Origin of the sequence: Streptomyces massasporeus (assembly GCF_014648995.1) — a bacterium.
Lineage (GTDB): Bacteria > Actinomycetota > Actinomycetes > Streptomycetales > Streptomycetaceae > Streptomyces > Streptomyces massasporeus.
The window spans coordinates 170,246-226,613 of sequence record NZ_BMSE01000015.1; the positions used below are offsets into that span (position 1 = coordinate 170,246).

A 56,368-nucleotide genomic window follows, 5' to 3' on the forward strand; every position below is an offset into this window, starting at 1 on the left:
CGTGGCGACGTATCGTCAGAGAGTGCCGGAGTCGGCGATGGTGATCGTGGCCGAGGTGCGGCCGGACCGCGAGCCGTAGCTCTCGATCTTGCGCACGAGCTCCATGCTGCTCTCGTCGGCGACCTCGCCGAAGACGACGTGCTTGCCGTCGAGCCACGACGTCACGATCGTGGTGATGAAGAACTGCGAGCCGTTGGTGTTCGGGCCGGCGTTGGCCATGGAGAGCTGGCCCGGCTTGGTGTGCTTGAGCGTGAAGTTCTCGTCGGCGAACTTCTCGCCGTAGATGCTCTTGCCGCCCGTGCCGTCGCCGCGGGTGAAGTCACCGCCCTGGAGCATGAACTCCGGGATGACGCGGTGGAAGGACGAGCCCTTGTAGCCGAAGCCCTTCTCGCCGGTCGCGAGCGCGCGGAAGTTCTCCACGGTCTTGGGGGCGACGTCGTCGAAGAGGTTCATGTTGATCCGGCCGGCGGGAACGCCGTCGATGGTGATGTCAAAGAAAACCTTGATAGTCATGCCCCCATCCTGTCATCTGCCACCCTCAGGAGCGCCACGAGCACCTCGAATGCGGCCCCGCACCGCTGGTACGGCCAGGTGCTCCCCGAAGCGGCACGCCGCGCCCGGCCCGGCGTCACCCCGGCACAAGATCAGACCCCGGTGTGGACGTGCGCTGCCCAGCGGGTGGGGGCGGCGGGGTAGCGGTCGCGGAGGTCCAGGAGGGCGTCGGTCAGGGCTTGGGCGCCGGGCAGACCGGCGGCGCGGCGGGCGTGGAAGGCCTCGGCCACCGCTTCGGCCGCCGCGTCGGTGACCGGCCAGAGGGTGCCGACGACCTGGCGGTAACCGCAGAGCTGGAAGGCCGCTGTGATGTGCACGAACTCGTCCGCGAGCCGATGGGCCGTGACGCCGGTGCTGCACGCGGACAGGTGCGCCAGGTCCGCCTCGCGCAGGCGGAGGTCAGCGAGCACGGCGACGGTCAGCGGACGCTCGCGGTGATCGGCGAGGAGCAGCCGACTGCCCGACGGATCGAGCGGGTCGGTCAGACCGTGGCACACGAAGTGCGCGGTGCCGTGCCGCGGGAGGGCGTCGAGCACGGACTGCGAGGTGGCGGCCGGGCCGGTGAGTACGGTGACGGGCCCGGCGGGCCGCAGAAGCTCGGCGACGCGGGCCGCCTCCTTCTCGGCGTGGCCGAGGGGTTCCGCGCCCGGCGTCTGCGGCAGGGCGACGACCAGCGTGCCCGCGGCCGGGGACGCCGGCGGGCGGGTCCGGGCCTGGGCAAGAACGCGCAGGGTGGAGGTGGTGGAGGAGACCGTCCGGTCGAGGAGCGTGGCGCGGCGACGACCTGTGGGCGGGGGAGAGCGGTGCAGGCCGGCCGCGTGCAGGGGCAGCGAGGCGAGGAACCCGACCGGGCACCACCACAGGCGAGGCCGGGGGCGGTCCGCCGCACCGTCGATGCCGAGCCGGTCGAGCACGGGGGCGGTGACGGTGTTCCAGAGCCATTCGAGAGTGGCGTGGAGCTCGCTCTGGGCGTTTTCCTGCGCGCCGAAGACGGCGAACGGATCGTCGCCGAGCTCGTGCGGGGCGGCGAGCGCATCCTGGAGCCGTTGCGCACGGGCGACCGCGTCCTCGGCGTTCAGGTCAGGCAGCGGGACGACGGTGACCGGGTCCGCGGGCGGTGCGGCAGGGTCGAGGATGAGGGCGTCGGAGCGCCACGCGCTGCAGTAGACCAGCACGACCGGGCCCTCTCCCGCCGCGTCCCGCAGCTCGTCCATCGTCGGCCCGTCCAGGAAGTCGGCGTTCCCCAGCGCGCGGATGCGGGCGAGCAGGCGCGTCCAGCGGACGCCGTGCCGGAGCCGCTCCTCGGCCGAGCCGTCGAACGCGTCCGGCACGGCAGCGCGCAACTCCTCGAACTCGGCGGCGAGTTCGGGCTGTTCGCGGCGCAGGTCCGCGAGTGCGGTGTCGGGGGTGCCCAGGGCATCGGCGGCGAGGACGCCCCTGGCACGTTCAAGGAGTTCGACGGCCCGTGCGGGGTGGCCGGCCGCGACGGCGGCGGCCGCCGTGGAGGAGGCCAGCCCGGCGGTCTCCCGAAGCACGAACTGCCGGTCCCGGCGCGTGAGTTCATACGGGGCGATGAGCGGCAGCAGTCCGACGGCCGTACCGAAGGCGTCGAGCGCGGCCTCGGCGTCCCCGCGGCCCATGGCCCAGTTGCCGGCGCGGGCCGCGGCGGCGAGCCGTGCGGCGGGCCGGGCCGTGGTGATCACGGCAGCCTGCCGGAAGGCTCCCTCGGCCTCCGCGGCGGCCTCGGCGGCTTGCTCGGTGTCGCCCGCCGCCCGCGCCTCGCGGTGGTCCAAGGCGCGGACCACGGCGAGCGTCAGCAGGAACTCGACACGGTCCGGATGCTGTGCGGGCACGGCGGCGGCCGCCTCACGGGCCAGCGCGGCGGCCTGCGCGAGGGCGTCGGGCTCCCGCGTCTCCAGCGCCGCCGCGGCCAGATGGTGGACCTGCAGACATTCGGCGAGCGCGATGCGCACCATGGGCCCGTTCGTGGCGTCGAGCGGGATTGCGGCGACGGCCTCGCGCAGCAGGGCGAGGGCGAGCTCGAGCAGGGCCGGATGAGGCTCGGGCCCTGCGCACAGGCCCAGGACGGCGTGGCCGGCATGGGCGACGAGGGACGGCTTGAGTGGATGGTCGTCGGGGCAGGTCTGCTGGGCCTGAAGGCAGCAGCTGACGCCCTCCGACATCCGCTCGACGTACGCGTCCTCGTCGCTCAGCCGGTCCGCCCCGCGCAGCAGCACCTCGCCGAGGTGGGCCAGCGCCACGGCGCGCCCCACGCCGGACGGGGGCGAGGAGGCCACCACCCGGCGGGCGTAGGTCTCGGCGTCCCTGAGCGCGTCCAGGTCGCGGCGGCGCTGGTACAGCTGGAAGAGCCCCTGGCTCAACTCGGAGAGCCACGTGAGCTGCTCGTCGGCGGTGAGGTCGGGGTCCGGGCCGTCGGGGCCGCCGTCGAGTTGCCGCAACAGCTCGATGCCCTCGGCGAGTGCGGCGAGGTCCCCGGTCTCGTCGTACCGCCTCAGCAGGGTCCCGGCGAGCAGCCGCCGCGCGCGGCGCGACCGGGGCCCGGGCGCCTCGGCCCGTACCCGCTGCCGTGCCTCCTCCACGGGGTCGGCGGGATCCTGTCCGGCAGCGTGGGCCAGTCGCTCGGCCTCTCGCAGCAGCCCGGCGGCGTCGCGGTACGAGGCATGGCCGGGCGGCGCGAGGCGGCACGCTTCCTCGGCGGACGCCAGGGTCTCCGCGATGAGCGCCGCGTGCCCGACCACCCGTTCCTGTTTTGCGAGGTCGAGCAGGCAGCGGGTGAGCAGCAGCCGGCGGGAGATCCGGTTCGGGTCGTTGGCGGCGGACCCCGCCACCGAGGCACGCAGCGCGTCGGCGGACCGGCGCAGCAGCTGGAGGTCGCGGGTCTCCTGGTAGAGGTTGCGCAGGTCCTTGCCGTAGTTGTTGAGGATCGCGGCCCGCTGCGGCTCCGCGTCGGGCACGGTGCGAGCGGCCTCCGCGCCGAAGTCGACGGCGGAGCGCAGGACGGCCGGGTCCGCGGAGCGGTCGTACAGCGCCGAGTACAGGTTCTGGACGTGGCAGAGGCGCACGGCGCGCAGGGGGTCGTGCAAGGGGGTGAGATTCAGCGCGACGATGCTGACCTCCAGGCTCTCCTCGAGGGCCGCCTCGTCGCCGGTGCGGCGGAACGCGTCGAGGAGCAGCGAGCCGTGATTGAACATGACCAGCGGCCGCTGCGGATCGTGCTCGGCGCAGAGCCGGGCGGCCTCCTCGCTGTATCCGCGTGCCGCCTGCAGGAGGTGGAGTTCGCCGGTGCGGGCCAGTTCGTGCTGGAGGGCGACGCCGAGCGCCGTCCGGGCACGGACGCTGCGGGAGCGCTCCTCCTCGGGCAGGATCGCGAACAACCCCGGCGTGACGCCCACCAGTTCGCGAAGCAGGACGATGGCCGTGCGGAGGGTCGCCGGGTCGCGGATCGCACGGTAGCGCTCGACGGCGAACGCGGCGTGGTCGTAGAGCGCCTCCAGCCGCAGGTCGGGGTCGCGGGCGATCCCGGCGAGGCTCCTCGGCAGCCGCGGCAGGCGCCGTACACCGGCCCGGATGTCGGCCGGTACGAGCTCGGGCGCGAGGGCGTCGAGCCAAGCCGACAGCTCCAGGGCCCTATTGCGCAGGGTGCGTGCGCTGACGGGCGGCGGCGGGGCGGCCAGATGGAGCTGCCAGCTCGCGACGGCGACGGTCCGGGCCATGTCGGCCTCGGGCGGCGGATGGTCCTGCAGCGCCTGGTCGGTGAGCACCAGCAGGCCGGCGGTCGTGGGGTCGAGGAGCGGCCCGACGTCCCCGGTGTCCTCGAACAGGCTGACCCGGGCGCGCAGTTCGGCGTAAAGACTCAGCTCGACAGCCACTCGATGCTCCCGTCCCCCCATCGGCCACCGTCTGCCATTCTCTGCCATGACGACCTTGGACGGGAGGGCTCATGCACGACCTGGCGGATCGACTCGACCGGCTGTGCCGACTGCTCGGTGGGGGCGAACTCACCCGCCGGGCCCGGGAGTACGGGGTGGCCGAGTACCTGGAGCGAGTGCTGGGCGCCGTGCGCGACGGGACCGACCCGGAGCGGGTACGCGCCGATCTCGACGCGCTGGACGAGGGATTCGCCCGACACGGCATCGACGGCCTGACCACCCGGACCCGGGCCTACCAACCGCTGTCGGGGACCGTCGGGCATCCGGTCCTGCGGGGCTGGGTGTGTCCGGCAGCGCACCGCTGCTCCCGGTTCACCCGGCACGACACCGGGACCCCGGGCGGGGACGCCGGGCCCGTGTGCGAGGCACTGGGGACGCCGCTGGTGCGGGTGGAGATCCCCCTGTGAACACCTTCCTGGGAGAACTCGGCCGGAAGCTGGCCGAACGCTGGGTGACGCTGCTCCTGCTGCCGGGCGCGCTGTACGTGGCCGTGGTGACGGCCGCGTCGGTGCTCGGCCAAGGCAGGGCGCTGGACCTGCGCGGGCTGAGCTCCTGGATCGACGGCCTCGCAGCGGCGCGGGGCGCCGGTCAGGTCGGGATCGTGGTCCTCGTGGCGGCCGGCGCACTGACGGCTGCCACGGGCGCGGGGCTCTGCGCGGCAGCACTCGGCGAGGGCGTGGCGCTGCTGTGGGCGGTGGAGGGGCGGCGCGGCCCGGGGCGGTGGCTGGCCGACCGGCGCCGGCAGCGGTGGCAGCGGGCCTACGCGGAGGTCGTCGCGGCGCGCCGGGCGGTGGCGCTGAGCGCCGTACCTCCGCACGGGGCGGACCCGGAAGCGCGCGCGGCGCTGCGGGCGTCGCTGGACCGCTGCCGTCGGATCTGTCCGGTGCCGGCCGACCGTCCGACATGGATCGGGGACCGGCTGCGGGCGGTGGACCTGCGGGTCCACCACGCGTACCGGGTCGACCTGGAAGCGCTCTGGCCGAGACTGTGGCTGGCGCTGCCGGACCCGGCGCGCACCGAGCTGACGGACGCGTACGCCGCGTACCGGGCGAACGCCCGGCTGACGGGCTGGGGCCTGATGTACTTCCTGGTGGCGCTGTGGTGGTGGCCCGCCGCACTCGTAGCCGCCGTCACGCTCACCACGGCATGGATCCGCGCCCGGGGCGCGGCGGAGTCGCTGGCGGACCTGGTGGAGGGGGCGGTGGACCTGTACGGGCGCGACGTGGCGACGACGCTCGGGGTACTGCCGGACGGCGAGGGCCTGGACCGCGCGTCGGGCGACGCGGTGAGCGCGCTGCTGCGCAAGGACGGGGCGCTGCACCCGGAACCGCCGGATCCGCCCGCTGGCCCGCTGTAGCAGCGTGGTGGAGCATCGCGACTTGAGACTTTGTGCAGGCCGGTCTCCGGATGAGGCTGCGCACGGCTGCACCGACCGACCCTGGTGATGAGTTTTCGCGCCCGCACCCGTCACACCTACGACGGGACGCCACGAGGCGGAGGGATGACGTGATGAGTGCGGACACGCGGCTGGAGGAACTGGGCGCGAGCGGTCTGGACGAGGTCGACGAGCAGGTGTTCTCGGGGCTGGCGGAGCGGCACCGGCGGGAGCTGCACGTGCACTGCTACCGGATGCTCGGGTCGTTCGAGGACGCCGAGGACACCGTGCAGGAGACGTTCCTGCGCGCCTGGCGGCGGCGGGAGACCTTCGAGGGGCGTTCGACGTTCCGGGCCTGGCTGTACCGGATCGCCACCAACGCCTGCCTGGACCTGCTCGCCAAGGTCCGCCCGGAGCCTGCCACCGGCGGCGAGGTGCTGTGGCTGCAGCCCTACCCGGACCGGCTGCTCGACGAGCTGCCCGCGGGCGGCGCCGACGAGCCGGAGACCGTCGCCGTCGCGCGGGAGACGATCGAGCTGGCATACCTCGTGGCGGTCCAGCACCTCGCGCCGCGCCCGCGGGCCGTGCTGATCCTGCGGGACGTGCTCGGCTGGCCTGCGAAGGACGTCGCGGAATGTCTGGGCGACTCCGTCAACTCCGTGAACAGCGCATTGCAGCGGGCCCGCGCCGGCATGCGGGAGCACCTGCCCGCCGAGCGGCAGGACTGGAGCGGCGGCGATCAGGACGCACAGACGCGTGAGCTGGTACGGCGCTACACCGACGCCAGCGTGGCCACGGACATCGACCGGCTCACCACGCTGCTGCGCGAGGACGTCCGCTGCTCGATGCCGCCCACACCGGGCCTCTGCATCGGCCGCGACACGGTGGTGAACGACTGGATCACAAGCGGTTTCGAGGACATGAAGGGCCTGCGCGCCGTCCCCACCTCCGTGAACCGGCAGCCCGCCCTCGCCTTCTACCTCTGGCAGAAGCAGCAGGGCGCGTACCTGCCGCTGACGATCGACGTCCTGCGCGTCACCGGCGGGCTGATCACGGAGATCATCACGTTCCACGACGACCAGTTCGAGCGGCTCGGCCTGCCGGAGCGCCTGACGGCGGAGGGCACGGAGTAGCCCCTGGCCCCGACCGGTGCCGCCGTCGGGCGCCGTACTCAGAGCTCGCCCACCAGCACGATGACGAGGGCGGGCAGCGTGATGAAGACGGTGCCGAGGTGGGAGCCGACGACGACGGGATACCCCTGCGCCGGCGTGAGGATGCCCGCTCCGGCGAAGGGGACCAGCACGGACGTGGGGGTGGTCGAGGACTGGGTGACACGGTTCCCCCATGCCTGACGCCATAGCCAGGTAGGCGTTGCGGCCGACGGCCTTGATCAGAATGTCGCGGACCCGGCCGACCATCGGCAGTGTGAGCAGCTTTCCCGGGTAGTGGACGGCCACCAGTGGAAATGGGCCGGGTTCGGCGGCCAGTCCGTGCCGGACAGCGCATCGGTCAACGCCCCGCTGATGTGTTGCGGCGGATGCCCGGTCAGCTAGACCGGGAAGAGGATCAGCAGCGCGAGCCAGTTGTAGAAATCGTGGACGGTCGAGGCGCCGAGCGCCCTGCGGAACTCTGTGACTGATGATGCTCATGGCACAGATCAGCAGATGGATCAGCTCGGCGAGCCGACGGCTTTGGTCCATGCGGGGAGCCGGACTGCTGCGGCGCCGCTCTCGGCGCCGGGTTCCGTGGGTGCCGAGCCGTCGGATCCACCGACACTGCCCAGGTCATGCGTCCGACGGCGAAGGGCGGCACCACCCTGCTTGTCGGACCGGGTGACACGGCGTCAGCCATCGATACACGCATTCATGAACTTGCGTACAACCTCACCCGGTCCAGGGCTTCCTGTTTCGCACGCGCGTTTGATGTGGCGAATAGGGGTCATCCGCATGCCAAGCCTGCCTCCCAACGGGGCGGCGCCGACAGCATCATGCGGGGACACGACGCGGGCGACGAGGAGTGAACGCGATGACCGTCGCGACACAGCAGGGTGGCGGGGGCGGTTCCAGCGGCCTCTACGACGTTCTTGAGCTCATTCTCGACCGCGGGCTGGTGATTGACGCGTTTGTGCGCGTCTCCCTCGTCGGTATCGAGATCCTCAAGATCGACATACGGATCGTGGTGGCCAGCGTGGACACCTACCTGCGCTTCGCCGAGGCGTGCAACCGTCTCGATCTGGAGGCGGGTCCCCGCAAGCCGGCAGGGCTCACGGAACTCGCGGGGAAGGTTACCGAGTCCGGCGCCCGCGGCAAGACCAAGGGCGTCCTGTCCGGTGCTGCGGAGACTATCGCCGACGCCTTCCAGCAGACCCGAGACGAAGGCCGGAATCGTCAGTCGGGACGAGGCCGCTAGTAAGGCGGTGCAGGGCGCGGTGGCCATGCCGGGGCGCCGCGGCGCGCCGTGCTGGGCTCGCGGGGCACCAGGACACCTCCGGTCCGCAGGCGGTGGAGGAGGCGGAGGCACAGCCGTCTTCACCTCCGACGCCGGGACAGCAGTGTGCTTTCCCGCGAGCAATCGTGCTCCCGTTCAGCTGAGTCGCAGGGCCGAGGCCGTGCCGCTTCGCATCCGCATGTGAGGGGTCTGGACGGCTCCTTTTACCGCGCTGCGATGTCTTTGAGCCAGTCCTCGACAGTGAGGACATCTGCCCACTGCGGGAACAGCTTTTCAGTGAGCATCGTGTGCACTTCGGGGTCGGTGTCGAGGCAGGCGTCCGTCAGGACGGTGAGGCCGAAGTCCAGGTCGATGGCGTGCCACAAGGTGGACAGCACTACGGCACTGGTGGCGATGCCGGTGAGGACAAGGCTGTCGATGTCCCGCGCCCTGAGGACCAGGTCGAGGTCGCTGCCCGAGAAGGCGCTTCCCCGCCTTTTGGTGATCACGACGTCGCCCTCCTCGGGCGCGACGTCGTGATGGATCTCGGTGCCAGGGGCACCCTCGGCGAAGAGGCCGGCCCGTACGGCGTTGGTGATCACCTTGTTGCGAGGGCTGACTTCCGAATCGCCCGGTCGTAACGCGATCTTGACGTAGATCACGGTGATGCCGGCAGCCCGGGCACCGTCAATCGCTCTGCGCAAGCGTGGCAGATATCCGGAACCGTCATCGGCGATCGCCACGACGTCCTGTTGCACGTCCATCACCAGAAGTGCACTGTTGCCCATGCTCGCCGACCTCTTCTCCCTTGGGAAACAAGCAGAAGTCTGGTGGATGAGCCGAGCCGCAGTGAAGGGTTTTGAGATCCTCTTCAGCCTCGCTCATGGCGCGTATCGACCGGCTGGTCGTGTCTTGGAGAGAGAAAGGTGGCACTGCGTCCTCACGCACTGTTGCCCGGGCGGTACGACCACCAGAAGGTCCTGGCGACCACTGTGGACGCCTGGGGTCGAGCTCTCTGGTTGATCTGCCCCGATGCGGAACTCCACCCACGTTCGTACGGCAGGCCCTACCCGCAGCCCCGTAGCAGCCCGTACGACGCGCTCTTGGTCATCGACAGCGGCGGCAGTGTCCGTGAACAGTTCTGGCGTGACATGAGTTTGCGGGTGACCCCTCTCGACGCGCTGCCCGATGGGCGGTTCGTTGTGCAGGGCCACACTGCCGCAGGGGATCGGAACGCGCAGATCGTCGGGAGGGACGGGCGACGCCGCCGCAGCTTCACGATGGGCCGTGCGGTCGAGTTCCTGATGGCGGATCGGCGGCACCACGTATGGAGTGCGTATGTCGATGATGTTGACGACGGTGTCGCCTGGGCCAACTACTACCCGACCTTCCCGTTGCTCGAGGTCCGGAGCAACGGGGGAAGTCGGCTGCGGAGCACCCCGGTGACCGCTCCCGCGGGGATGGCCGTGCACGAAGGGCACGTAACGATGTCGGGTGGCGACCGGCAGCCAGATCGCCTGCACCGTTGTCGCCTGACGGAGCTTGAGGCCCTCTGGGTAGAGGAAGCCCGTCTCACCCTCCCCAACGGCGCACCACTCGAGCGATACGCACGTCCCATAGGACGAGGCCGGCATTTGTACCTGCGTGGAACGTCACCCAGACAGTGGTGCGTGATGGGTGCCTGGTGCCGCATCAGGCAACGTTCGCCCTGGGCGGTCTGCGACGATGACTCTATGGACGAGGAAGTCATCCCCATTCTTCGCGTCGAGGACGCTGCGGCGGCGGTCGCGTGGTACGAGCGACTGGGCTTCGCCAAGCAGTGGGAACACCGCTTCGAACCGGGACTTCCCGCGTTCGTCGAGGTCGCCCGGGGCGGGGTGCGGTTGTTCTTGTCCGAGCACACGGGCGACGCCCGCCCCGACACGTTGGTCTACCTCCGCATTCGTGATGTCGAGGCCGTCGCCTCCGAGTTCGGTGTGCAGGCAACGGACGCTCCGTGGGCGCGTGAGATTGAGCTGCGCGACCCTGACGGCAACCGGCTTCGGATCGGCACACCGACGGAATGACACTCGCCGGCAGCGCGCGGCAGGGAAGCTGTGCTGGTGGCTGAGCGAGTACGGGTCCGCGAGATCGAGGACGACGAGGGGCAGCGCCTGCTGCGGATCATCCGCCGGGGCGGCGGGTCGGTGGTGACCTGGCGGCGGGCCCGACTTCGCCAGAGCGAGCCGGTCCCGGCACGACTTCGGTCTGTCTGCGGGGCAGGGTCCTCGACCGAGGATGGCTGCCGCTGGATCCCCGCGGGCTTCCGCGCCGATCGTGGTTGCCTGCGGTCGGTACTCACTCCGGCTTGGGCCGGGATCGCAGGTGCTGCATCTGGGCGTGGCTGAGGTCGTGTGCCTGCCGCATGTGACGGGTGATCACCTCGAGCTCATCTTCGGTGTGGTCGTCGAGCAGTGCCTGCCAGGCCACGCCGAGGTCGTCCCAGACCGCGGTGACACGGGCCACGCGTTCGGGCACGAGGGCGACCAGGACGCGGCGGCGGTCCTGCTGGTCTGGGGTGCGGACCACGTAGCCGCCTCGTTCGAGCCGGTCCACCAGCCGTGTGGCAGAGCCCGTGGTCAGGCCCGTCATGTCGGCGATCTGCTTCACGGTGAGTGGCCCGGGTTCGGCCGTCAGCAGACTCAGACACTGCACGTCGGTCGCATGCAGTCCGAGGTGGTCGGCAAGAGCCTGGTTGAACAGCACATACGCCGCCAGGTAGCGGCGGGATTCCATCGACAACTCCTCGTACAACCGGGCCCGACGTGACTCCGTCACCTGGATCACCTTTCTATTTGCTGCGCGACGCAGCATTCTATAGCCTACTGCGTGGCACAGTTAATGCGTCGCGCAGCTATTCGACCCAGGGGGACCCATGCTCACCATCGCCGTCACCGGGGCCACCGGAGCCCAGGGCGGGGCCACCGCCCGCGCGCTGCTTGCCGCCGGCCACCGGGTGCGCGCGCTCACCCGCCGGCCCGGCTCGCCCGCCGCCGACACCCTGCGCGGCCTCGGAGCAGAGGTGCACCGCGCCGACTTCGACGACCGCGCGTCCCTGGACGAGGCCCTCGCCGGGGCGGACTCGCTCTTCGCCGTCACCACTCCCTTCGAAGCCGACACCGCCGTCGAAGCCCGGCAGGGCAAGACCATCGTCGACGCCGCGGCGGCCGCCCGCCTCGGGCACGTCGTGCTCACCTCCGCCGCCCACGCCGACCGCGGCACCGGCGTGCCGCACTACGAGAGCAAGTATCTGGTCGAGCAGCACCTGCGTGCTTCGGGCCTGCCCTGGACGGTGATCGCCCCGGCGGCGTTCATGGACAACTACGCCAGCGGCTGGACCCTCGACGGCCTGCGCGACGGCTCCTTCGCCTGGCCCATGCCCGCCGACCGGCCGCTCACGTTCATCTCCGCCGACGACATCGGCGCATTCGCCGCGCTGGCCTTCCAACGCCGCGACGAGTTCACCGGACGACGCATCGACATCGCCTCCGACGAGCGCACGCCGGGCCAGGTCGCGGAGAGCCTCGCCGCGGCCACCGGCCGCCCGGTGACCCATCAAGAGGTGCCTCTGGCTTACGTACGGACCCGGTCCGCAGACCTGGCTGCCATGTTCGAGTACTTCACCACCTCGGGCCTCGACGTCGACGTCGCCGGGCTGCGCCGCGAGTACCCCGAAGTCGGCTGGCACAGCTTCACCGAGTGGGCCGACGCCCAGGACTGGACCATGCTCCTGGCCTCTGCGCCGGCACATCAGTGATCTCTGTTCTCCCTGCTGCACTGACCCTTGGTCGAGCACGATCACCTCGCCCAGTGCTTGCGCCGGCGAGTGGCCTCGTTGTTGGCCGGACAAGCCTGTCCGGTAAGGAACCGCCGACATCGTGGCGTGGAAACCCAGCAGGCCGGCGTGGGGGTTGGGCGTCTTTTGCTGGATCGTACCTTTTGGGGCGGCGTGTTCGGTGTTGACGGCAGGCCGAGCGGCCGAGCCGGGAACAGCGGGTCCGGTCGGCAGGGTTGTATCGACCGAGGGCCGGCGCCGCATGAGCGGGGGAAGCATGGAGACGGCAAGGTCGTCCGCTCACCAGGTTCCGGGCCTCAGGGTTCGCGGTAGCCGCCGCGCGCTTTGATCATGACGTATCTCTTCGAGAGGACTGTTACATGGCTGACCGGCCTTTGACGCTCATGGCTGTGCACGCGCACCCCGACGACGAGGCCACCGGAACCGGGGGTGTCCTCGCGCGGTACGCGGCGGAGGGCATCCGTACGGTTCTGGTGACGTGTACGGACGGCGGTTGCGGTGACGGACCGGGGGGTGTCAAACCGGGGGACCCCGGGCACGAACCGGCGGCGGTCGCCTCGATGCGCCGTCAGGAGCTTGAAGCGAGTTGTGAGGTACTGAAGGTCAGCGATCTGGAGATGCTGGACTATGCCGACTCCGGGATGGCCGGCTGGCCGAGCAACGACGACCCCGGATCCTTCTGGCAGACCCCCGTGCAGGAAAGCGCGGCCCGGCTCGCGGAACTCATGCGGCACTACCGGCCTGATGTGGTCGTCACCTATGACGAGAACGGCTTCTACGGCCACCCCGACCACATCCAGGCCCACCGCATCACGATGGCGGCGCTGGAGATGACCGCGCTGTCACCGAAGGTGTACTGGACCACGATGCCCCGGTCGATGATGCAGCGGTTCGGCGAGATCATGCGCGAGTTTCATGAGGACATGCCGGAGCCGGATCCTGCCGAGGCCGCCGCGTTGGCTGAGATCGGCCTGCCCGACGATGAGATCACCACGTGGGTGGACACCACCGCGTTCAGCGGCCAGAAGTTCGACGCGCTGGCCGCGCACGCCAGTCAGGGCGAGAACATCTTCTTCCTCAGGATGGGCAAGGAGAGGTTCGGCGAGCTGATGGGCATGGAGACCTTCGTGCGGGTCCAGGACGCCACGGGCGCGGCCGTACCCGAGAACGATCTCTTCGCGGGACTGCGCTGATCCGGCCGTCCCGCCGCCGACACCGCATCGCCCACATGTGCGATCAAGCGGGCCGCGCACCCGGAGGCCTGTTGGCGCGAGTTCCGAGTCGACGCATGCCCGCGCTCGTGACCCGACATCGCGCTCGTCTCCAGGCCACCGGGCAACGGCACAGGTGGGAGACGTGCGGGCGGCCGACCACAGGGTGCGCGCGCGGGCCCAGGTCAGCCCGGCGGCCTGCTCCGATCAAGGCGGACGGTGGAGGAAGCGGCACGAGGCTTGAGGATCCCGTGTCCGACACGCCGAACGGCCATCGTGGGCACCGCGGATGCACGTGGCGGCCACTGACTTCAGAGTTCGGTGCGTCCGGGCCAACATACGAATCTTCAGCGGACTTCGGGAACGCGGTCCGGTGACGTCCAGCTGCGGGTGACCGCCGTTGCATCGCCGTCGTGGCCGGCGCCCGGCGGCCACCCGCTGACAGGCGTCACGCTTCAGTTCGCACTCCCCGTGGTGGGGCGGCGCGCGTTGTCGTCTGGAGTCACCCCTGCCCCTCGGACGAGGGGTAGATCCGCCACAGCTGGGAGAGGTTCGGTCCGCCCCACATGCGGGTCAGGCCTACCAGCCGGTCGTTGCCCTGGAGGTGGTCGGCGATGGCCAGGGCGTAGCGCGGGTGCACGACCGAGACCATGTAGAAGTCGTTGCCGCGTTCCGCGTGGGAGACCAGCCGCCAGTGCTGGCTGAGGCTGTCGGTGCGTTCTCGAAGGGTCACGGTGTCAGGCGGGTTGGCCCCTGCGGTGAGGCAGCGGTGGTTGGCGTACGACTCGATGCGCACGGTGTCGTCGGCGTTCTGCCGCAGGAACCACCGGTGCGCGTTGTTGTCCTTGGCGAACGGGTCCTGTGCCCAGGTCTGGGTGTGGTTGCCGACACCGTCGTGCCAGTCGTTGCACATGAAGTAGGTGCCGGTGACGTGGTGGGTCATCGTCACCGATCCGCCCGCGAGCATTAGGAGGTCGCTCAAGTCAGTGCTCCTCAGCCTCGAGAGTTCTGTGCGGTAGCGGGGCGCCCCTGCAACTCAGCGTAGACAGCGGGCTGTTGCTCCACAGCGTGGTGAACCGGTCGTTTGCCGAGGCCAGACACTGTCCAGGAGGTCTCGAACGGGTGGACGGTGTCTCTTGGATCACCTGACCGAGCGTCACCCACATGTCCCGCACGCAGCGCATCGGTGTGGCAGGGCACCGGTCGATTCGAACGGACAGGGGAAATGACACACGCCAAGCTGGAGCGGCAAGAACGAGAATCTGACAGCCGTCCCGACGAACTGGCTGTCTCATACCGGCGATGATCAGCCAGGTCGACCGGTCGGCTGCCGCTGGTTCCCGCAGCCCGGGCTTCGTCCGGCCGAGAGTGTGCTGGGCAGCGACAGACCTTCCGAGCGAGCAGCTCCCGGCGTTGCTCGCCTCCATGGTCCTGATCGGACTCGCCACTGACGGGCATCCTGCGCACCCTCCCACCGGTTCTGGTCGTCGCTGGTGTACCGGAGGATCTTGGCAACATGCTCGTCGAGCAGCCGCGCTGCCTCGTCGGCCCCGGCGTCGAAGGCCGCCTCGACCGCAGCGAGGGGCATGGCGATCTCGCGGAGCTGACGCAGCACGGACGTCCGTGCCACCTGGTCAGCACCGTAGTAGCGGTAGCCCGAGACCGGGTCGGGATGGTTGCGTATTCCAGGTCGACCAGCCGTACATGGTCCGTGCCCGGAGGTTCAGGGCTGTGATACCGACATCCTTCGGCGCCACGGGGAGCGGGAAGGACGGTGGGTGTGGAGGACCAGCAGCGCCAGGGCACCGGTCGCCGCCGACCAGGTGAGGGAGAGCAGGCCGTGGGACCAGGGGATGTCGGGGCTGAGTGCTGAGCTCAGCGCCAGCTGGTTCACGCCGTACAGAGGAAGAGCCGACACCCCTGCCACATCCATGAGTGTGTTGAAGACGGGATTCTGCAGGCCGGTGTCGACCAGGCTGAGCATGATGATGAGGAAGAATCCCTCCAGCTCGCCCCGGACCAGGGAGCCGAGCAGAAGGCCGATGCTGCCGTAGGCGAGTCCGGCACCTGCGAGGGCCAGCGCGAGAGGGCCCGCATGGTGTACGGGCAGCGAGATCCACAGCAGGATCGTGGTGTAGGAGGCCAGCAGGCCGGCGGTGAGGGCGACGGCGGCGAGTTTGGCGAGCAGCATCGGCAGCCGGGGGTAGCCGGCCAGCAGCAGTCGGCGGTCCATCTGCCGGGACAGGAAGGTCTCCGTGAAGGTGATGAAGCCGGCGACCATGGTGACGGCGCCGAGCGCGCTGGCCACCTGGCCCACCTGGCTGGCCCGGGCGGAGACGGGGGCGCTGATGGCGTCCAGCCAGACGCGCACCACTCGGTCCGAGGTGCACAGGCGTGCCACGGCGATCCAGATGGGGATGAACGCGACCGCCAGTACCAGGGCCAGCCGGTTGCGCAGATGTCCCCTGAGGGTGCACCGTAGCAACTCGGTGAATGCCGTCCAGGACAGCCTCAACGGTCGGCCTCCTCGAAGTGCAGGCGTCCCTGGCGCAGTTGAGCGATCACGTCGAAGTGCCGCAGATCGTGCAGCAGGTGCGAAACCACGATGATCGACCGGCCCCGGTCACGCAGGCCGGCGGCCAGCGTCCAGAACCGCTGGTGGGTGTCCCAGTCGAAACCCTGATAGGGCTCGTCCAGGATGAGCACCTGCGGATCGTGCATGAGGGCGATCAGCAGGTTCAGCTTCTGCTGCGTTCCGCCACTGAGCTCACCTACCGGCCGTCGTCGGCAGCCGGTCAGCGCCAGCACTTCCATCAGCTCACCGGCGCGCTCCAGCGTCGGCAGCCGGTAGGCCATCTGGAACAACCGCAGATGCTGTCCCACGGTGAACCCATCGTTCAGTACCGCCCGTTGTGGGCAGTAACCCACAGCCCCGGTCCGCGTCACCGTTCCGCTGTCAGGCGCGAGTTGTCCCACGGCGATCCGCAGCAGTGTGCTCTTGCCCGCCCCGTTCTCGCCGACGACTCCGACCAGCGTCCCGGCGGGTACATCGAGGTCGACGCCGCGCAGAACCTGCCTGCCGCCGTACCCCTTGCAGACTCCGCGGATCCGCAGCGGCGGCCGGTGGCGCGTCGTCGTCACTGCCTGCACAGGGCCCCCTCGATGGATCGGACAGGTGTGGCGAGCCGGCGGGCTACTGCCCGGTGTCCAACGAGTCCGTGCCGCCGCCGTAACGGCGGTCTCCCGCTGTCTCGTTGAGCAGCCGGACCGCCACTCCACATGTTCTGCGCCTCCCGCGCCGGCCGTGACGTGAGCCACGGTCCGCCGTTGTAGGTGGTGATGCCCACGACACCAATGCGAGACATCGCCGCTCCCGTGATCGTGATCGGAGCCGGCCCCCACGGCCTGGCCGCAGCCGCGCTGCTGCGCCGCTCCGGAGTACCGGCCGTGGTCCTGGAACGGTCGGACCGCGTGGGAGCGAGCTGGGCGCAGCGCTATGACCATCTGCGCCTGCACACCCCTCCCGGCGCCTCGAAGCTTCCCGGCCTGTCGGTACCGCGCCAGGCGGGCCCGTGGGTGAGCCGGGACGACTATGTGCGATACCTGGAGCGCTACGTCGCCCATCACCGGCTCGACGTCCGGGTGACCACCCCGGTGCAACGCGTCGAGCGGGCGGAAGGCCGTTCGGGAGCACAGTGGCTCGTCCACATCCCAGGCGCTACGGTGGCCACCGGCGCGGTCGTGGTGGCCACCGGCCGCTGCCACACCCCGAACACCCCCGCCTGGCCCGGGCGTTCGACTTTCACCGGCACGCTCCTGCACTCGGCCCACTACCGCTCTCCGGCCCCTTACCGCGGGCGGGACGTCCTGGTGGTCGGCGCCGGTAACAGTGGTACCGAGATCGCCGCCGTCCTGGCCGGGGCCGGAGCCCGACAAGTACGGATCGCGATCCGTACCCCGCCCAACATCCTGCCCCGCTCCAGCGCCCGGTGGCATGCGGTCGGCCGGCTGACGGAGGCCCTCCCGCTCGCGTGGCGCGACGGCACCTCGCTGCTCACGCAACGCCTCGCAGTGCCCGACCTGACCTCGTGGGGACTGCCACGACCGCGCTCGGGCCTGTACACCCGCAATATCCGCGAAGGGGTCAACCCGGTGCTGGACCACGGCTTCGTGGACGCCGTCCGGTCCGGACGGGTCGAGCCGGTCGCAGCAGTCCAGGCTTTCGACGGCCCCGACGTGCTGCTGGCCGACGGTGCCCGACTGCGACCCGACACGGTCATCGCCGCCACGGGCTACCGGCCCGGTCTGCACGACCTGGTCGGGTCCCTGGGCGTACTCGACGAGGCCGGGCAGCCCCTCACCGTAGGGGCGAGGACCCTGCCGGGAGCCGCACGCCTGTACTTCGCCGGATACACCAATCCCCTGACAGGCGTCCTCCGCCAGGCGGGCATCGACGCGCGCGCCATCGCCCACGCGTTCCGCCGCGAGGAGGCGCGGGCCTCCCTCCCCGCCCCTCGCGCCGGCGATCACGCAACCGACACACGCCCCGATGGACACCCACCGGGCTGAGGCCGCCTCTGAGTCCCGGCCTTCCGGCCGGCACCGCCGCGCGGTGCCGGCGACCGAGCGTGCCGCGAACGCCGCCACGCACGGCGGCGCCCGGATCGCCGCCCTCCTGAACGCCGGCCCGGACGCCGCCGCGGGCGCCGATGCGGCTGACGTCCCGGGCGGGGAACATGTAGATCCGGTCGGCGCGGTCCGTCCGGTGGGAGGGGCGGAGCGCGATGTCGGCCCGGACCATGCCGCCGGCGGAGACGGTCGTCGTCCTCACGGACTGTTCGCAGGAGGAGATCGAGCGTGCGGTCCGGGCGCTGGGCGCCGCCGACCCTGATAAGGCGGTCGGTGAGTGTTCTGCCTGACTCGGGGGCCTCGCGAGCGGTTCCGGTGGACACGAGCCGCTCTGAGCATCTCGAGCGGTTGCCGGCTGTCTCGAAACAATCTGCAGGCACTGGCCGGCCTCCTGTGTGGCCCGTTGTCCCTGCAACTACCCGTCGGCAGGGCATGTGACCGTCGTCGAGGATCCGGTGGCCGCGCACGCCGTGTGGTGGGCGCGGTGAGACAGGCGGCCGCCGAAGCCACCGGCACGCGGTTGTCCACTTCCCCGGGCACGGCCTGGTCGACACTCAGGATGAGCTCAGTCCGGCCTCGCCGCGCACCGAGTTAGGCCGTGTCGAGACGGGCCTGCCCTATGACTGGCTGCGTCAGGTTCTCTCTCTTGCTGGACTCCCGGGCCGAGCGTCATGCAGCGTCGTATCCACTGGTCGACCATGCGTATCCACCGGCGGCTGAGGTCGGGTAGCCGGGGCGCAGCGATGCGCTCCGGCTACCCGACCAGAGTGGCCAGCATTGCTGATGCCGTGGCGCCGTCACGGAGAGTGCGTTTGCGTGTCGTCGGCTGGAGCCCGGGGGAAGAGGAGATTCTCCAGAGCGTCCATGGCGAAGAGGAGCGCCAGCATCAGAGCGGGCATGAGCAGGGCGAGCAGGATCACAGGACCTCCCGGGGATGGTCGGTCTGTGGAGCCGATGGTGCCGCTTCTCAGGATGAGGCCGAGTGGCGTAGTGCGCATGTCATGCGCGATGGCGCGGCGGGTGTTACATCCCCGCAGCCGCCGCGCCTCGTGTCACGCTGCGAGGTCTATGCGGCTCACAAGGCGTTTCCCCAGGTGGACGGGGTGAACTATGAGGCGGTGACGTGGTGAGGCGGAGCTCGGGCCCGTACGTCCGCCCGCCCCGGCCCCGCCCGTCGACCCGGGGGCCGATGGAGCCGTGGGCGAGCGCGACGAGGACCAGGACCGCGTCGCCGAACCGGCGCGGGCCGCCGTTCACCGCAGCCCGCGCCCGGGAGATCACGTTGGGGCTGCGCGAGGCGATGGACGACGTCCGGCGCTGCGTGCCGGTACTCTCCGCCCGGGGCCGCGACGCGCACGCCGCAGCCCGTGTCCGGCTCCTCCGCGGGCACAGCTCCTGGATGTCGCCCGAGCCCTCACCGCGATCCACGGCGCGGTCACCGCCGGCACCAAGACGTCTCGCACGCGGGACAACGACCCGGCCGCCACGGCCGCGCTCGACCACGGGCTGTCCTGGCGCGCCCTGATCGCCGTCTCCAGCCGTTCCAGCGACGTCGCGGAGCTGATCCGCGCCGACTCACCGCGCTCGCCCACAGCGGCCTGGGTGCCTCGCAATCGCCGCAGGGACGCGGCGGGTTGGCGCCGTGCCGCCCCATCGCGGGTGCGGCACCGGGCCATCACTGCGGCCCCGCCGCGGGCAGGAGCCAGTTGCCGGACTCCGATCGATGTGCCTCACCGCACCCCGCTGTGCCAGACCAAGGGCTGGTGCATCAGGTACAGGTCGAGGTAGTCCAGGCCCAGCTCGTTGAGGGACGTCTCGTAGGCACGGCGGGTGTCGTCCTGGGCGGGGGTGTCCTGGACCCACAATGTGGTGGTGACGAACAGGTCCTCGCGCGGAATGCCGCCGGAGGAGATGGCGCGGCCGACGGCTTCTTCACCGCCGTAGGCGGCGGCGGTGTCCAGCAGGCGGTAGCCGACAACCAGCGCCTCGGAGACGGCGCGCTCGGTGTCGTCCACGGGGATCTGGTAGACGCCGAAGTCGAGGAGCGGCAGCTCGACGCCGTTGTTGAGGGTGACGGCCTGCATGAAAGGGATGTCCTTCGCTGCGCGGGTGGGGCAGGTGGTCAGGGGCGGATGAGGGCCTTGAGGACCTGGCGGTCGGCCATGGCCCGGTAGGCGTCCGGGGTCCGGTCGAGGGGGAAGGCCTGGTCGAAGACGCGGCCAGGGGTGATGGTGCCGTCCAGGACGGCGGCGAGCAGTTCCGGGATGTAGGCACGGGCCGGGCTGGCACCGCCGGTCAGGGTGATGTTGCGCATGAACTCGGTCGGACCGATCGGTCCCTGCTCGTACTGGGGGACGCCCAGTCGGCTGATGGTGCCGCCGTCCAGGACCGCACCCAGGGCGGTGTCGAGGGCCGGGCGGGTGCCGACGGCCTCGATGACCTTGTCCACGCCGCCGGTCAGCTCGCGGATGCGGGCGATGCCCTCCTCGCCGCGCTCGGCGACCACATCGGTGGCGCCGAACTCGCGGCCCAGGCCCGTGCGGTCTTCGTGCCGGCCGGCGAGCACGATCCGCTCGGCGCCGAGCCGCTTGGCGGCGATCACCGCGCACAGGCCGACCGCCCCGTCCCCGACGACCAGCACCGCATCGCCGCGGCCGACGCCGGCGGTGACGGCGCCGTGGTGGCCGGTGGTCATCACGTCGGACAGCGCCAGCAGCGACGGCAGCAGCGCGGAGTCGGCGGCCACCGGCAGTTTGACCAGAGTGCCGGTGGCGTAGGGGACGCGGACTGCTTCACCCTGCCCGCCGTCCACCCCGCCGAAGCCGTACCGGCCGCCGTTGCGGCACGAGATGTGCAGGCCCTTGGCGCAGTAGTCGCAGGTGTCGTCGCTGTAGGTGAACGGGGCGACGACCAGATCACCGGCCTTCAGGCCGGTCACCTCTGCACCGGTCTCCTCCACCACGCCGAGGAACTCATGCCCCATGGGGCGGCCTGCGTCGGTGGAGGGCATCGACCCGTACGGCCACAGGTCGCTGCCGCACACGCACGCGGCCACCGTGCGCACCACCGCGTCGGTGGGCTGGACGATCTTCGGGTCGGGCCGGTCCTCGACGCGGACGTCGCCGGCTCCGTACATCACTGCTGCACGCATCAGGGACTACTTCTCCAAACGGGGGTCGTGCGGGGCGGTGCGGATGAATCAGCGTTCGAGCATCCGCGCCTGTGCCTCGGTGTGGGTGGCGCCGGCGGCGGGCGGCAGGCTGGAGAGCCTGTCGAGCTGCTCGGCGGTCACCGTGACGGCGTCGGCGGCGGTGTTCTCTTCCACCCGGGTCACGCGCTTGGTGCCGGGGATCGGGGCGATGTCGTCGCCCTGGGCGAGCAGCCAGGCCAGCGCCACCTGCCCGGGGGTGGCGCCGGCCTCATCGGCAAGGGCTTTGACCTCGTCGGCCAGCGTCAGGTTGTGCTGGAAGTTGTCGCCGGTGAAGCGGGGGTTGTCGCGGCGGAAGTCGTTCTCGTCGAACTGGTCGGTGGAGCGCACGGTGCCGGTCAGAAAGCCGCGGCCCAGCGGGGAGAACGGCACGAGGCCGATGTTCAGCTCCCTCAGGACGGGCAGCACGCGCTCCTCGATCCCGCGAGTGAACAGGGAGTACTCGGACTGCACCGCGGTGACCGGCTGGACGGTGTGGGCGCGGCGGATCGTGTCCGGGCCCGCCTCCGAGAGGCCAAAAGCCCGTACCTTGCCCTCGGCGATCAGCTCGCCGACCGCGCCGGCGGTCTCCTCGATCGGAGTGTTCGGGTCCACCCGGTGCTGGTAGTACAGGTCGATGTGGTCGGTGCCCAGCCGCTTGAGGGAGCCCTCGACCGCGGTGCGGATGTTGGCCGGGCTGGAGTCCAGGTTCCACGCGCCCTCGCCGGCGTGCGAGACCAGGCCGAACTTGGTGGCCAGCACCACCTTGTCCCGGCGGCCCTTGAGCGCCCGGCCGAGCAGTTCCTCATTGGTGTAGGGGCCGTAGATCTCGGCGGTGTCGATGAGGGTGACGCCCAGCTCAAGGGCCCGGTGCACGGTCCTGATCGACTCGGCGTCGTCGGTGCCCGAGCCGGTGTAGCCGTGGGACATGCCCATCGCGCCCAGCCCGATCCGGGAAACCTCCAGGTCACGCAGCTTGATGTACCGCATCTCGCCCTCTTCCGATCATGGTGTTACCAGGCCTCTCGCATTCGCCCGGTCCGCCGGGTGATGCCCGTCGAAACCGGGCGGCGGCGACGGGTCCGGCGTCTTCCTCGTTGACCTTCGCCCGGATTGCTCCGGTGTGGCAGGGCGGGCTCTTCGGGGGTAATGACAGGGCCCCTCTCCCGCCCGCGCAGCCGGTGCCCAGCGGGTGAGACTGGAGTCATGGCATCCGAGAGCGCGCGCAGCGAGGGCGCCGAGCTGGGCCGCTTCCTGCGCGCCCGCCGCACCCAGACCAGTCCCGAACACGTCGGCCTCACCGTCGGCGCCGGCATCCGTCGCACCCCCGGTCTGCGCCGCGAGGAGCTGGCTACCCTCGCCGGGATCAGCATCGACTACTACGTGCGCCTGGAACGCGGCAAGGAGACCCGCCCCAGTCCCGCAGTCCTCGACTCGCTCGCCCGCGCTCTGCACATGGACGACCAGGAGCACCAGCACCTGCGTGAGCTCGCGGCACGTGCCGCCCGCTACGCGCCCGAGCCGCCGCCGGCCCCTGGCCGCACCGTGCGCCCCCACCTGAAGCTGCTGCTGGAGTCGCTGCGGCCGAACCCGGCCTACGTCATCAGCCGCAGCATGGACATGCTGGCCTGGAACCCTGGCGGCCTCGCCCTGTACGTGGGCCTGGAGGACTGGCCTGCCAAGCATCGCAACCTGGCCCGCTACCTCTTCCTCCACCCGGCCGCGCGGGATCTCTTCGGCGACTGGGACCGCCAGATCACCGGCTGCGTCGCCCGGCTGCGCGCTGTCGCCGGCACCGCCCCTGACGCTCCTGACCTGACCAACCTCGTCGGCGAGCTCCTTCTCAAGAGCTCCGACTTCGCCCGGTTGTGGGAGCGTTACGAGGTCACCGGCCGCAAGCCCGCGCAGAAAACCTTTCAGCATCCCCGCGTCGGCACGGTCACGCTCACCTCCCAGTCCATGCACCTGGAAGGCACCCCCGGCCAGCGTATCGGCGTCTATACCGCTGAACCCGGCACCGCCGACCACGACGCCATGATGCTGCTCGACATGACCGCGCCCGTAGCCGCGCCCGGCCAGGACATCCCGCACACGTCACCCTGACCGTCGTTCTCACAAACGTCGGTTCCGACAGGGGCGACTGGCGACAGGCGACAGGCGAGAAACGCGGGGGGCCGCTGCGTTCGTCGAGAGCGAGGAGCGTGTCCAGAACGAGCAGTGCAACGCGGCCACGGACGCCGTCCGCAGTTGACCACGCTCCTGTGTTCAAGCCTCGTCGTGCTGATGTGGTGGGACGACGGGGCGGCGGTTGATCGTCAGGTTGCATACGTTTGCTGGTGACCGCGACGATCACCTACAACGTCATCGAGGCGGCCGTCGCCCTCACCGTCGGCACGATCGCCTCCTCCACCGCGCTGATCGGCTTTCGGCCTGGACGCCGTCATCGAGGTCTCCTCCGCCGCCGCGGTCGCCTGGCAGTCTCCGCCCGCGAGCACGCCGTACGCGAAGCCCGCGAGAAGACCACGCTGCGGATCATCTCGGTGTCGTTCTTCCTGCTGCCGCCTACGTCACCGCCTGCGTCGTCGCGCCCTGACCGGCACCGGCGAGGCCGAACGCTCCCTGCCCGGCATCGTCTTGGCCGCCCTGTCCCTGGCGGTGATGCCGTTCCGGTCCGCCGCCCAGCGGCGTACCGGACGCGAACTCGGTTCCGCCTCCACGGTCGCCGACTCCAAGCAGACCCTGCTGTGCACCTGCCCCCCCGCCGCGTCGCGCGACGACGCGGACGTGTGCGGCTGCCGGCCCGGCTGTACCTGCCCTCTATGAACATCGTGTTGCAGGAAGGCCATATGGCCGTCCGACGCGCTGATACTGGCCGGGCGGGCGACGGGCGGGGGCAACGGTGGACTGGACAGTGCCGGGAGGGCTGGCCGCCGGCCTGCTGATCGCGACCGTGACGGCCCCGGTCGGTGTGTCGGGGGCGGTGTTTCTGCTACCGGTTCAGCTGAGCGTCTTCGGCGTGCCCAACCCGGCGGTCACTCCGACCAACCTGCTGTTCAACGTCGTCGCCGGCCCCGGCGCCCTGTGGCGCTACCGCCACGACGGCGCCCTGCGCGGCGGCCTCGCCCGACGGCTGGTGCTGGGCACTCTGCCCGGCGTCGTCGTCGGCGCCGCCATCCGCGTCTTCGCCCTGCCCGGCCCGGACCTCTTCCGGCTCCTGATCGCCATTCTGCTGCTGCCGCTCGGCCTCTGGCTGTGCCTGCGCACCCTCGCCCCGGCGCGCCACCGCCCGCCGCACGCAGGCGAGGTGCCCCCACGTACCCTCACCGGCCTCGCCATGGTGGTCGGAGTGGTCGGCGGCATCTACGGCATCGGCGGCGGCTCCCTGCTCGGCCCGATCCTCGTCGGGCGTGGCCTGCCCGTCGCACTCGTCGCCCCGGCCGCGCTTGCCGCCACCTTCGCCACCTCCATCGTCGGCGCCGCCGCCTACACGCTGCTGTCGCTCGTGAGCACCGGGGACGTCGCCCCCGACTGGTGGTTCGGGCTCGCCTGCGGCACCGGCGGCCTGATCGGCGGCTACCTTGGCGCACGCCTCCAACCGCGCCTACCCGAACGGGCCCTACGTCTCCTGCTCGGCACCCTCGCTGCATCCGTCGGCGCCCTGTACGCAGGTCAGACCCTGAACTGAATGCCGGTTGGGGATTGACGACGCAGGTCTCGCAACGGGCATTTGGCGCTGGACAACGGACAAGAACAAACCCTGTCCACATCTTCGGCTCCGCTGCCCACCCCGGGGGCAGAAGAGGACTGTCCACGGCCACACCCAGGGTGCGCGGCACCAGCGCCACCGGACCGATACCGCCCGCGCGGGCAACCGCCCCAGCAGCGGTTGCCTCGATCGTGAACGGAGAGCTCGCATGCGTGCGGACGCCGTCGTCTCGGGCGCGGGACCCGTCGGACTGCCGGCCGCCGAGCTCCTCGATTCGGCCGGCGTGTCCACCGCGTCGCGCTTCCGTACCTGCCGGATCTGCACCGGGCTATAGGGCACACCGTCCATCTGCGCGTCCTGTGCGTCCTGTGCGTCCTGTGCGTCCTGCGCGGCTGCCGGGCAGCACCACCGGCGTGACAGGCCGGTCTCGCCGAACGCACCGCCGCCCGCCCGCGTTCGGCGCACCACGGCGGGTCTGGGAGGATGGCCGGCAGCCGTCCGTCCCGGGGCCGGGAACCCGCGGGCGGCGAAGGGCGGGCGGGTACGGGCAGCGGGCAGGAGGGCGGAGCGGTGCGGCACATGCTGGAGTACCCGGAGTACCTTGCCGCGGTCGTGTTCGCCGCGGGCGGCGGCGTCAACGCCCTGCTGGCACCGCACCGGTTCTCCACCGCCGTCCTGTTCTGCCTCGCGGTGACCTCTGCCGGACTCGGCGTGGCCGGTCGCAGCGCGGCAGCCCATCCGACCATCGCCACCGTCCTCGCCGTCGCCGCCCTGCTCCTGGCGCTCGCGCTGGGCCTGCTGCTGCTGGCCGACGGTGTCCTCCTGGTCCGGCGTTACGGACCGCAGGCAGCCCTGCTGGCGACCGGGGCCGCCGGCTGCGCGGTGCTGGCGGTGCTCGGCCTCGACGCGGTCCTCCACGCGGTCGGCGGCGAGGCATTCGGTGCCCTCATGGTCGCGGTGAACGCGGCCGCGGGATACCTCACTCTGCTCTTCCTCGTCTTCGCCGGCTACGTGTTCGTCCGGGGTCGTACTACCCCCCTGCCGGAAACCACCCATGTCGTCGTCCTGGGCGCCGGGCTCAACGGCGACCGGCCCGGCCCGCTGCTGACCCGCAGGCTGGAGCGTGCCCTTGCGATCGATGCCGCCCGCGCACCGGACACGCCTCCTGTGGTGTTCGTCCTCTCGGGCGGCCAGGGCGACGACGAGGTCCGCTCCGAGGCGGACGCGATGGCCGACCATCTGCGCGAACGCGGAGTGCCCGCCGACCGGATCGTGCGAGAAGACCGCTCCGTCAACACCGGGCAGAACCTCCGCTTCAGCGCGGCGCTCGTGGACGGCACCACTCCCGGCCACCGTGCCACGGTGGTCACCAGCGGCTTCCACGTCTACCGCACGACCCTGCTGGCCCGCCGCGTCGGCGTGCCCGTGCACGTCGTGGGCGCGCCGACCTCCCCCGCCTACTGGCTGGCCGCGACACTGCGCGAATTCGCCGCCATCCTGTGGCTGGACCGCCTCCCCCTGGTCGGACTCAGCCTGCTGCTGGCAGTGCCGGTGGCGACGGTGGTATTCGAGCACTGAAGCGCCGGACGCAGACCTTCTCCACTCTGTTTCGTCCTGGTACCGCGCAGGAGGTGCGGGCCACCGGGTACTCGGTCCCCAGCGGCGACTTTGCCCGCCGGAGTAGTGCGCCACCCGGAAGTGACCGCGGTCAATATCGTCTGCGCGGGAACGAGCAGTCGTGTGGTCGACTCCGGGTGGGTGCCCACGCGTATGCGAGGGCGGGCGCACCGGACGATCCTCTGACAGCCGGATACCGGACCCAGACGTGGCTGGCGGGCGCCCGGCGGCGTCGTCCCGCGCATGGGCGGCTGCTGGTACCACCGGCGTTCCCGGGCGCTGCATCCCGTACGCGAGGACGAACGGTTCCAGGTTCGTCTCCTGCGGGCCCTGGAGCGTCACACGGGTGTGGTGCCCGTCCCGGGACCAGGCCTTCGTCACATCCCGCTTGCCATGGAGTGCGCTCGAAGTCATAGCGTCGAGGATGCAACGGCGCACGAAGCCGTCTCAGCGTCCCGCTCCTCATGGGATGCCGGGTGACGGCATCTGCGCCTGGATGGACGGGAGGCTCGGTGTCGCCCGAAGGACGATCAAGCGTGCAGGGAAGGCTGAGACACGACATGCGGAAGCGTAGTCTGCGGGAATTGCAGGTATCGGCCATCGGCCTGGGGTGCATGGGCATGTCCGCCTTCTACGGAACGGCCGATGAGGAGGAGGGCGTCGCGACGATCCGGCACGCCCTCGATCTCGGGGTGAACTTCCTCGACACCGCGCAGATGTATGGCCCGCTCACCAACGAGTCCCTCGTCGGCGAGGCGATTCGGGGGCGCCGCGACGAGTATGTGATCGCGACGAAGTTCAACTACCGGATGGATGACGCTGTACCGGGCGACATCAGCACGGTCGGCCCGCAGGACGGCTCGGCCGAACACGTCCGCGGTTCCGTCCACGGCTCGCTGAAGCGGCTGGGCACCGACCACATCGACCTGTACTACCAGCACAGGGTCGACCCGAACGTGCCCATCGAGGAGACGGTCGGCGCGCTGGGCGAACTGGTCGCCGAGGGCAAGGTGCGCTACATCGGGCTGAGCGAGGCGAGCGCCCAGACCATCCGGCGTGCGCACGCCGTGCACCCGGTCACGGCCGTGCAGAGCGAGTACTCGCTGTGGTCGCGGGACGTGGAGGCCGAAGTGCTGCCGGCCTGCAGGGAACTGGGGATCGGCTTCGTACCGTATTCGCCCCTCGGCCGCGGCTTCCTCGCCGGGCGGTTCACCTCGCCGGACGACTTGGACGCCAACGACTGGCGCCGTCAGAACCCGCGCTTCCAGGACGCCAATCTGGAGGCGAACCTGCGGCTGGCGGCGAAGGTGAAGGAGATCGCCGCCGAGAAGGATGTGACACCGGCTCAGCTGGCCATCGCGTGGGTGCTGGCCCAGGGCGAGGACCTTGTGCCGATCCCGGGCACCAAGCGCCGCACCTACCTGGAGCAGAACGCCGCCGCCGTCGACATCGACTTGACGAAGGACGACCTGGCCCGCATCGATGCGGAGCTGCCCGAGGCGGCCGGTGAGCGGTACGACGAGGCAGGGATGCGGTCCGTCAACCGGTAGGCGGAGGGGGCGCACACACCACACGGGGGCTCCGCAGGGAACGCGGCCGGGGGCATCGATCTCCCGACCGCCGTAGGAGGCGTCGCTGGTCGCGGTCGCCGCACGCTCCACCTGCAGCAAGGCCGACCAGGACCCCGTCCAATGGCTCCTGCCGGCCGCCGACGTGCACCCGCTACGCCGTGGAGTGGGTGGCCCCCAAGCTGCGCTGGCACCTGACCGCGGACGAGGCCGCGCTGACCGCCCTGCGGGAGCCGGCCGGCGACTGCCCGCTGCAGACTGTCGACCACGAGCCGGCCGTGGAGGCAGAGGCGTCAGCGCTGTGCGGTGAGTTCGTGGCGCACCACGAGGTAGTAGCGCAGCCGCACACCGGGCACGCCCGGCACCCGCGTCGTACGGTCCGCCGTCGCCGTCGCCGTCGCCGTCGCCGTCGCCGTCGCCGTCGCCGTCGCCCGGCGCTCGGCGCTCGGCGAGTATGTCCTGTGTGACGAAAGGGGTCTGGTCGTCGCCTGCCGCAACCTCGACGACGGCCAGGCTCTGCTGCGCCACTTGGGCTTCGCTGATCGGCTTCATACCCGGCATGCCAGGTCCCCTTCTGCGCAGGTTCCCGCTCGCCGAGGCGCTTCACTCGACCGAGTACCCGAAGCCGACGGTGAGTGCCAGGCCTGTGCGCTCTTTGTGGTTGGCGTCAGGGCGCGTCGGGTGCACTCTCCTGGGCGGGTTCCTTGGATGCCCGGTGATCCGGACCGGCGACGGGGGCGGCGGCATGCAGCGCGGCTTCGACTTGGCGGTTGCTGGAGGGCGAGGGCGGTCTCCACGGCGAGGAAGGCGATGTTCCCGACCGCCGGGCGCAGCGCGAGCCCGAGCAGCAGCCGGTCCCGGAAGACGTACGAGGCCCCGGCCCGCGCCCGGACAAGCAGCGACTCGCGCATCTCGGGCCGGGGCCGGGGGAGGGCGGGGAAGGGACCGTACGAGCAGCGCGGACATCGTGAACGACACTGCGTCGGCGAGCAGCGGAACCGCCCACTGTCCGCGCGGGCAGGGTCGCGGCGCCAGCCGGTGGGGGAGGAGCTGTTGTCGAGGGGCTGCAGAAGCTGGACCTGGTCGTTGCGGGGCTGCTGCCCGTCGGCGGCCGCGCGAGCGGCGACGGTGAAGTGCGCGCCGACGAATGCGTCCTGGAGGTTCTCGGCTGTGTGCGGCTGCTCCCTTCGGCTCGGCTGCGCAGCCGGAGCTCAGTTCGGCCGCTCGTACTCGTCGACCGAACCGTCCCCGTTGTCGTCGAACATGTAGTCGTATTCGTCGCCGTAGCTGTCCCGGTAGCGCATACACGTGCCCTGGGCGCGCAGCTCGGGCTCGCCGTCGTAGTACCCGAGGTGGAGGGTGATCCGGATGCCGTTGTCGAGGGTGGCGGCGATGCCGTTGTCGACCTTCTCGACGGTACGGCCGTCTTCGCGCCAGGTGTTGCGGAGGGACGCAAGGGCCGCGCGGTAGTCGTCGTCGCTGGCGAAGTCCAGGTCCCAGGTGAAGATTGGCTCGTCCCGGCTGACGCCGGTGTCGTCGAAGCCGAAGTCGTCCACGCATGAGGAGCTGTCCTGCCGGGAGGCGTACGGCTCCTTGGCGGGTGCCGGGGACAGCGCGCGGTAGACGTCCTCGCCGGCCCGGGTGGTGGCGCGGACATGGTCACGGAAGGCCTCGGTGCTGCGCACGGGTCCGCCCTGTATCGCTTCGCACCCCTTGGCTGTCAGCCCGAAGAGTGCCACCAGGGTGACGCCGAGCACGGGGACCATGATCTTGGGCTTCATGCCGTTGATCAAAGCCGCCGCGGCGCGACGCGCGGCAGCGCTCTGCTACTCAGTCGCCTACTCAGTCGGTCTGAGCAGCGGCGCTCAGAGCGGTCGTTGCGCGGGACGGACAGCCCGGGACGGCAGTAGCGTCAGTGGCGGGGGAGGGGTACGTACGGGCACGAGAGGGCCCCGATCGTCTACAGGACGAGGGCGCGGTGGGCGGTGGGCGGTGTGCGCACCGGCGGTCCGGGCCGGACGGTCTGCTACCGGGTGCGACGCGGGCCCCGACGGTTGGCGGGCTCGCCCACTGGTCCGTGCGGCATGAACGCTCGGCGGAGCGCTGACAGGTGGGACCGCCGGCCGGGGTGGGCTTCGCTCCGGGTGGGTGTCATGCCGTCCTCTCTGTCCGGCTCAGGCACGCGAGGAGGGATGCCGGTGGGGGCTTTGCGCGCCCAGTGGAACCCTGAACGCGGATCAGGTAGCGCTGTCCGGTGGGACCGTGCCATGGAGGTCGAGTGTGTGGCGTCAGGGGCGCAGGACCAGTTTCCCCTTGGTACGGCGACCCAGCAGGTCCTCGTGCGCGTCGCGGGCACGTGCCAGGTCGTACTCCGCGCCGACCAGGGGCCGCAGGCGACCGCGTGCCGTGAGGTCGAGCAGTTGCGACAGTTCCGCACCGGCGGTGCCGTTCCTGGCGATGAGCGGGATGACCCAGAAGCCGGCGACGGTGATGCTGTCCACCGCCAGCCGGCTCGGCGCGATCGCGGAGGCTGTCCGCCGGGACGAGGCGCCGTAGGTCACCAGCCGGCCGAGGGGCCCGAGGGTGTCCAGGGCGGCGTCGAGGACGGGACCGCCGATGGCGTCCAGGACGATGTCGGCCGGGCGTCCGTGGTTGGCGTCGAGAACCCGCTCCCGATAGCCGGCCGCATCGCCGTCGATGGCCGCGTCCGCGCCGAGTTCGAGAGCAAGGGCGCGCTTCTGCGCGGACGACACCGTGGCGATGATCCGTCCTGCCCCGAACTCCCGGGCCTTTCCGCCACCTGCGCATCCGCTGGGAGAGACGCGACGACATCCACGAAGCCTTCCTCGGCCTCGCCACCTGCCTCATCACCCACCGCCACGCCCAACGCCTTTGTTGGGACCTCTAAGGGAAGACGTCCCGCATCCTGCGGGGAAAGCAGGTGCAAGCCCTGCCCGACGCCCCACTTCGTCCCGTACTGCCCGGCAGGTACGGGACCTTTTCGCATCCCTGGCCTGATATGCCGCTGGCTCCGGGCCCCCGGGCGCCAGGGCACGCCACCCCCGGGCACCGCGGAGCCCAGCCGAGCGGCTGCGCCACCTCCAGGATGCGTTCGCCAAAGCGGCCGATGACTCCCGCGCGCGGATCGTCAGTCATGGGCTGAGGCGGGCTGCGCAGCAAGGCCGGGCTTGGGGCGGGGCGGGGTGGCTTTGAGGCCAAACAGGCCTGTGGGCCCCGGGAGCTCCCGGGGCCCACAGGCCGGCTGCTGTGTGGTCCATTACCAGCGGTACCAGCGGCCCTTGCGGCCTCCTGTGTCCGCACTGCGCAGCACGAAGCCCAGCAGCCAGACGACCAGCACGATGACGGCGATCCACCACAGTGCCTTCAGCGCGAAGCCCGCGCCGAAGAGGATCAGGGCCAGAAGCAGGACGAGAAGCAGGGGAACCATAGTTATCAACCTCCGCTGCTCCTCGTGCCCGGCGATTCGAAGAACACGCTGCCGTTCTGCCTGGTTTCTTCACTGCTCTTGCGGGAACTGGGCTCAGTTTCGTCACCGGCGTTCACCTCGCGGTTGGGCGCTGCCCGGCGTGTCCGTCGCCGCCACCCGCAGCCACGCCGTCACCTTCCTCGATCAGCCACGCCGACTGTCACGTGCCCGCGAGTGCTTAATGAGAGGGACGTGACCCGGCTGGTGGTCGGCGTGCTGGTCGCCACGCCCGCGAGTGCGCTCCCGGTCCTGTCCTGCTGGAACTGCGCGTCACCGCCCACGCCGTGGATGCTGTCGCGTGGGGCAGCGGCCCCACGGTGCCCGCTGCCCGGGTCGCCGATCCCGGCAGGATCGCCCAGCACGGCCCGGAAATCGTCAGGGCCGTCACCGAGGACCTGTTCACCGAGCAGGAGCCGGTCGGTAGGCGCAGCACGGCCCGCATCGCCCGACGACCCCAGCGGGCACGCCACCAGTCGCCGCCCACCGACGGTAGCCAGCACGCTGCCCTTCCGGCCCCACCGCCCTGCCGCGACGGCACCACGGGTCTCAAGGCGCGGGCGGCCCTGACATCCCTCGGGGCCTGGCCGGGGATGCGCGGTTCACCGGCGAGACCGCGACATCTGCGTCACGCGTGCGCCGACCGGTCTCCGGCTGGCCCTGCGCCTCTGAGGGTTCCTTCGGGTGCCGCTCTCCATCGCCGATCAAGACCACGCTCTTCACCCGAGCAAGAAAATCTATCGTGACCGGAGTAGACATTGGTCAGTGGTGTGGTTATGGTTTCTCTCGTAACTCAGAGAGACCGCAGGGCCCGGCAGACACGAACTGCCGGGGAGAAGTACCGCAGTTGCAGTGCGCAGGACGGTGCGGTGGTGGAGTTCCGAAGCCAGGGTTGTTGCAGGACGGCGACGGGACTGACGACCGGACCGGGTGGCCCGCAGTGTTCAGGGGCCGCCGTGAGCAGTACTCAGCAGTGAAGTCAGTGAGCAGTACCTCGGTGAAGGCGTCGGCTGCGGGCGCGCGCACCGGGAGGTTCGGCAGTGGGGTTCCAAGCCGGAGCAGACGCAGGACGGGCGACGGGGCTGGCTGCCGAAGAGTGGCGCTGTAGCAGGCCACCAGCAGTTCGCATCACCAGCAGTACGCGATAGAGCAGTACCAGCAATGAGGGAATGAACGGAGGAAGTGGACGCCATCAGGATCGCCCGGGCGGCTTTTCGAGTCCGGGTACCGCAGGACATCGATAGTGAGGTGGTCTCCGGTCAAGCAACCGCGATCCCAGCATCCCCGGCAGCATTCCGGTCGGGTGTGCGGTGACAGAAGGCCGGCGCAGTAGTAGGGCCGGCAGATGGTGTAGCAGTTCCTTCGGGCCCTGGCGCCGTACGGCGCCAGGGCCCTCCACACGTTCCACAGAGAGGTCAGATGACAGCAGACGATTCCTTCGGGCGTCTCGACGACGACGACTACCCCGCCTACACCATGGGACGGGCCGCCGAGCTGCTCGGCACCACCCAGGGCTTCCTCCGCGCCATCGGCGACGCCCGCCTCATCACGCCGCTGCGCTCCGCAGGCGGACACCGCCGCTACTCCCGCTACCAGCTACGCATCGCCGCCCGCGCCCGCGAACTCGTCGATCAGGGCACCCCCATCGAGGCCGCCTGCCGCATCATCATCCTCGAAGACCAGCTCGAGGAAGCCCGGTGCCTCAACGCCGAATACCGCCGCGCCGCAGCCCGACACACGGCCGACGTCTGACCCGCACTCCACGACGCGCCGGACCGCAATTCCTCGCCGATTCAGAATATGAGCGCATGATCGCCGAAGACCCTCAGCCGTCGGCACGCAGACGGGAACCCCAGGCACCCGACGCCCTTCGCACCCCGGCGGCAGATGCGCCTGCCGGCGCGACCGGCCGGCTGATCGGTGGGCAGATGGCCGCCGGCCTGGAAGACGGGGTGCAGCGCGCGGCGGCTGCGCTGAAGCCGAGGATGCGCGGCTGGCTGCACGCCGGCGTGTTCCCCCTCGCGCTGGTCGGCGGAATCGTGCTGACCGCCGTTTCGCGCTCGGCTGCGGCGGTGGCGGCGTGTTCGGTGTACGCGGTGTCGGCATGCCTGCTGTTCGGTACCAGCGCGATCTACCACCGCGGAACGTGGGGCTTGCGCGGCGAGGCGGTCCTGCGGCGGCTCGACCACGCGAACATCTTCCTGATCATCGCCGGCACCTACACCCCGCTGGCGGTACTGCTGCTGCCCACCGGACAGCAGCGGGTGCTGTTGGCCGTGGTGTGGGCGGGCGCGCTGGTCGGCATAGCCTTCCGCATCCTGTGGATCGGGGCTCCCCGATGGCTGTACACGCCGTGCTACATCGCTCTGGGCTGGGTGGCCGTCTTCTACCTGCCCGACTTCGCGCGCACCGGCGGCGCCGCGGTTGTCGCACTCGTCATCGTCGGCGGTGTGCTCTACACCGCGGGTGCCGTCGTCTACGCACTCAAGCGCCCCGACCCCTCACCGGCCTGGTTCGGCTTCCACGAGGTCTTCCACGCCCTCACCATCGCCGCCTTCACCACGCACTACACAGCCATCCTCCTCGCGGCCACATGACGATGCCGTGAGCGGGCAGAAGTCGGGTCCGGTGATGCACGTGACCTGTCCGGTACCCGGCTCGGCACAGGTCTTCCGCGCCTTTCGGGGCGAAGTCCTTACATCATCGAGTAACGAAGGAGTCGCTGTGACTGTGAGAGGGCCGGACGGCGAGCGGGCCGCTCGTGCTCCCGGAGGCAGGAGTCGTCGGAGCCGGGCGAGGGCTTTGGCGGGGACGCTGGAGGCGGCGGAGGCCGCGGCGCCCGTGGAATCGCTCGACGTGGTCGCAACGATGCTCGTAGAGCATCTCGGGGCCGCGTCGGTGTCGTTCCTGATCACCGACTTCACTGGCAGCTCGGTCGTACGGCTGGGGGCGGCGGGCAGCGTCGATACCGGTGAGCCAGCCCGGCGGATCATGCTGCGGGGCACCCTGTACGACGATGTGATCCGCACCCAGCGGCCGAGCGTGGAGGACAAGGGCGAGGGTGCGCTGGTCCGGATCGTCGCCCCGGTGACCAACCGCGGGGATGCCGTCGGGCTCCTCGAACTGTTCCTGCCGGAGGCGCCCGACGCGGAGGCGATGCGGGAGATCGGCGAGACCGCGCACGCGTTGGCGTACATCGTCATCGCGAACCGGTCCTTCACCGACGTGTACCAGTGGGGCCGCCGCACAAAGCCGCTGAGCCTGGCCGCGGAGATCCAGCACCGGTTGCTCCCGGCTTCGCTGGCGTGCGAGGCGGCGCAGTTCGCGGTGGCCGGGGCGCTGGAGCCGGCCGACCACGTCGGAGGTGACACCTTCGACTATGTGATCGACCGGGACACGGTCCAGCTTTCCGTCACCGATGCCATGGGGCATGATGTCGAGGCCGCGCTGCTGGCCACGCTTGCGGTGGGCGCCCTGCGCCGGGCACGTCGGGCCGGTGGCGACCTCGCCGAGCAGGCCCGCCAGGCCGACCAGGCCATGCGCGAGCACGGCCACCAGGGCTACGTCACCGGCCAGCTCCTGCGCATCAGTCTGATCGACGGCAAGACCGAGTTCATCAACGCCGGGCACCCCTGGCCGCTGCGGATGCGGGATGGCCAGGTGCGGCAGATCACTCCGAAGATCGACCTGCCGTTCGGTTTCTCCGTCCCGCACACCTATCGGGTCCAGTCGTTTGACCTGCGGCCGGGCGACCGGTTGGTGATGCTGACCGACGGCATGCTGGAGGGTAACGCCAACAGCGTCGATCTGTCCGACCTGATCGTGCACACCCGCGATCTGCACCCTCGCGAGGCCGCCCGCACCCTCATCGCCGCGGTCGTCGACGCCAACGACGGCCACCTGCAGGACGACGCGACCGTCATGTGCCTGGACTGGCATGGCACCAGCCATTCCCAGCGGGACGCCGCCACGGGCGCCGACCTCACCGACGCCTCACACGCGGTGGGCGATGCCGGCCTCATACCTGGTGGTGCTCAACGCCCTGCACGGTGAACAGAAGCGTCCTGAGGAGCAACTGCCCGGCAGAGCCTGTTTCGCGTGCCGTGCGGCTCGCGCCCCGCCGCAAGGTTGGCCCCGCGCATGGTGGGATTGACGGAGAAGGGCCGGCCCGGCCTGGGGCGTCAGCGACACGAATCCGTCTGCGGACGATGCTCTGGGGCGTAGCCAGGGCGGGTGTGGCCCCGGGGGAGGGCGGAGTAGGGCGTCCGGGGCGGGGCACTCGGGCGGTGGGTTGTTGTGCTGGTCCTGCGGTCTCCAGGGGAGACGATGGGGAGGGAGTTGTGGGCGGTCCGTCGGTCGAGGTGAGCGCCTCCGGCTGGTGCTTGGTGGCGCGGGTCAGCGGCGAGATGGACTACGTGAGCGGCCCGTCGTTCGGCGCGGAGTTCCTGGAACTGACGGCGCGGTCTGAGCGCTTGATCGTGCTGGAGTTGTCCGGCGTTTCGTTCTGCGACTCAGCCGGGCTGAACGTCCTGCTCCAGGCATGGCGGCAGGCGGATTCGCGCGGCACTGTCGTCGTGCTGGCGAATGTGTCCAGGCCGGTGCGGCGCGTGTTGCAGATGACCGGGGTGGATCAGCTATTGAGGGTCTATGACACCGCTGGCGATGCAGAAGGCGATTTCGGATGCTGAGTCTGCTCAGAGCCGCGGGGCCGGTGATATGAGCAGGCGGTGTGCCGACGCGGCGATCCGTGTGCGACGGCTGTGGCTTTGTATCTGACGTCCGACACCGTCCGACCTCCGCTGAACGCGCCCGCTCCAGGGCTGGTCCCAGGGTCGCCGCCTTCGGCGAGGCACCGGTGAGCGACACCTGCACCGTGCTCGCCCGCACGGCTTGGCCGACGCCGGACTCTCCTTGGACCGAGCCCCCACGAAGCGCTCGACACCGCTGCCCTCGTGTGACGCGTGCGGGCCGGGCCAGGGCGTAGGCGCCGGTGCCGAGCGTCGCGGCCGGCGCCCTGGTCGCGGTGAGCGGACGGGCCGCACGGTCGGGGGTGCCGAGGACGTAGAACTCCCGCCGACGCGGCGGTCGGCGGCCGGACGGTGCAGGGCAACGGGCGGCCGCCGAACACCCGACGCGCACCGGTGGCACGAACATCAATGTGGAATCGCCTCGCGCCACCCCGAGGGGCGATCAGTGACGGAAGCTGTCCTTCGCGCCCTCCTTGGCCGCTCGGGCCTTGCCCCGTGCCTCCAGTGCGGCGCCTTTGGCGGCGGTGGTGTCCTTGCCCATCGCGTGAGCCAGCTTCCTGACAGCCTTCCCTACAACCTGCTCGGTCGTGGCCTTGGCCTTCTCCCCGGTACTCATGTCAGTCCCTTCATCGACGCATCTATGATGCGCCTGCCCTTGACGCCAGGGTGGAAACGGGGCGCCCGCTTTCGAAGAGTGGTTTGTACCTTCGGCGACGACACGGAGCGGGTGCACGAGCTAGCGGTCCCCGCGGGCTCCTGTCCGGCTGACAGGCCGGCGTACTGCTCCGGTCGCCCGAGTGCGGCTATGGCTGGAGCCTCGGAACCAGAGCGGACCCTGGGGCGGCTCAGTCGGGAAAGGCTCGCACGGGACTCGGCAGGCTTGGACCGTCTCCCGGCGAGCGTTCGCCTCGGGAAGTCCGTCACGGCGCCCATCGCGTCGACCAGAACCAGACCGGAGTCTGCGGCGGCGCCGGACTGTTCGACGCCCCCGACGCCGCTCAGACCGACGGCGGCGGCTGCTGCGCGCCCGGGCCGCAGCTCGTCAAGCTCGGTGCCCCCGCAGCGGTCGGGGCGGCTACCGAGGAGGCTTCGGCGGGCGGCTGCTGAGGCTCGTGACCGACCTGGGCACCCCCACGCGCGGGGCCACGACCGGAGCAGGGGACCGGTCGCGGCCCCGCGCCGCCCTGCCCGCCCTCTGCGCCACGCAGATCGTGAGCTGGGGCCTCTCTACTCCGCCTTCCCTGTCCTCAACCCCCGGATCACCCACGCGACCGGCTGGCCGCCAGGGGCAAGCGCCGCGGCGTTCTCGCTCGCTCTCGTCGTCTCCGCCCTCGCCGGGATCCACGTCGGGCGCATCCTCGACCGGCGCGACCCGCGCACCATCATGACCACAGGGTCCGAGCTCGGCGTAGTCACCCTGCTGATCGTGGCCGCAGCCCCGAACCTGCCGGTCCTCATCGCCGGTTGGGCGCTGGCCGGGATCGCGGTGGCGGCCACCTTCTACCAGCCCGCGTTCGCCGCCTTGACCCGCTGGTGGGCCCCCGACCACGTCCGCGCCCTCACCATCGTCACCCTCGCCGGCGGCCTCGCCTCACCCGTCTTCGCACCCCTGACCGCGGCCCTCGCCGACCATCTTTCTCGGCGCCACACCTACCTCGTGCTCGCCGGCATCCTCGCCACCGTCACCATCTCCGCCCACGCCCTGGCCCTGCGCGCACCCTGGCCCGACGCCCCAGCGAGCCCTGCACACACGACCGAAGGCGCTGCGGCGTCGGGCGCAGCCGGCCGTTCCTCCTGCTCGCCGCCACCAAATCAGCCCGCATCGACCGGCACGGTCAAAACCACCCGCGCATCGCCCAGGCGCCCCCCCCGCACCGCCGCCGCCTCCAGCGCGCCGACCGCCCAGGCATGCACCTACCCGGTCGGAGTCAACGCGGCATCCGCAAACGCCCCAGATGCGCCAGCATCTGATGTTCCAGCGGATCCCCCGAACGGGGGAGCATGCCCGTCATCCAGCACTTGCGGGCGGACGCCGTGCAGCAGACGCGGGAACGGTTCGCCCGGCACTGACCCGGCTTCCGGGTTGCCCTGCGGCCTGCGGGACCCGCCTGTCCGCGGGGGACAGGCGGGCCCTCGGAGGGGGAACGTGTGTCAGGCGGTGGTGCAGGCGGTGCCGTTCAGGGTGAAGCCGGAGGGCTTGGCGAAGGCGCCGCTCGAGGTGCCCTGGAACCCGAAGGTCACCTGACCGCCGGCCGCCACCTCTGCGTTGTGGGCCACATTGCTCGCGCTGACGGCTCCCGACGACCCGGACAGGTTTGTGTTCCAGGCGTTGGTGATCTGCTGACCGGACGGAAGGGTGAACGCGAGCTTCCAGCCACTGACGCGGGAGGAGCCGGTGTTGGTGATGGTGACATCGGCGGTGAAACCGCCCTGCCAGGCGTTCGCTCCGTACGTCACCTTGCAGGCCGTGGAACCTCCCGGGGTGCCGGGGTCGCCGGGGTTGCCCGGGCCAGGGCCGCCCGGGTCACCGGAAGAGCCCGTGTTGACGGTGGAGGAGAACGAGTTCACGGCGAGGCCCGCACCGTTCTGCCAGGGCTCGAATCCCGCCTGAACACTCGTCAGGTACCAGTTGTTCTGCGCGAGCCCCCGTGCGACGGCGTGCCGGGCGAAGTCCATGACGTCGAAGTTCCAGCTGGTGATCGCCGACGGTGCGACGAACGACAGCACGTCGTTCGAGCCGTTGCTGCCGGACCAGACCTGCCACTCGCGCCCGGCCACGCTGGCGGAGCCCACCGGGGAGCCGATGGGCTGGACGGCTCCGACCTTGTTGAACCAGAGCATGATCTCGGTACGGTTCACGCCGTCGGTACGGGGTGTTGGGTCGAGCCAGATGTCGTACGAGGCGTTGTACGCCGCGTTGTTCACGTAGGTGTAGGAGATGCTCGAGGGCGCGGATGAGATGGTGCTGAGCTGAGCGGGGAGCTTGGTTCCGGGCGAGCAGTTGGTGTAGTGGCAGCCGTTGTAGACGGACGGGTAGGACTTCGGAGCGCCGTTCGTCGGGACGGAGCCGTCGGCCTGGGTGATCCTGAACCCCGAGTCGTTGACGGCGATGCACTGGGTGGCGCTGGTGCCCCAGCGGTTGTTCTGGACCACGTAGCGGCCCTGGATGGTCGTCGAACCGAACGGTTGGCAGATCGTGGTGTCGGCCCGCGCCACCGAGGATGCGGTCAGTAACGCGGCGAGCGAGACGAGCGAGGTGAGCAGCGCGCCGAGCAGGCCACGCGCGCTGTGGGCATGGTGGGGTGAAGGACGCATGCGGATCCTCTTCGGGGAGGGGTGGGGGTAACGGAAGTGCTTCCCGGGAACGTGCGAGTGGGAGCGCTCCCAATTCTGGGGAACGGCACGGACTGTAGGGATGCTTCAGGTCCCTGACAAGACTGTCGGCATGAACCTGTCGTCACCGATTCCGGAACCGCAGGTCAGGCGAGGGCATCGAGATGCAGCGCGCCGACTCCACGGCGGTTCCTGGAACTTGGCCGGCGAAACGTCAGGTCGAGTCGCGGACCACCAGCTCCGTACGGAGGATGACGTGACGCCAGGCGACGGCGCCCTCCTCCATCTCCTCCAGGAGGAGCCGGACCATGGCCCGTCCGATCTCCTCGATCGGCTGGCGAACCGTGGTCAGTCGTGGTTCGGTCCGCTGAGCCAGCGGAAAGTCGTCGAAGCCGATCACGGCGACATCCTCCGGCACCCGGCGCCCGGCCGCGCGCAGCGCCTCCAGAGCTCCTGCGGCGGTGGTGTCCGACGCGGCGACCACGCCGTCGATGTCCGGATGGCGTTCGATGAGCTCGGCCATGGCGCGGCGTCCGCTCTCCGCCGTGAAGTCGCTCTCGGCGACGCGGGTCCGCTCGCCCTCCAGGCCCGCCGACGCCAGAGCCTCCTGGTAGCCGCGCAGCCGGCACTGGGCGGCGTACAGGTCGAGCGGCCCGGTGATGGTGGCTATGACCCTGCGGCCCCGTTGCAGAAGATGGGAGACGGCGCTGCGGGCTCCGCCGATGTTGTCCGCGTCGACGTAGCTGACGTACTCGTCGCCCGAGCGGCGCCCCAGCAGCACGGTCGGCATCCGGGCCTCGGCGAGCATGTCCGGCAGCGGATCGCCGGCGTGCACGGACATCAGCAGGACACCGTCGACCCGGCCGCCGCGGGCGTACTCGAGGAAGCGCTGCCGCTCGGCGTCGGAGCGGACCAAGGTGAGCAGCAGCTGTATTCCGGTGTCCGTCAGCGCGTCCCCGAGCGAGCTGACGATCTCGGAGAAGAACGGCTCGGCGAACTGCCGCCAGTCCGGCTCCGTCATGACCAGGGCGACGGCGTCGGCCCGCCGCCCGGCCAGGGAACGGGCCGCGAGGTTGGGCACGTAGCCCAGTTCCTCGATAGCCCGCTGTACGGTGCGGCGGGTCGACTCCTTCACGCCCGCCGCGTTGTTGATGACGCGGGAGACCGTGCCCCGACCCACCCGAGCCCGGGCGGCCACCTCCTCCAGCGTCGGTGTCCCAGGGCGTCGCCTGCCCATGACCACCTCCCCCACGAGATCACCGATCTTACCGGCCGGAGGCAATCGAGCACATGACTTCGGCAACGGCACCGGGTCAGGCGGTCGCGCCGCGCCCCAGGGTTGGGAGCGCTCCCGACTTGGTGGGGAGGTATTCGGTCTGTCGCGCTGGTGGTCGACGGTGCAACTCGCTTCTCAGGGCTCTGCGGATCGTGTTTGCGGGGGGAAACACCGTGCCGTTCGTCGGGTGGCGTGCAAGCGCCGGAAGAGACCCGGACCGGGCGGCCCCTGGGAGGGTGGGGCCGCCCGGCGGGGTGACCCCGTCGCCTTGTGACGGGGTCGCGTACGCGGATCGCCGGCGGGGGCTACTCGAGGAGTTCCGCGTACGAGCCCATGGCCAGGGCGATGTCCGCCTGGGCCCAGAACCGGTGGTAGGTGAAGACGGGCGCGGCGCCGCCCTTGAGGTAGGCCTCGATCTTCGACCAGGCCGGGTCGTTCTTGTAGAAGGACCGGATCGAGGAGAACGTCGAGGACGAGTCGATGGTCTCGCCGTTCGGCATCTTGCCGGTCCAGCCGCTCGGCACGTAGAGCTTGTCGTCGAAGCGGCTGTAATCGGTGCGGGTCTCGGGGACAGCGATGCCGAGGCCGTCCTGGTGGTGGTCCCACATTCCGTCCAGCAGCGCCTTCGCCGTCGACTTCGCCTTCGCGTCACCGGACTTGGCCCCGTAGTACGTCAGGGTCTTGGCGTACGCGGCCGCCACGCCGACGTCGTTGGTGTAGTCCGCGACGGTGACGTGAAGTCCGCTGTTCGCGCCGGGACTTGACGCGTTCCAGGTGTCGGGCTGGCCCGACCACTGGAGCGTGGAGGGAATCTGGTAGGTGCCGTCGGGATTGATCGTGGTCTTGGACAGCGCCCACTTGACCCACTTGTCGAGGATCGCCTTCGCGGAGGCGTCCCCCGTCTGCTGGTAGTACTCGGCGACCCGCTCCATCGACCATGCCTGGAAGCCGAACCACTGGTTGGACGGCGGGTCGTGGTAGACGGGCTTCTCGTCGTAGTACATGCCGTGGAACGTCGACTTGCCGGCGGGCGGGGTCGCGTAGCGGCCCGCCCAGCTGTTGGTCGAGCCGCCGGCGATGGCGCCCTCGCTCGACTGCAGCCAGCGGTAGAACTCCATCTGCCGCTGAAGTGACTTGCTCCAGTCGGCCACGCCGGTGGAGGACTTGGGCTTCAGGTCGGCGTGGGAGCTGAGCGCGTATGCGGCCAGCGGGTTCTGATAGCCGCTGTGCGCGAAGCTGGATCCGATCCGCCAGGCCCAGCCCCCGCTGGTGTCGGTGGAGCCGCCCCAGGCGTAGTACCACGACATCAGATAGTGCGAGGCGTCCTTGCCGGTGCCGGCCGGGCAGGTCGAGGGGCCGACGCAGTTGCCGATCTTCTTGAAGTACTTGTCGTACATGGAGTAGCGCAGGTAGTCGCCCATCTTGGCCGCCTTGGCGACCGTGCCCGACACGGCCGAGCCCTTGCCCTGCTGCTTCGCCCACAGGTCCGCCCAGTAGGCGGCCTGCACGGCGCGCGCGTCGGCGTCCGGGGCGGTGGTGTACTTCCACTGCTTGGCGTACGACTTGTCCCCGGTGAACAGGTCCAGGTAGCCGTTCTTGCCGCCGTACTTGAAGGCGTCGCAGGTCGGCTGCGGCACCGTCTCCCACACCGACTCCTGCGGTCCGCGCTGGAAGGTGTTCATGTACGACGGTCCGGTCTCCGACGGGCCGGCCTCGCACGTGCCGCCCGGGGTGTTGCCGAAGCCGTAGGTGTTGTCGACGTCCTGGATCCAGTGCATGCCGTAGACGTCGTCCGTGTTGTAGGCCGACTTCAGCTCACCGGCGAGCGGGTCCGAACCGGCGGCCACGGACGGGTCGAGCGCCGTCGGATACCGGTCCGGAGTGTCTTCCTCGGGCGCGTAGGTGGCCGGCTTGGAGGCGTTGTAGAAGGAGTTGGTCGGCTGGTCTGCGTGGGTGGGGATCATGTACTTCTCCATGATCTCCCAGGCGCCGTTGAACTTGGTCCAGTCACCGGTGATCTTCCCGTACATGGCCTGGAGCCACAGGAGGTAGCTGTATGCCTCGGACGTGGTCTCGTGGCCGTGGTCCGGGGCCTCGACGATCAGCGTCTCGACCGAGTGGTAGGGGATGCCCTCGGGGGAGAAGTAGCCGTTGGCCGGGTTGGTGATCTTCCCGTAGAGGTCCAGGAACCGGGCGTCGTATCCCTTGGACGCCGCGATCTGGGTGACCGTCACCGCTGCCTTGCCGTGCCCGGGAGCCGTCGACTCGAACGTCGCCGCCCCCGTGCCGGAGTCGTCCGCGGCGACGGTCACCTTCTGGGCGGTGCTCCAGTTCGACGGGGTGAAGATGAGTGACGCGCCGCCCGTGACGGACAGCCCCGAGTTGCCGCCGGTCCGGGCGGTCGTGACGGTCACGTTGGACGACGGCTGGGTCGAGAGCTTCAGGTCGTACGTCGCCGTCTTGCCCTGCTGGACGGCGAGTTGCGTGGTCGAGGCCACCACGGCGGGGCCCGCGGCGACCGTGATGCCGACCGGGGTGGACTCCGCCGAGGCGCCCTGGCTGTCGTAGGCCTTCGCCAGCAGGGAATGACTGCCCACGGTCAAGCCGGAAGCGGAGTGCGTGTAGGGCGCGGTGGTGTCCGTGCCCAGCAGCGTGGTGTCGTCGTAGAACTCCACCTTGCTGATCGTCGCGCCGTCCGCGGCCGCGGCGGTCGCCGCGAGCGGCACGGCGTCACCGCGCGAGTAGACCGCACCGGCGGCCGGGCTGGTCAGCACGGTGATCGGCGGCTGGTGGGCGCCGACGCAACGGGTGCCGTTGACCGCGAAGTCGGTCGGCGCGGTGTTGCTGCCGCTGTAGCTGAACTGTGCTCCCGTGGAGACCGCACCGCCCGCGGTGATGGTGCCGTTGTACGAGGCGTTCTTGACGGTGATGGTCTGCCCGGCCTGGGACCAGCTGCCGTTCCACCCGTTCGCGAGCTTCTGGTTGCCCGAGTAGCCGTAGGTCAGAGTCCAGCCGTCGATCGCGGCGGTGCCTCGGTTGGTGAGGGTGAGGTCGACGGTGAAGCCGGAACCCCAGTCGTTGGCCTTGTAGTCGACGCTGCACTGCACGGACGCCGCGTTCGCGGTGGTCGTGCCGGTGGCGAGCATCGACAGGGGAAGGGCGAAGGCGGCGGCAACGGCAGTCCAGAGCCGTCGTACGGCTCTGCGTTTGCGTCCGGGATCCATGTGCTGTTCCTCCTTGCGTCACGCGGTTCGCGGAGAGGTGCCAAAGCCTGAATCCAGTGGGAGCGCTCCCATCGTGGAGACGGAGACGGGTGCGGTCAAGATGTTGCGGCGTTCAAAGTTCGAACTGGGCCGGTGGGAGCGAAAGTTTCGCAAGGACCCTATGAAACCTCGCCGGTTGGCGCTAACTTCCTCTCCACCAGTGGGAGCGGTTCCATCACTCGACGCGTCCGTAGTGGCGCGCCAAGCTGTAAGGACTCGCTCATGCGACACCCCCCGCATTCAGTACTTTTAGTCAGCGACGGTCCACTTGCGCTCGTCCCGAGCGCGGTCCTGCCGCTGTTCCCGGCCCCGGAGCCACGGCCGAGAGCACGGTGGGACACACCGTCATCATCCGGCGGCACAGCGGCCTCCAGGGTTTTGAGCCGATCGACGACCGTGAAGCCGTCGCCGGACCTGGACCACGCTGCGTCCGACCGGGCCTCGCCGGCCGGCACCTTCGGACACCACCGCACGGCCGTGTGCACCGCGCCGCGACGAAGGGGTCGCCTCCCTTCGCCGGCCCGGGCGTGAAGTGGTCCGACGACCGCGAGCCGCTCCACCCGTGCCGGACCACGAACGCACGGGACTGCTCATGCGGTCCGTCCCCGAACTCGGCCTGCGACGGCACAGCCACCGCCTGAAGCGCCGGGCAGCGCGAGCATCCGCGCGCCCTCCATCCGCAAGGCCCCTCGAGAGAAGGAAGCCCGCACTCATGAGTTACACCAGGACATCCCTGCTCGCCGCCATGGCGCTGGTCGCCGGGACGACGGGGACGGCGTTGCTCGTCGGCCAGGCCGGCGCAGCCACCTCGGCCGTGCCCTGCACCGTCGACTACAAGGTGCAGAGCCAGTGGGACACCGGCTTCACCGCCGCCGTGACCCTCACCAACAACGCGGCAGCCAAGTCGAGTTGGACGGTGAAGTGGTCGTACGCCGGCAACCAGAAGGTCACCAACGGCTGGAACGGGAAGATCACCCAGAACGGCGCGGACGTCACCGTCGCCAACGAGGGCTACAACGGCAACCTCGCGAGCGGCGGCTCGGTGAGCTTCGGTTTCAACGGCGCCTACAGCGGCACCAACAGCGTGCCCGCCACGTTCACGCTCGACGGCGTCACCTGCAACGTCGACGGCGGCGGCCCCACTGATCCGGGACCGACCGACCCGGGGCCGACCGACCCCGGCACCCCGTCCGGCAAGGCCAACAACCCCTACACCGGCGCCAAGGTGTACGTGAACCCCGAGTGGTCCGCCAAGGCCGCCGCCGAGCCGGGTGGCAGCAAGATCGCCAACCAGCCCACCGCCGTCTGGCTCGACAGGATCGCCGCCATCAACGGCGTCAAGGGCGGAATGGGACTGCGCGCCCACCTCGACGAGGCGCTGAAGCAGAAGGGCTCGGGCGAGCTCGTCGTCCAGGTGGTCATCTACGACCTGCCCGGCCGCGACTGCGCCGCCCTTGCCTCCAACGGCGAGCTCGGGCCCAACGACATCGACAAGTACAAGTCCCAGTACATCGACCCCATCGTGTCGATCCTCTCCGAATCCAAGTACGCGGGCCTGCGGATCGCCACCGTCATCGAGCCCGACTCGCTGCCCAACCTGGTCACCAACGCGGGCGGCACCCCCACCACCACCGACGCCTGCGTGACCATGAAGGGCAACGGCAACTACGAGAAGGGCGTCAGCTACGCCCTGGACAAGCTGGGCGCCATCCCCAACGTCTACAACTACATCGACGCCGCCCACCACGGCTGGCTCGGCTGGGACAGCAACCTCGGCCCCGCGGTGCAGCAGTTCCACAAGGTCGCGACGACGAACGGCGCGAGCGTGAAGGACGTGGCCGGCTTCATCGTCAACACCGCGAACTACAGCCCCACCAAGGAGCCGCACTACAAGGTCACCGACACGGTGGGCGGTCAGACCATACGCCAGTCGAAGTGGGTGGACTGGAACCAGTACGTGGACGAGCAGTCCTTCGCCCAGGCGATGCGCGACAAACTCGTCGCGGCCGGGTTCGACTCGGGGCTCGGCATGCTGATCGACACCTCGCGCAACGGCTGGGGCGGCTCCGCCCGGCCCAGCGGCCCCGGACCGCAGACCACCGTCGACGGCTACGTCGACGGCAGCCGTATCGACCGGCGCATCCACGCCGGAAACTGGTGCAACCAGAGCGGAGCGGGCATCGGCGAACGGCCGACCGCGGCTCCGGCCGCCGGCATCGACGCCTACGTGTGGGTCAAGCCGCCGGGGGAGTCGGACGGCAACAGCGCCCCCATCCCGAACGACGAGGGCAAGGGCTTCGACCGGATGTGCGACCCGACGTACGGCGGCAACCCGCGCAACGGCAACAACCCCACGGGCTCCTTGCCGAACTCGCCGCTGGCCGGGCAGTGGTTCTCCGCCCAGTTCCAGCAGTTGGTGCGGAACGCATACCCGCCGCTGTCGTGACGCGCTGACACGGTGAGTGCGCCGGGGTCGGTCCCGCTCGGCAGGGCCGAGGGACTGATCCCGGCGGTTCCCGCGGCGGTGCCGACGACCTGCTGTGCGTGATGTGGGCCCGGTCGCCGAGTCACGTCCGTGGATGGTGTCGGCGACTCAGCGTCCGGCAGCGGCGGGGGCACCGGCCGTCAACACCACGACCTCGGCGAGCGAGGCCATGGAGACGTCACCGGGCGCGGTCATGGTCGGCGCGCCGTGGGCCGTGCCGTAGGCGAGGACGAGCTCCATGCTCGCGCCGATGAGCAGCCCGTAGATCAGCCCGGCGGCGAATCCGTCGCCGGAACCGACGAGGTTCAGGGCGAGCGGGCCCGGCATCCGGAAGACCGGCGACGAAGCCGGCCTGCGCCGACCATGCGGTCGAGGACCAGTTGTTCACCCCGGCCGAGGGCACCTCACGCAGGGTCGTGGCCAGCACCTTGGCCCCGGGCAGCCGAGCCGAGCCGCCAGGTCGGCGGGCGCGTCCGGCACCTCCTCGGCGGCGATGGACGTGGCGTCGGGTCGCTTCCCGGCCAGGCCCAGGGTGCCCATCACCCACGTCGGCCTGCCGGGCGAGGTGCAGGTCGACCTCGCGGGCCCGGTGTCGAAGCCGGTCAGCGCTCCCACCCCAGCTCCGTGTAGACGCGGCCGGCCTGAATGCCCGCGATCGCGGCGCGGGTGTAGGGGACGATCGGCTCAGGCAGGTTCTCGGCGCTCCAGTGGTTTCTCTGGGGTCGGTCTGCCTGTTCGCTCGCCGAGGAGAAGTGTTTCCCCAGGTCAAGTTGACTCATGTGTCGATCTTCTTCTGCAACAGGTGTGGTGGACGGGATCAGAGTCCGACCGGTGAGTGGCCCCAACCGTCGAGGGAGAACGGCTGCTGCTTGGCGATCTGCGCCAGGGCGGCGGCCGTGTAAGGCACTGTGTTGGCGGGTGGGTTTGCCGGGTCGGTCCACAGAAGCTGCGTGCATTTGTGCGGTTCACGGTTGGTCGGCTGGCCTTGCCAGTTGTCTGCAAGGAAGAAGAAGCCGATGCGTGCTTCTTCGTCGCCGTTGCGGTGGTGGACGACGTGCACGAAGTCGAGAGCGGCTTCGCTGAGCTCGACGCCGACTTCCTCGGCGGCCTCGCGGATCGCGCCGGCGATCACGGACTCTCCGCCTTCGAGGTGTCCGCTGGGTGGGCAGAGCTGGCCGTCCGCGTAGCCGGTGTTGGCGCGTTCCATGAGCAGGATGCGTCCGTCGGCTCTGCGTAGAAGCGCGTAGACATCGACGATGCTGCGGTAGCGGCTGGTCATCAGATTCTCCCAGGGGTCTGATTGACGACTGTTCTTGGGTTGTCTCAGGTTCGGTTCACGAGCTCCCGTCCGATCGAGTCGATCTACGGGACTTCGCAGTTTGCGGAAGACGTTTCGAGGTTGGCCAGGGCTGATCGGTGGTTTCGGAGCTTCCGGGGGCGCCCTGCATACTTCCTGGATGAGCACCCCAAGGGCTTCCTGGCACAACACCACGCACGACTGGGCGAGCACCGTCGACCTCGACCATCTCGAGCACATCCGCCAGAACCCAGCTGCCTTCGCCCCCAGCGGCATCCTGCACCTGATCTTCGAAGTCGTCGCCTATGCGGCCGACGAGGCCGAATGCGGCAATGGCGGGCACTGCCGCATCACCCTCTACCCCGACGGCTCCGTAGCCGTCGCAGACGACGGACGGGGCACCGACACGCGCCTCGACGAGCACGGGTGCATCGTGAAGAAGCCGGTCATGGCGACGAAGGACCTCCGATTCTTCGATCACCCCGATGCACCATTCCTGCCCGACACGCACCCTCGTCGGGGCATGTCCGTCGTCGCCGCACTCAGCACGTGGCTCGTCCACACCAACCGCCGCCACAACGGTCCTGGACCCAGCGGTACGAACACGGCGTGCCCACCACCGACCTGCAACCGATCGCCGACGACCACACGACCGGAACCACCGTCCACTTCCTCCCCGAGAGGTCATTGCGTGTGGCAAGCAGCACCACGGCCGACGGCCTGGCACGGCTCACCGAGCCATGGCCACACCTCTCCGTGAAAATTGACGACCGTCGCGCCACGTGAAATGAGCGCTTCTCGGGCAAGGACCTCCCCCGCCCCCGAGCCCCCTGATCAAGATCATTCAAGAACAGCCCTGGTTGATGGTCTTGGTCAGCTCACGGTTCGCGGCCCGTGCGGCGGACAGTTCCTCGTCCTTCTCCTCGAGTTGCAGGCGTAGGTCGACGTTCTGTTGCTCCAGTTCTGTGATGCGGGCCTGCAGCCTGTCGATATCCGCGGGCGGACCGATGCCGGTGCTTTGCGTGGATGTGATGGTGGCGTCGCCGTACTCAATGACGTGGCACGGATTGCGAGCGCAATGGCGATGGTCCCGGGCCCGATGCCCAGATACAGGATCCGGTCCCCCGAGGGGGATTGAGGCGTAGGCGTTGTCGTCCGGAGCAGCGTCCAGGTACTTGCTGCGGTAGCGGACGCGGTGCTCGGCAGTGTCGGCGAACATGTCACGAGGCGAAACAAGCTCTTTTGGTCACGTGGGGATCTCCGTTAGGCCAGCAGTTCCACGCCGCCATCAACCAGGCCCGGTGCCGGCCACCAGATCCGCAACCAGCAGTTGGCCGTCCTGCTCGACGCCGCCCGGGAGGACGTCGGCGCCCCCTCCAGCACACCCGATCAGCGGTTGTAGGCTTGCAGGAGATGCGTGCCTTGTTCGAAGAGGGCAGCAGGGGCTATCTCGGGTGTCGAGCGGGCGACAGGTGTGTTGACCAGACCAACTTGTTAGTTTCGCAGGTCAATTGAGGTGGGAAGCCCTGTGCCGACCAACCTCGGTACGACCGAAACGGGGTTACAAAATGGTCATATTGCCCATCGGTACCTGCGCCGGGCCGCTGCCTTCTTCGCCGCCAGCGGCATCGACCGCATCGAACGGGTCCTGACCGACCTGAATGCCCTGCGACGTTGCGATTCACCACCGGTCGCGGGTCAGGACGCGACAGTCGCCGCAAGCCTAGCTCAGGGCGATCTGATCGCCGCAAGCCGTGGATTGTGCTGGTGGTGCTTCAACGACTGTGGCTGGGGCTGTATGAGGTCCCGCCCGGTCCGGCGTCCTTCGCCGACAGCGACTTGGACTGCAAGCCGGGTCCGGAGCTACGCAGGATGCGGACACGGCGGATTGCCGCTGCCGTTGTGAGGCTCAGGCACACCAAGGTGAGGGCCGAGGTGCCGTATGCCGGCAGGTTCGCTGGCGGGTCCTCCACCCAACCGTTGGTGAGGGCCCTGGACGGCTTCTCGGGGTCGTACGTGACGAGTATGGCCCCATCAGGGTGAGCCTCGGGATACATCCCAGCGTAGTCCGAAAGCTTGACCTCGACTCCCATGTGAGGGCCGCTTACGAAGCGCACCTTGACGTACTTCGGCTTCGAATCCACGCCGACGACGGTGGCAGCGGCAGTGACTCCCCTGGCCCGAAGGTCCCGTACCAGAGAGTGCGGTGGTAGCCAGAAGGCGGCAGTCATCCCCGCGCAGAGGAGCGACATGCCGAGCCCGGCCAGGATCACGCGGCGCCGTGGGAGCTCCGGACGTGGCTTCCATCCCGCTGCTCTGCTCACCGCCCGGCGGGCCCGATCGACGTGCGGCGGCAGTTGATACGCGTCCGCGGGGCGTTTGTTCTTCTTCCTGGCCACGGTTGGGATCCCTCATCACGAGTACACGAAGGCTGATCGTTCGAGGCTCATCCTTGCAAACTCGAAGACTGGGGCCGGTCCCGTCCCTAGGGAGCATCGCTGGGGGCAGCGCTGTACATGGAACGCGTGAGTCGGCAGGGCTACTCCCCGTTCGTGCAGCCGCGGCCGCGGTGTGCGAGTCGGTCGTTCCTGAAGATCAGCATTTCGCCAGGAGTCAGACGCACCTTCACGCGATGTCTCTCGGCTGCTGGCCCGCGGTGGTAGTCGAGCGCCCGCTGCAGGTCGGGGTTGTCCGCGGTGTTCCACAGCTCGGTCGACCCGTCCGAGATGCGGGTGAGGAGTGTTCCGTCGACCAAGCCGAAGGACGGCCCGGTGGCGCGAAGGCGTGTGGGGGCCGAATCAGTGATGGTCGCGAAGCGTGTCAGGGGGCCTCAGGGTGGAGGAGGGGCCTGCGCGGCCTTCGCATCTGCCGAGAGTTCCGTGAAGGCGTCGCAGACGAAGTAGAGCTCGGTTGCGCCGCCGGAATGCGCCTGTGTGAGGCAGTGGATGACGGTGGTCTTGATTCCGTCGAGCGGCTCCAGACAGCCCGTCCACGTGGATGGTCTGACCTGGGATCTCGGACCATGGCTTCACCGACGTGGTGTCGCGGGGTATCTGGTTGTACGGGGGCCGACCTGGCCGACCGCGGCGCGGACTTCCGGGTCCGTATAGAGCGGAGGGGTGCAGGCGTTCGGTAAGCCCAACGAGTCATCGATGCGCCGGTGTGCCTCGAGTGGGTCGCCGGTGTTCACGGGCAGGGAGATGACCGCATAGGCGCGGTCGTTCTTCGGAGATCAGGGCAGGGTCGGTCACGTCCGGTCCTCGCTCTCTGTGATGGCGCTGAGGGATGGCTGGAGCCCTGGCCGGTGGCCGCGGCTGGGCGGTCACGTCCGGCCCGGCCCCTGCGTCTAGGCGGAGCTGCGCTGCAGGAGTCCGGCACGCCTGGTGCGCGGTCGTAGGGCTGGAAGCGGGGGATCAGGGCCTCGATGAGGCGCACGCAGCGGGGTGCTCCGATGCGGCGGGCCAGGAGGAGTGACTGGGTGGCGGCGGCTGCTGCCGGTTCGGGTTCCTTCTGGTCGAGGTAGCTGGCTGCCCGGTAGGCGAGGAACACCCCTCGGGTCTTGTCGCGTGCTGCGGGCAGCAGTCGCTCTCCATCGGTGATGAGTTGGTGTGCACGTCCGGTGTCGCCGAGGTCGAGGAGGGTCTGCCCGGAGTCCACCGAGAGATCGGCCTCGGACATCCAGGTGCACCAGGAAGGCCGGTCGGCGCCGGCGTCTCAGAGATGCTCTCGGCTGCGGCCAAGGCTCGTACGGCGGCGCGCTGTTCGTTGCGTGCGGCCAGGGTCCGGCCAGCCGCAAGTGCAGCTGGGACAGGTAGGCGACCAGGCTGTTCAGGCGCAGCCCGTCAGCGGGTGTGTAGCGGCCCTCGGTGATGAGGTTCGTGGTCGGAGGTGCTGAGATGAGTGCTACCGCGCGCTTTGCGGGCCCGGCTACGTCGGCCGTCCGCAGTGACCCGTCGCCTGCGGTGGAGAACAGCCCGCCCCTCGTGCTCGACGGAGCCACCGTGCACCAGGGGGTGGGGTGCACCCGCGGGTACGTGGCGGCGCCGGTGCGGCACCTGCCCGCCCGAGGTCCCCGTCCGCAGGCTGATGGGCCCTGCATTCTGATCGCCCGCGACCTGACGCCCGCGACACGGCCGCCCTGAACCTCGCCGAAATCGCCGCGTTCTGCACGAGCGCCGGAGGCGCCACCTCCCACACGGGGCAGGTCGCCTACAGCCTGGGCATCCCGACCGTGATCGCGGCCGGTGACGGCGTGCTGTCCATTCCCGAGGGCCGGATGTGTGCTCTGGACGGCGACACCGGCACGTTGCACGCCGGACTCGCGGGCAGCGACCTGGATGCCGCGATCACCTACCGGGACCGGGCCCGCGCACAGCCTCGTCACCCGGCGTCCGCCGGCACCACGCCGGTCACTCTCGCCGGGACGGTCATGGGCGCCTCTCAGGTTGCCTAGATGCGCGAGGCAGGAGCCGAGGGCATCGGTCTGCTCGCCACCGAGTGGGCGTGCCTCGGCCGCGAGTAGCATTTCGCCGACGAGGACGAGCACTACGAGGCGTACCGTGCGATCGCCCGTGTCGTGGGAGAGGCGCCGGTGACGCTGCGCACGCTGGACATCGGTGGCGACAAGGAGATGCCTGCTCTGGGCCTGCCCGAGGAGGACACCCGTTCCTCGGTGCGCGGGGCCTGCGCCTGAGTCTGCGCCGACCAGACCTGTTCCTGCCGCAGCTGCGGGCGGCGTACCGCGCCGCGCGCGACGACCGGGCCCATCTGCGTCTGATGTTCCCGATGGTCACCGGCGTGGAGGAGTTCGCCCGGGCCCGCGCAGACGGCGCGGGAGGTCCAGGCCGAGCTGGGTGCGCCGTCCCTGCCTCTGGGAGTGATGGTCGAGGTCCCGGCCTGCGCCTTGGCCGTCGACCAGTGCCGCCAGCACGTCGACTTCCTCAGCACCGGCACCAACGACCTCGCCCAGTACCTCACGGCCACCTCACGCTGCCGCCCAGATCCGCCGCGAGTTCGACGCGCTGCTGCACGCGTATCGGACAGGATCGGCTCCAGGTCCGGGTGCGCGTATTGCGGTGCGGCGCCGCGAGGGGCCGCGATGAAGAGCGCGGAAGTAGCTGCTTTATCACCGTGTCGTTTTCCGAAAGCGCCGCAGGCGAAGGGTCGTTCGAGTCTGTTGCACATTGAGGTGTCGGATACCTAGCGTCTTCGGTCATGCACATGAGCAGCCTCACTCCGACGGGGTGGGAGTCCTGGAATGTGTCCCGTCAGCCGCTCATCCGGACCGGGATGCCGATCCTCATCGACGACGACCTGGACTTCGAGGACGCCCTCGGCTCACCTCGCCCCGCCGTGTACGCCAACCGGTGGCTGAGGGAGCTTCCCCTCGAAGGAGCTTCAGCTGTTCGTACGTGGGAGAACAACGCGGGCTGCCTATGCGAGTGGATGACTTTCCTCAAGGAACGCGGCGTCCATCCGCTGCGTGACCGCAAGGAGCTCCGCGCCGCCCTGAGCATGTACGCCGAGTACCGCTTCAACGGGCCCTTGAAGCAGCGATGGGATCACACCACCTGGAACCTGCACGTCGGGATCCTGTCGAGGTTCTATCGGTGGGCTCAAAGCGAGGGCCTGTGCACAGCGGTCCCGTTCAGCTACCGCGCCGGCAAGCGGATCGCGGATGGCGTGCTCGTCGACGTGCAGATCAACCTCGCACGAGAGCGACAGCCCCGGCCGCGCACGACGATCAAGTACCTCGAGGAGGACTTTGCCGAACTCTTCGAGCGAGCGCTCGCAGGCGTGGGGTCGGACGGCGAGCCGGACCGGCGGTACCGGCGGCCCCGTGAAGGGGCACGAAACGCCGCGATGGTTAAGAGCGTGCTGTCCAGTGGGCTGCGCAAGCAGGAGTTCACATACCTCACGATCTACGAGGTGCCACCGCTGCCCGCCCGTCCGACCGCCCTGCCCGTGCTCTTTCCGTTGGGCCATGCGCTCACCAAGGGGCAGAAGGCTCGGACATCGTGGATCCACTATGGGGCGCTCGCCCAGATGCAAGGGTCATTGACTTGGACCGTGCTGCCTCGGCGGAAGGGTTCCGATGGCGTCCGCCCGCACGGCTGGGCACTCCCCTGCTGGTTGAGGCTCCCGACTGGGAGGGAGCCCATCTGAACGGGGAACGCAGATCGTGGCGGCAGCTGCGGCCCGCGGAACGGCTGTGCCTGGTCACCCCCGAAGGGCAATCCCCCCTGGTGGGCCTGCAATCCACCGGAAGGCCCTTCGTGGACTGGTCAACGGCGTTCCGTAGAACGTCGGTGAGGATCCGCGAGCGGTACGAGCAGCGCTTCCCCACCACGGCCTCGCACCGGCTCAGGCACACGATGGCCATGGCCACGCTCGAGCAACTGATCAAGGGGTACTACCGACAAGCCACTGCCCTGGTCGCGGACACCGGCGACGACGCGGCCATGGCGCTGTACCTGATCAAGTCCGATCCGATGCTGGTGCTGCGTGACCTGCTCGGACATCAGAGCGTCATGTCGACGGAGCTCTACATCGCGCGCCTGGACGTCACCCGGATCTACCGCAACGCCTACAAGGAAGCACTGGCCCGACGGACTCCCCCGGCCGCGGCCGAGGCAGACGCCGAGTTCGATAACAAGGAGGACGCCCTGTGACTGCGACCGTTATCGACTCCCCGCTGGCTGTCCGGTTCATGCTGCGGAACGGTCGGACGTGGACGGCCGACTTGGAGGGCCTGCCCAACCCGCACCTCGCGCGTGACCTTGCGGTCGGGCTCGCCGAGAATGCGCATCCGCATGGAGGCATCGGAGCGCGGAACACGGCCAACTTCTACGCGATCGCGCTGCGCCAGATGGTGATCTCCTGGCCGCTTCCGGGTTCGACGGCTCAGCCTCCGAGCTGACCCGCGCCGCCTTGATGCAGTTCTGGCTGACCACGTGGTACGACCGCGAGGTCCAGACACGGATGCTACTCAAGGGCTATGACGCCGTCACCGGTGCGCTGCGCCCCGAGGTACGCGAGTACATCGCCGGCAATCCGATCCAGACGGAGAAGGCGACGCGTCCGCACCGGGCCTACACGGACGCGGAGTGGTCGCGTCTGGAGGCAGCGTGCCGGTCGGTCGTGCACAGCAGCCGTGCTCGGAACAAGGAGGCCCTGTCCCTGGCTGAGCTGGGCGGCGAACCTCGAGTCGAGGGGCGCATCACCGAGGCTGATATCGCATGGCTCATGCGACGCGAGGGCCCGATGGCCTACAACCCGGACTTCGTCGAGCGGGTAGGAGGCCGGAAGTGGAACCGCCCGCGCAGCCAGCTGGTGCAAAAGGTGCGCGATGACCTCTTTCCCAGCACGCACACGCTGATCGCCTATCAGACGCTCTTCGGCATGTACTGCGGCATCGTGTCGGACGGCATCGACGGACTGGGCCTCGATGACATCGAGTGGGCGGGCGACACGACGATCCTGCTGAGCTACGTCAAGGGACGGGCGGCGAAGGAGAGCGTGAATCTGCCCAAGCGGGCGGTGCGGCTGCTGGAGCGGTGGTCGGAGACTGCGCTCCCTTGAGGATCTTCGCCGACGGCCCGCTGCGCGAGTCGCTGTGGATCGCGCAGGACCTGCTCACCGTTACCCGGGTGACGGGCCCGCCTGCTACGGGGAAGCCCCGCCAGACCTTCGTCCAGGAGGTGGCGCTGACGGACGACCTGGGTGCACCCTTCACGATTCACCGGGGCCGGATCCGCGCGACGTACCAGGAACAGCTGGCCCGGCGTGGTTGGACCGGGCGAGCCACGATCGACCCGAATCACACCCCTCGCACCGAGGGCGATCACTACGTAACACCGACGACCCCCGCCCAGCTCGACGCGGTGGAGTCGATCATCGAGGGCGGTCAGTCGGACCTCCTGCGCAAGGCGCTGCCGCCGGTGATCCTGACCAGCGAGCAGGCGGCCACGTTCGTGGAGGGCTTCCCCGGTGAGGTCGAGCGCCTGGGACTGGACGCTAAGGCGATCGACGCGCTCATGGGTGGGGAGCGGGATGTCTTCACCGCCGCGTGCGCAGACCAGCTTGCCGGTCTGCATGGACCCGTCGGCAAGCCGTGCCCAGCCCGGCCCTGGGTGTGCCTGCTGTGCCCGCTCGCTGTGTTCATGCCGCGACACGTCGGCAATCTGCTCCGGCTGGAGTCGTTCTTCCTGCGGCAGTTCCGCCAGATGCCCACGGAGCACTTCGTGCGGGTCTTCGGCCCGTACGCCGACCGCCTGAGCTCCGAGATCCTGCCCAAGTTCACCGCGGACGCAAGATCCAGAGGCGCCCGAGAAGTCGCCAATGACGATACGGATCTGCCGCTTCGTCCGGAGGAGATGACATAGATGTGTGCCGTGAGGCACTGGGGTGCTGCGGGACATTCGGC

48 protein-coding genes and 13 pseudogenes (1 of these 61 only partly in view) are annotated in these 56,368 nt (G+C 69.9%); 32 read left to right on the forward strand and 29 right to left on the reverse strand.

What is annotated here, in order from left to right; genetic code table 11:
• Positions 1–15 precede the first annotated feature (15 nt).
• Positions 16–513: a peptidylprolyl isomerase gene (locus IE153_RS28830; protein WP_031107460.1), complete on the reverse strand. Its 498-nt coding sequence runs from the start codon at positions 511–513 to the stop codon at positions 16–18.
• A 131-nt stretch (positions 514–644) separates the two neighbouring features.
• Complete coding sequence (locus tag IE153_RS28835; RefSeq protein WP_189592712.1) at positions 645–4,442, reverse strand: CHAT domain-containing protein; 3,798 nt, start codon at positions 4,440–4,442, stop codon at positions 645–647.
• A 71-nt stretch (positions 4,443–4,513) separates the two neighbouring features.
• On the opposite strand from IE153_RS28835, the gene IE153_RS28840 reads away from it, so the two are divergent.
• The 3 genes from IE153_RS28840 (at position 4,514) to IE153_RS28850 (ending at position 7,010) form a co-directional block, all read left to right on the forward strand.
• On the forward strand, positions 4,514–4,909 hold the full coding sequence (locus IE153_RS28840) for a hypothetical protein (RefSeq protein WP_189592713.1): 396 nt from the start codon (positions 4,514–4,516) through the stop codon (positions 4,907–4,909).
• Positions 4,906–5,859, forward strand: coding sequence for a hypothetical protein (locus IE153_RS28845; protein WP_189592714.1), 954 nt, complete (start codon positions 4,906–4,908; stop codon positions 5,857–5,859). Before IE153_RS28840 ends, IE153_RS28845 begins: the two co-directional genes overlap by 4 nt.
• Before the next feature lie 152 nt (positions 5,860–6,011).
• Positions 6,012–7,010, forward strand: a complete 999-nt coding sequence (locus IE153_RS28850) for an RNA polymerase subunit sigma-70 (protein ID WP_189592715.1) — start codon at positions 6,012–6,014, stop codon at positions 7,008–7,010.
• Between the two features lie 38 nt (positions 7,011–7,048).
• Here the strand turns inward: IE153_RS28850 and IE153_RS42425 are convergent, their stop codons facing one another.
• Positions 7,049–7,180 carry a hypothetical protein gene (locus tag IE153_RS42425; RefSeq protein WP_189592716.1) on the reverse strand — a complete coding sequence of 44 codons (132 nt, stop codon included), beginning with the start codon at positions 7,178–7,180 and terminating at the stop codon, positions 7,049–7,051.
• 722 nt (positions 7,181–7,902) lie between these two features.
• Here IE153_RS42425 and IE153_RS28860 point away from each other — a divergent pair.
• Complete coding sequence (locus tag IE153_RS28860) at positions 7,903–8,286, forward strand: gas vesicle structural protein GvpA (protein ID WP_189592717.1); 384 nt, start codon at positions 7,903–7,905, stop codon at positions 8,284–8,286.
• A 242-nt stretch (positions 8,287–8,528) separates the two neighbouring features.
• Here IE153_RS28860 and IE153_RS28865 read toward each other — a convergent pair whose 3' ends face one another.
• The gene (locus IE153_RS28865; RefSeq protein WP_189592718.1) at positions 8,529–9,092 is read right to left on the reverse strand and encodes a cysteine hydrolase family protein; all 564 of its coding nucleotides are present in this window, start codon (positions 9,090–9,092) and stop codon (positions 8,529–8,531) included.
• A 945-nt stretch (positions 9,093–10,037) separates the two neighbouring features.
• Between IE153_RS28865 and IE153_RS28875 the strand changes: the two genes are divergently transcribed.
• Positions 10,038–10,370, forward strand: coding sequence for a glyoxalase superfamily protein (locus tag IE153_RS28875; protein WP_189592773.1), 333 nt, complete (start codon positions 10,038–10,040; stop codon positions 10,368–10,370).
• Positions 10,371–10,641: 271 nt separating this feature from the next.
• Here the strand turns inward: IE153_RS28875 and IE153_RS28880 are convergent, their stop codons facing one another.
• Complete coding sequence (locus IE153_RS28880) at positions 10,642–11,121, reverse strand: MarR family winged helix-turn-helix transcriptional regulator (protein WP_229829228.1); 480 nt, start codon at positions 11,119–11,121, stop codon at positions 10,642–10,644.
• A gap of 97 nt (positions 11,122–11,218) precedes the next feature.
• On the opposite strand from IE153_RS28880, the gene IE153_RS28885 reads away from it, so the two are divergent.
• Together IE153_RS28885 and IE153_RS28890 are read left to right on the forward strand one after the other, a co-directional pair.
• Positions 11,219–12,100 carry an NmrA/HSCARG family protein gene (locus IE153_RS28885; RefSeq protein ID WP_189592720.1) on the forward strand — a complete coding sequence of 294 codons (882 nt, stop codon included), beginning with the start codon at positions 11,219–11,221 and terminating at the stop codon, positions 12,098–12,100.
• Positions 12,101–12,498: 398 nt separating this feature from the next.
• Positions 12,499–13,332 (forward strand): PIG-L family deacetylase, encoded by an 834-nt coding sequence (locus IE153_RS28890; protein ID WP_189592721.1) that lies wholly within the window; start codon positions 12,499–12,501, stop codon positions 13,330–13,332.
• Positions 13,333–13,852: 520 nt separating this feature from the next.
• Here IE153_RS28890 and IE153_RS28895 read toward each other — a convergent pair.
• The 4 genes and pseudogenes from IE153_RS28895 to IE153_RS28905 all read right to left on the reverse strand — a co-directional run bounded on the left by IE153_RS28895 (position 13,853) and on the right by IE153_RS28905 (position 16,491).
• A complete protein-coding gene (locus IE153_RS28895) occupies positions 13,853–14,332 on the reverse strand; it encodes an RICIN domain-containing protein (RefSeq protein WP_189592722.1) in 480 nt (159 codons plus the stop codon).
• A gap of 522 nt (positions 14,333–14,854) precedes the next feature.
• A pseudogene (locus IE153_RS41850) lies at positions 14,855–15,019 on the reverse strand (MerR family transcriptional regulator); the annotation flags it as partial.
• Positions 15,020–15,073: 54 nt separating this feature from the next.
• Complete coding sequence (locus tag IE153_RS28900; RefSeq protein ID WP_189592723.1) at positions 15,074–15,865, reverse strand: hypothetical protein; 792 nt, start codon at positions 15,863–15,865, stop codon at positions 15,074–15,076.
• The gene (locus IE153_RS28905) at positions 15,862–16,491 is read right to left on the reverse strand and encodes an ABC transporter ATP-binding protein (RefSeq protein ID WP_229829241.1); all 630 of its coding nucleotides are present in this window, start codon (positions 16,489–16,491) and stop codon (positions 15,862–15,864) included. Before IE153_RS28905 ends, IE153_RS28900 begins: the two co-directional genes overlap by 4 nt.
• 198 nt (positions 16,492–16,689) lie before the next feature.
• On the opposite strand from IE153_RS28905, the gene IE153_RS28910 reads away from it, so the two are divergent.
• Both IE153_RS28910 and IE153_RS42430 read left to right on the forward strand, forming a co-directional pair.
• Complete coding sequence (locus tag IE153_RS28910; protein ID WP_189592724.1) at positions 16,690–17,919, forward strand: flavin-containing monooxygenase; 1,230 nt, start codon at positions 16,690–16,692, stop codon at positions 17,917–17,919.
• A 215-nt stretch (positions 17,920–18,134) separates the two neighbouring features.
• Entirely contained in the window at positions 18,135–18,269 is a 135-nt protein-coding gene (locus tag IE153_RS42430) for a hypothetical protein (protein WP_268251854.1), read from the forward strand.
• Between the two features lie 1,467 nt (positions 18,270–19,736).
• Here IE153_RS42430 and IE153_RS28915 read toward each other — a convergent pair.
• The 3 genes and pseudogenes from IE153_RS28915 to IE153_RS28925 form a co-directional block, all read right to left on the reverse strand.
• Positions 19,737–20,063: pseudogene (locus tag IE153_RS28915) on the reverse strand (aldo/keto reductase); the annotation flags it as partial.
• A gap of 38 nt (positions 20,064–20,101) precedes the next feature.
• Complete coding sequence (locus tag IE153_RS28920; protein WP_189592725.1) at positions 20,102–21,130, reverse strand: zinc-binding dehydrogenase; 1,029 nt, start codon at positions 21,128–21,130, stop codon at positions 20,102–20,104.
• Positions 21,131–21,178: 48 nt separating this feature from the next.
• Positions 21,179–22,156, reverse strand: a complete 978-nt coding sequence (locus IE153_RS28925) for an aldo/keto reductase (protein WP_189592726.1) — start codon at positions 22,154–22,156, stop codon at positions 21,179–21,181.
• Between the two features lie 216 nt (positions 22,157–22,372).
• On the opposite strand from IE153_RS28925, the gene IE153_RS28930 reads away from it, so the two are divergent.
• The 5 genes from IE153_RS28930 (at position 22,373) to IE153_RS28945 (ending at position 28,039) form a co-directional block, all read left to right on the forward strand.
• Positions 22,373–23,269 carry a helix-turn-helix transcriptional regulator gene (locus IE153_RS28930; protein WP_189592727.1) on the forward strand — a complete coding sequence of 299 codons (897 nt, stop codon included), beginning with the start codon at positions 22,373–22,375 and terminating at the stop codon, positions 23,267–23,269.
• A 796-nt stretch (positions 23,270–24,065) separates the two neighbouring features.
• Positions 24,066–24,851 (forward strand): sulfite exporter TauE/SafE family protein, encoded by a 786-nt coding sequence (locus IE153_RS28935; RefSeq protein WP_189592728.1) that lies wholly within the window; start codon positions 24,066–24,068, stop codon positions 24,849–24,851.
• A gap of 229 nt (positions 24,852–25,080) precedes the next feature.
• Positions 25,081–25,206: a hypothetical protein gene (locus IE153_RS42435; protein ID WP_268251855.1), complete on the forward strand. Its 126-nt coding sequence runs from the start codon at positions 25,081–25,083 to the stop codon at positions 25,204–25,206.
• A gap of 149 nt (positions 25,207–25,355) precedes the next feature.
• Positions 25,356–26,450: a YdcF family protein gene (locus IE153_RS28940; protein WP_189592729.1), complete on the forward strand. Its 1,095-nt coding sequence runs from the start codon at positions 25,356–25,358 to the stop codon at positions 26,448–26,450.
• Between the two features lie 599 nt (positions 26,451–27,049).
• Positions 27,050–28,039, forward strand: a complete 990-nt coding sequence (locus IE153_RS28945) for an aldo/keto reductase (RefSeq protein WP_189592730.1) — start codon at positions 27,050–27,052, stop codon at positions 28,037–28,039.
• A gap of 311 nt (positions 28,040–28,350) precedes the next feature.
• Here IE153_RS28945 and IE153_RS42775 read toward each other — a convergent pair whose 3' ends face one another.
• The 5 genes and pseudogenes from IE153_RS42775 to IE153_RS28955 all read right to left on the reverse strand — a co-directional run.
• Positions 28,351–28,422, reverse strand: a complete 72-nt coding sequence (locus IE153_RS42775; protein WP_368858385.1) for a hypothetical protein — start codon at positions 28,420–28,422, stop codon at positions 28,351–28,353.
• Positions 28,423–28,549: 127 nt separating this feature from the next.
• Positions 28,550–28,618: pseudogene (locus tag IE153_RS41870) on the reverse strand (hypothetical protein); the annotation flags it as partial.
• A 215-nt stretch (positions 28,619–28,833) separates the two neighbouring features.
• Positions 28,834–29,099 (reverse strand): annotated as a pseudogene (locus IE153_RS41875) (MFS transporter); the annotation flags it as partial.
• 169 nt (positions 29,100–29,268) lie between these two features.
• Positions 29,269–29,838, reverse strand: coding sequence for a hypothetical protein (locus tag IE153_RS28950; RefSeq protein WP_189592731.1), 570 nt, complete (start codon positions 29,836–29,838; stop codon positions 29,269–29,271).
• Between the two features lie 507 nt (positions 29,839–30,345).
• Positions 30,346–30,834, reverse strand: a pseudogene (locus tag IE153_RS28955) (zinc-binding dehydrogenase); the annotation flags it as partial.
• Positions 30,835–30,848: 14 nt separating this feature from the next.
• On the opposite strand from IE153_RS28955, the pseudogene IE153_RS28960 reads away from it, so the two are divergent.
• Positions 30,849–30,965, forward strand: a pseudogene (locus IE153_RS28960) (IS5/IS1182 family transposase); the annotation flags it as partial.
• A 369-nt stretch (positions 30,966–31,334) separates the two neighbouring features.
• Here IE153_RS28960 and IE153_RS28965 read toward each other — a convergent pair.
• Positions 31,335–31,505: a hypothetical protein gene (locus IE153_RS28965; protein ID WP_031106884.1), complete on the reverse strand. Its 171-nt coding sequence runs from the start codon at positions 31,503–31,505 to the stop codon at positions 31,335–31,337.
• A gap of 1,455 nt (positions 31,506–32,960) precedes the next feature.
• Here IE153_RS28965 and IE153_RS28970 point away from each other — a divergent pair.
• From IE153_RS28970 to IE153_RS28985, 4 genes are all read left to right on the forward strand, one after another.
• Positions 32,961–33,293, forward strand: a complete 333-nt coding sequence (locus tag IE153_RS28970; RefSeq protein ID WP_189592732.1) for a MerR family transcriptional regulator — start codon at positions 32,961–32,963, stop codon at positions 33,291–33,293.
• Positions 33,294–33,349: 56 nt separating this feature from the next.
• A complete protein-coding gene (gene trhA, locus IE153_RS28975) occupies positions 33,350–34,138 on the forward strand; it encodes a PAQR family membrane homeostasis protein TrhA (RefSeq protein ID WP_229829231.1) in 789 nt (262 codons plus the stop codon).
• 244 nt (positions 34,139–34,382) lie between these two features.
• Positions 34,383–35,594: a PP2C family protein-serine/threonine phosphatase gene (locus tag IE153_RS28980; RefSeq protein ID WP_189592733.1), complete on the forward strand. Its 1,212-nt coding sequence runs from the start codon at positions 34,383–34,385 to the stop codon at positions 35,592–35,594.
• A gap of 287 nt (positions 35,595–35,881) precedes the next feature.
• Positions 35,882–36,229 (forward strand): STAS domain-containing protein, encoded by a 348-nt coding sequence (locus IE153_RS28985; RefSeq protein ID WP_189592734.1) that lies wholly within the window; start codon positions 35,882–35,884, stop codon positions 36,227–36,229.
• A 502-nt stretch (positions 36,230–36,731) separates the two neighbouring features.
• Here the strand turns inward: IE153_RS28985 and IE153_RS28990 are convergent.
• Positions 36,732–36,905, reverse strand: coding sequence for a hypothetical protein (locus IE153_RS28990; RefSeq protein ID WP_189592735.1), 174 nt, complete (start codon positions 36,903–36,905; stop codon positions 36,732–36,734).
• Positions 36,906–37,237: 332 nt separating this feature from the next.
• Here IE153_RS28990 and IE153_RS41880 point away from each other — a divergent pair.
• Together IE153_RS41880 and IE153_RS28995 are read left to right on the forward strand one after the other, a co-directional pair.
• Positions 37,238–37,396 (forward strand): annotated as a pseudogene (locus IE153_RS41880) (flavoprotein); the annotation flags it as partial.
• Positions 37,397–37,401: 5 nt separating this feature from the next.
• Positions 37,402–38,095 (forward strand): annotated as a pseudogene (locus tag IE153_RS28995) (MFS transporter); the annotation flags it as partial.
• A 345-nt stretch (positions 38,096–38,440) separates the two neighbouring features.
• Here IE153_RS28995 and IE153_RS29000 read toward each other — a convergent pair.
• The 3 genes from IE153_RS29000 to IE153_RS29010 all read right to left on the reverse strand — a co-directional run bounded on the left by IE153_RS29000 (position 38,441) and on the right by IE153_RS29010 (position 44,122).
• Positions 38,441–39,604 (reverse strand): GH12 family glycosyl hydrolase domain-containing protein, encoded by a 1,164-nt coding sequence (locus IE153_RS29000; protein ID WP_189592736.1) that lies wholly within the window; start codon positions 39,602–39,604, stop codon positions 38,441–38,443.
• A gap of 232 nt (positions 39,605–39,836) precedes the next feature.
• On the reverse strand, positions 39,837–40,859 hold the full coding sequence (locus IE153_RS29005) for a LacI family DNA-binding transcriptional regulator (RefSeq protein ID WP_189592737.1): 1,023 nt from the start codon (positions 40,857–40,859) through the stop codon (positions 39,837–39,839).
• Between the two features lie 344 nt (positions 40,860–41,203).
• Complete coding sequence (locus tag IE153_RS29010) at positions 41,204–44,122, reverse strand: glycoside hydrolase family 48 protein (protein WP_189592738.1); 2,919 nt, start codon at positions 44,120–44,122, stop codon at positions 41,204–41,206.
• A gap of 751 nt (positions 44,123–44,873) precedes the next feature.
• Between IE153_RS29010 and IE153_RS29015 the strand changes: the two genes are divergently transcribed.
• The gene (locus tag IE153_RS29015; RefSeq protein WP_189592739.1) at positions 44,874–46,607 is read left to right on the forward strand and encodes a glycoside hydrolase family 6 protein; all 1,734 of its coding nucleotides are present in this window, start codon (positions 44,874–44,876) and stop codon (positions 46,605–46,607) included.
• 147 nt (positions 46,608–46,754) lie between these two features.
• On the opposite strand, the pseudogene IE153_RS42915 reads toward IE153_RS29015, so the two are convergent.
• From IE153_RS42915 to IE153_RS29030, 3 genes and pseudogenes are all read right to left on the reverse strand, one after another.
• Positions 46,755–47,235, reverse strand: a pseudogene (locus IE153_RS42915) (carbohydrate kinase family protein); the annotation flags it as partial.
• Positions 47,236–47,248: 13 nt separating this feature from the next.
• Positions 47,249–47,425 (reverse strand): NUDIX hydrolase, encoded by a 177-nt coding sequence (locus IE153_RS41890; protein WP_229829243.1) that lies wholly within the window; start codon positions 47,423–47,425, stop codon positions 47,249–47,251.
• Between the two features lie 38 nt (positions 47,426–47,463).
• On the reverse strand, positions 47,464–47,925 hold the full coding sequence (locus IE153_RS29030; RefSeq protein ID WP_189592741.1) for an NUDIX hydrolase: 462 nt from the start codon (positions 47,923–47,925) through the stop codon (positions 47,464–47,466).
• A gap of 627 nt (positions 47,926–48,552) precedes the next feature.
• Between IE153_RS29030 and IE153_RS41895 the strand changes: the two genes are divergently transcribed.
• Positions 48,553–48,729 carry a hypothetical protein gene (locus tag IE153_RS41895; protein WP_229829233.1) on the forward strand — a complete coding sequence of 59 codons (177 nt, stop codon included), beginning with the start codon at positions 48,553–48,555 and terminating at the stop codon, positions 48,727–48,729.
• A gap of 58 nt (positions 48,730–48,787) precedes the next feature.
• Here the strand turns inward: IE153_RS41895 and IE153_RS29040 are convergent, their stop codons facing one another.
• The 3 genes from IE153_RS29040 to IE153_RS43000 all read right to left on the reverse strand — a co-directional run bounded on the left by IE153_RS29040 (position 48,788) and on the right by IE153_RS43000 (position 51,621).
• Positions 48,788–49,162, reverse strand: a complete 375-nt coding sequence (locus tag IE153_RS29040; protein ID WP_189592742.1) for a hypothetical protein — start codon at positions 49,160–49,162, stop codon at positions 48,788–48,790.
• A gap of 556 nt (positions 49,163–49,718) precedes the next feature.
• Positions 49,719–50,342 carry a hypothetical protein gene (locus tag IE153_RS29045; RefSeq protein WP_189592743.1) on the reverse strand — a complete coding sequence of 208 codons (624 nt, stop codon included), beginning with the start codon at positions 50,340–50,342 and terminating at the stop codon, positions 49,719–49,721.
• 787 nt (positions 50,343–51,129) lie between these two features.
• Positions 51,130–51,621, reverse strand: a complete 492-nt coding sequence (locus IE153_RS43000) for a hypothetical protein (RefSeq protein ID WP_498063513.1) — start codon at positions 51,619–51,621, stop codon at positions 51,130–51,132.
• 415 nt (positions 51,622–52,036) lie between these two features.
• Here IE153_RS43000 and IE153_RS29050 point away from each other — a divergent pair, with 415 nt between their 5' ends.
• The 9 genes and pseudogenes from IE153_RS29050 to IE153_RS29080 all read left to right on the forward strand — a co-directional run bounded on the left by IE153_RS29050 (position 52,037) and on the right by IE153_RS29080 (position 56,327).
• Positions 52,037–52,396: a PEP-utilizing enzyme gene (locus IE153_RS29050; protein WP_189592776.1), complete on the forward strand. Its 360-nt coding sequence runs from the start codon at positions 52,037–52,039 to the stop codon at positions 52,394–52,396.
• An 87-nt stretch (positions 52,397–52,483) separates the two neighbouring features.
• A pseudogene (locus tag IE153_RS42440) lies at positions 52,484–52,636 on the forward strand (putative PEP-binding protein); the annotation flags it as partial.
• Between the two features lie 23 nt (positions 52,637–52,659).
• A pseudogene (locus IE153_RS42780) lies at positions 52,660–52,704 on the forward strand (hypothetical protein); the annotation flags it as partial.
• 79 nt (positions 52,705–52,783) lie between these two features.
• Positions 52,784–53,146: pseudogene (locus tag IE153_RS42785) on the forward strand (putative PEP-binding protein); the annotation flags it as partial.
• An 86-nt stretch (positions 53,147–53,232) separates the two neighbouring features.
• Positions 53,233–54,108, forward strand: a complete 876-nt coding sequence (locus tag IE153_RS41900; protein ID WP_229829234.1) for a site-specific integrase — start codon at positions 53,233–53,235, stop codon at positions 54,106–54,108.
• Positions 54,109–54,218: 110 nt separating this feature from the next.
• A complete protein-coding gene (locus tag IE153_RS41905; RefSeq protein ID WP_229829235.1) occupies positions 54,219–54,614 on the forward strand; it encodes a hypothetical protein in 396 nt (131 codons plus the stop codon).
• Positions 54,611–54,862, forward strand: a complete 252-nt coding sequence (locus tag IE153_RS29070) for a hypothetical protein (RefSeq protein ID WP_189592744.1) — start codon at positions 54,611–54,613, stop codon at positions 54,860–54,862. Before IE153_RS41905 ends, IE153_RS29070 begins: the two co-directional genes overlap by 4 nt.
• A 14-nt stretch (positions 54,863–54,876) precedes the next feature.
• Positions 54,877–55,524, forward strand: a complete 648-nt coding sequence (locus IE153_RS29075) for a hypothetical protein (protein WP_189592745.1) — start codon at positions 54,877–54,879, stop codon at positions 55,522–55,524.
• A complete protein-coding gene (locus IE153_RS29080; protein ID WP_189592746.1) occupies positions 55,521–56,327 on the forward strand; it encodes a hypothetical protein in 807 nt (268 codons plus the stop codon). Before IE153_RS29075 ends, IE153_RS29080 begins: the two co-directional genes overlap by 4 nt.
• On the opposite strand, the pseudogene IE153_RS41910 reads toward IE153_RS29080, so the two are convergent.
• Positions 56,324–56,368, reverse strand: a pseudogene (locus IE153_RS41910) (hypothetical protein) (its annotated part continues 168 nt past the right edge of the window); the annotation flags it as partial. The gene IE153_RS29080 and the pseudogene IE153_RS41910 sit on opposite strands and share 4 nt — an antisense overlap.

Bases quoted from the DNA above. Each gene is read 5' to 3' on its own strand.
- IE153_RS28865 (WP_189592718.1), bottom strand. From the start codon at position 9,092: ATGGGCAACAGTGCACTTCTGGTGATGGACGTGCAACAGGACGTCGTG.
- IE153_RS29010 (WP_189592738.1), bottom strand. From the start codon at position 44,122: ATGGATCCCGGACGCAAACGCAGAGCCGTACGACGGCTCTGGACTGCC.
- trhA (WP_229829231.1), top strand. From the start codon at position 33,350: ATGATCGCCGAAGACCCTCAGCCGTCGGCACGCAGACGGGAACCCCAG.
- IE153_RS28860 (WP_189592717.1), top strand. From the start codon at position 7,903: ATGACCGTCGCGACACAGCAGGGTGGCGGGGGCGGTTCCAGCGGCCTC.
- IE153_RS41900 (WP_229829234.1), top strand. From the start codon at position 53,233: ATGCCGATCCTCATCGACGACGACCTGGACTTCGAGGACGCCCTCGGC.
- IE153_RS29015 (WP_189592739.1), top strand. From the start codon at position 44,874: ATGAGTTACACCAGGACATCCCTGCTCGCCGCCATGGCGCTGGTCGCC.
- IE153_RS28910 (WP_189592724.1), top strand. From the start codon at position 16,690: ATGCCCACGACACCAATGCGAGACATCGCCGCTCCCGTGATCGTGATC.
- IE153_RS28925 (WP_189592726.1), bottom strand. From the start codon at position 22,156: ATGCGGTACATCAAGCTGCGTGACCTGGAGGTTTCCCGGATCGGGCTG.
- IE153_RS28850 (WP_189592715.1), top strand. From the start codon at position 6,012: ATGAGTGCGGACACGCGGCTGGAGGAACTGGGCGCGAGCGGTCTGGAC.
- IE153_RS28965 (WP_031106884.1), bottom strand. From the start codon at position 31,505: ATGGTTCCCCTGCTTCTCGTCCTGCTTCTGGCCCTGATCCTCTTCGGC.
- IE153_RS28940 (WP_189592729.1), top strand. From the start codon at position 25,356: ATGGCCGGCAGCCGTCCGTCCCGGGGCCGGGAACCCGCGGGCGGCGAA.
- IE153_RS41890 (WP_229829243.1), bottom strand. From the start codon at position 47,425: ATGAGTCAACTTGACCTGGGGAAACACTTCTCCTCGGCGAGCGAACAG.
- IE153_RS29040 (WP_189592742.1), bottom strand. From the start codon at position 49,162: ATGTTCGCCGACACTGCCGAGCACCGCGTCCGCTACCGCAGCAAGTAC.
- IE153_RS28830 (WP_031107460.1), bottom strand. From the start codon at position 513: ATGACTATCAAGGTTTTCTTTGACATCACCATCGACGGCGTTCCCGCC.
- IE153_RS42430 (WP_268251854.1), top strand. From the start codon at position 18,135: ATGTCGGCCCGGACCATGCCGCCGGCGGAGACGGTCGTCGTCCTCACG.
- IE153_RS42435 (WP_268251855.1), top strand. From the start codon at position 25,081: ATGCGTGCGGACGCCGTCGTCTCGGGCGCGGGACCCGTCGGACTGCCG.
- IE153_RS28970 (WP_189592732.1), top strand. From the start codon at position 32,961: ATGACAGCAGACGATTCCTTCGGGCGTCTCGACGACGACGACTACCCC.
- IE153_RS28945 (WP_189592730.1), top strand. From the start codon at position 27,050: ATGCGGAAGCGTAGTCTGCGGGAATTGCAGGTATCGGCCATCGGCCTG.
- IE153_RS28875 (WP_189592773.1), top strand. From the start codon at position 10,038: ATGGACGAGGAAGTCATCCCCATTCTTCGCGTCGAGGACGCTGCGGCG.
- IE153_RS29000 (WP_189592736.1), bottom strand. From the start codon at position 39,604: ATGCGTCCTTCACCCCACCATGCCCACAGCGCGCGTGGCCTGCTCGGC.
- IE153_RS28885 (WP_189592720.1), top strand. From the start codon at position 11,219: ATGCTCACCATCGCCGTCACCGGGGCCACCGGAGCCCAGGGCGGGGCC.
- IE153_RS28930 (WP_189592727.1), top strand. From the start codon at position 22,373: ATGGCATCCGAGAGCGCGCGCAGCGAGGGCGCCGAGCTGGGCCGCTTC.
- IE153_RS28840 (WP_189592713.1), top strand. From the start codon at position 4,514: ATGCACGACCTGGCGGATCGACTCGACCGGCTGTGCCGACTGCTCGGT.
- IE153_RS28890 (WP_189592721.1), top strand. From the start codon at position 12,499: ATGGCTGACCGGCCTTTGACGCTCATGGCTGTGCACGCGCACCCCGAC.
- IE153_RS28950 (WP_189592731.1), bottom strand. From the start codon at position 29,838: ATGAAGCCCAAGATCATGGTCCCCGTGCTCGGCGTCACCCTGGTGGCA.
- IE153_RS29005 (WP_189592737.1), bottom strand. From the start codon at position 40,859: ATGGGCAGGCGACGCCCTGGGACACCGACGCTGGAGGAGGTGGCCGCC.
- IE153_RS29075 (WP_189592745.1), top strand. From the start codon at position 54,877: ATGCAGTTCTGGCTGACCACGTGGTACGACCGCGAGGTCCAGACACGG.
- IE153_RS28920 (WP_189592725.1), bottom strand. From the start codon at position 21,130: ATGCGTGCAGCAGTGATGTACGGAGCCGGCGACGTCCGCGTCGAGGAC.
- IE153_RS43000 (WP_498063513.1), bottom strand. From the start codon at position 51,621: ATGTCCGAGGCCGATCTCTCGGTGGACTCCGGGCAGACCCTCCTCGAC.
- IE153_RS28990 (WP_189592735.1), bottom strand. From the start codon at position 36,905: ATGAGTACCGGGGAGAAGGCCAAGGCCACGACCGAGCAGGTTGTAGGG.
- IE153_RS29030 (WP_189592741.1), bottom strand. From the start codon at position 47,925: ATGACCAGCCGCTACCGCAGCATCGTCGATGTCTACGCGCTTCTACGC.